Below are 56,885 nucleotides of genomic sequence, written 5' to 3' on the forward strand. Positions count from 1 at the left end.
GCCGCGCTGGCATTGGATCCTTGGCAATCGGGGATGGCCGAGCAATCGGCGCGCGCGGAGATCGCCACCGTGCTGTGCATCCCGGAAGGTACCGCCACCACCTTGGTTCGTCACGCCACCGAACTCGTGGCCTCCCACCCAGCCACCCGGGACGCCCTGACCGCCGGGAAATTGTCGTGGCGGCATATAGGGACCGTCCTTGACGAAACCGGCACACTCGCCCAAACCCCCGGCATGAGCCAGGCTGATCTTGCCGACTTTGAACAGCACCTACTGAGGCTGGCGCCGGGGTCAACCGCCACCAGTTTTAAGTCCAAAGCCCGCCGGCTACGCGAAGGCACCCACCCGGAATCGTTACCTACCCGCACCAAACAGGCCATCTTGGGTCGGGCCATGACCCTAGAACCTGGCCGCGACGGCATGTCCTGGCTCACCCTGCACCTGCCCGCACCGGCGGCCGAAGGTATCTGGGTCCACTGCACCCGGCAGGCCCGCACCCACCAATCCCCCGAAGAGCACCGAACCCTGACCCAACTGCGCATCGACATCGCCACCGCACTACTCCTGGGCCACCACGGAATCAACCAGCCCAGGACCAGCCAATCACCGACCGGCCAGCACGGGCACACCGCCCCACCAGACAACGGGCTCGCCGGTAGCAGCGACGCCGGCGCTTCCGCAGGAACTGGGGCCGGAGCGGCCAGCGCAGTCATGGCCCCATCGAGACTGGGCGGCACCGGTGCCCGTGCTACCAAACAGGACGCGACGGGGGAGAGAGGCCAGGCGCGGAGCGCCGGAGCGGCTAGTACCGATCCGGTCAGTGCTGTCGGGGATGGTGTTGTATTCTTTGATCCGGCCCCGTGGGATTTATCGACGAAGGGTTCCTTTACCGTGGACCCGGATTCTCCCCTTTTCGCAGGGATCCGTATGGCCACGCCCGGATACGCTGACGGCGTGGTCGACGGTGTCCCGGAGGACCCCCTGCAGGACTACCTGGACATGCTCGCGGCCACCCGTAACGGCCAGGTCATCACGGATCCGCCCCTGCCCGAGGCGCAGATCCTTGTCACGGTCCCGTTGCTCGGGGCGTTGGGAATCACCAACGAACCCGCCGAACTCATCGGCTACGGGCCCATCCCGGAAACCATCGCCCGGAAACTGCTGGCAAACTCCACCACTTTCCTGCGGCTGTTCACCGACCCCATCACCAACGAACCCCTGGACATGAACCCGGACCGGTATTGGGTGCGTGACTCAGAGCGTGCCGTGCTGCGCGCCATGGCCCAGTGCTGCTATTTTCCCCAGTGCACCAACCCCGTCCTAGACACCGAGCTGGACCATGTCCAGGCGTGGGAACACGGCGGGAAATCAACCCACACCAACCTCAGACCCGCCTGCGCCAGGCATCACGCGCTCAAACACCTCAAAGACGACAAAGACAAACACGGCCACTACCGTGCCGAGCAGGACCCGGACCGTGCCGGCATCCGTCTGCGCGGCTGGACACCCTCCACCACACCAGATGGCCGGATCAGCTGGACATCGCCCTCCGGCCGCGACCACCCCGAACAGCCCAACGAACTACGACCACCGGCCTACCCAAAATGGCTCAAGAAAACCATCACCAAGGCGCTACAGCACACCGCCAGCGCGCCAGGAACCCCGCCCAGCATTCTCGAATACTTCCTCACCGGAAAACACATCAAGTACCACCACCCAAACCACGGGTAACGGCTGGGCAAACGTCCGCGAGGGACTCGCTGCAACGTTGCGAGCAGTGAGAGTTCGCGGATGGGGACTAGCTAAGCCACTTTCCGGCGCGCATGACTCGCTGAAGATGCAGGTCGGCGTCAACGATCAGCGCGTCTGCGCGCAGGCCTCGGCGCAATGAACCAATTTCATCCGTCAGCCCCAGCACCCCTGCCGGAACCACCGTTGCCGAGCGCAGTGCGTCGGTAAACTTCACACCGGCACCCACTGTCCGGCGAACCACGTCCAAGAGAGTAGCAGTGCCTCCGGCTATCGAGCCGGTGGCGTCAAGGGTGGCAACACCGTTCGACACGGTGACGGGTGAGGGCCCCAGCATGTACTGGCCGTCTGCCAATCCGGCGGCGGCCATGGAGTCGGTGACGAGCAGGATGTTCTCGGCGCCCACCAATGCGAACACGGTTTTGACGGTTTCCGGGTCAAGGTGGGTGTTATCTGCCACGAGTTCGACGGCGGCATTGCCAGCTTTGGCGGCGCGGAGGCAAGCAGCCACAGGGCCGGGGGAGCGGTGGTGCATGGGGGGCATGCCGTTGAAAAGGTGCGTGACGGTGGGACGTCCGGAGACGCCGTCGAACCCTGTGGAGTCCAGGCCTTCGCGGGCCTGCTCAAGAGACTCAGCGGCCGTGGCGGTGTCGCAATCCGTGTGGCCAACTGAGGGGGTGATTCCGTGGGAGGTGAGCAGGTCCACGAGGTCAGCGGCACCGGGCAATTCGGGGGCGTACGTCATGGTGGAAATATGTCCGGCGCCGGCCTCGATCAAGGCGGTAGTAAGGTCCAGATCTGGTTCCAGCAGGAACGCGGGGTTCTGGGCGCCACAGCGGGAATGGGAAAGGAAGGGGCCTTCCAAGTGAATCCCGGCCAGGAGCCCTTCCTGGGTCATCTTGGCGTAAAGGCGGATGCCGTTAAGGAGGTCCGCAGGCGATGCGGTGACCATGCTTGCCAGCAGTGTGGTGGTGCCCGCACGGTGCAAGAATTCCACTGCCTTGCGGGCGGAGGCCTCGTTGCCGCTGGGGAAATCCCCGCCGTTGCCGCCGTGGTTGTGCACATCCACCAGCCCGGGGATGATCCGCTGGCCCGCCGGGACGGCGAATACATTGGCGGCATCGACGTCGGAGGCATCGAAGTCAGGTTCGTCAAAGTGGTCGGCGCGACCTGCGAAAACGATCCGATCGCCCTCGATGGCTAGCAGGCCGCCTTCAATCACCCCATGGTCCGTGACGATGGAACCGTGAATCAGTTTTTTGACGGGCGTTTGCTCGGCTGTGCCATGGGATTCAGTCATGGGTCAAGTCTAGTCAGATCCTGTACCGCTGGCGTTGGCACGGCCGGAGAGTCCCTAGAACAGGCGGGATTCGCTGTCATCGACGCCGCGCATCGCGTCGTAATCAAGTGTTTTGCATTCGATGCCACGGTCAGTTGCCAGAACCCGGGCCTGGGGCTTGATCTGCTGTGCGGCAAAGATCCCACGCACGGGCGCCAGCAGGGGGTCCCGGTTCAGCAATTCCAGGTACCGGGTGAGCTGCTCCACGCCGTCGATGTCGCCGCGGCGTTTGAGCTCAATGGCCACCGTGGCTCCCTTGCCGTCACGGGCCAAGATGTCCACCGGGCCAATGGCTGTGAAGTACTCGCGCCGGATCAGAGTGTAGCCGTCGCCCAACAAGTCGATCTGGGCGGCCAATAGGCGTTGCAGATCGGCTTCCACACCGTCCTTGATCAGGCCAGGATCCACGCCCAGATCGTGGCTGGAGTCGCTGATGTGCTCATAGATGTTGATGATCAGCCGGTCGTCAGTCTTGGCCGACTGAACGATCCACTGTTCGATGACACCACTTTCAAGCTCGACGTCGTCCGGACTGAGCGTCCGCATGGTGGCGGGCGGACTCATCCAGTTCAACGGCTTGTAGGAGCCGCCGTCGGAGTGGACCAGGACGGAACCGTCGGCCTTGACCACAAGGAGGCGAACAGCCAGGGGAAGATGGGCTTTGAGGCGTCCGACGTAGTCGACGGAGCACTTGGCAATCACTAAACGCACGCCTCCCACTTTAGCCGCTGGGTTGACGGGCCAAGTTCGCCGGGGCCGTGGCTGGTGCGGCAGAATGGAACGATGCCCCGTTCAAACCAACCGCGACGCCGCCGCTCATCCTTTTCCGGGGGCGCAGCCGCAGAGCCAGAACCGGATCTGGACCGGGCCCGGCTGGGCATTCCCCAGCGAGAATCAGCACCCGACGGGGAGTGGGCGGTGCGCACCATCACAGCCAGGAACGCGCAGAAGGTCTACACCTGCCCGGGGTGCCACCGTTCAGTGGAGCCGGGTGTGGCCCACCTGGTGGTCTGGCAGGAAGATGCTTTGTTCGGTGCCGAGGCGGGGTTGCGTGAACGCCGGCACTGGCACAGCAACTGCTGGCGCACGCGCAGCTACCGGTACAGATAAGGTTGAAGGCATGGCTTTTGACCCTGTATCCCTTGTCTTTGCTGATCCCGGAACACCCAGTGAAATCCGGGCGGCCACCATTTTGCCGGCACTCCGGGAAAATATTGAACTGACCACCGCCGACGGCTTGACCTTGGTCGGAGAACTGGCGTTACCGGCCGACGGCGTTGTCCGGGCTACCTTGATCACCCTCCATCCGCTGCCCACCCACGGCGGCTTCATGGATTCCCATGTCTACAAGAAGGCCTCCTACAGGTTGCCTGCCCTGGCCGGGATCGCCGTACTGCGATTCAATACCCGGGGCACCTCATCCCCCCGCGGAACCAGTGACGGGGCATTCGACGAGGGACGGGGCGAGCGCCTGGACGTTGCCGCGGCAGTGCAGTTTGCCGTGGACCGTGGATTGCCGAACAGATGGCTGGTGGGTTGGTCCTTCGGCACCGAGCTCGTCTTGAAATACGGGGCACTGTCGCCTGTCGCAGAATCCGTCGAGGGTGCAGTCTTGCTGTCGCCGCCTCTGCACCGTGCCGAAGATTCCGATCTGGCCTTGTGGGCTGCCTATGGCAAGCCCCTGACGGTCCTGGTGCCCGAATTTGACGACTACCTTCAACCGGCGGCCGCCGGACAACGCTTTGCCGCCGTCCCGCAGGCACATCTGGTGGCGGTAGACGGTGCCAAGCACCTGTGGGTGGGGGAGAAGTATGCGGCCCGAGCCTTGAATGAGCTGGTCTCCACGGTGTTGGGGACCACCGTGGAGCTTCCGGTCCAGTGGCAGGGCTCGGTGGCTGTGCTGCCGGTTTAGTTTTTGTCTTGCCTGGCGATGAAGACTTCCCGCATCAGCAACATCACAGCTGCAGCCGTGGGGATGGCGATCAGTGCGCCTAGGACGCCGAGGAGGCTGCCACCGGCAATTACCGAAATAACCGCCACGGCACCCGGGACAGCCACTGCTTTTTGCATGACGCGGGGGGAAACGAAGTAGGCCTCAAACTGCAGGTAGGCGATGTAGCAGATGGCGTAGATCAGCGCCGTTTGCCAGCCGCCTGTAAGACTCACCGCAATGACAACCACGGCTGCGATCATGCCCCCCACCAAGGGGATGAATGCGAGCAGTGCCACCACGAACGCCAGCAGAATGCTGAAGGGGACGTTCAAGATGGTCATCACAATAAAGGCGAAAGTGGCATTCAGGGCAGCCACGCAGACTTGACCAATCACGTAGTTGCCCACGCCGCGGGTGATTTCCTCGCTCAGTTCTTCAACACGTGCTCGCCGTGAGCGTGGTGCCAAACGGTATCCCCACTTCTTGATCCCGGGCAGCGATGCCAGGAAGTACAGGCTCAAGACCAGCACAATCAAGGTGCCAAAGAGGGCGTTGGCGATGGTTGTGCCAACACCCACCACGCCACCAAAAATGCCGCCCACGGCCTGAGCGTTCTGGAAGAACTTGGCAACCTGGGCGTTGATGGTGTCTAGCACGTGGTACTGGACGTCAAGTTGCTGGAAGAAATCGGAGTTCAAGAAGTCGTTGATCCAGCCGGGAGCCTTGTTCACCAACTGGGTCGTCTGCTCAACGATGGTGGGAATGAGTGTGGCGAAGAAGATCGCTACAAGGCCAAGCAACGCGCCTAGGACCACGATGATGCCCACGGGGCGTGGAACCTTGCGCCGTTCTAGCCAGCGAACCACCGGATCCAGGCCCAACGCTATGAACAAGGCCGTGACGATCCACAACAGAAGCGACTCTGTGTTGGCCAGGATGTAGCTCAGGAACAGGGCGATGCCAACGCCAACGGTTCCCATGAAACCAAAGTAGATGGGATGCCGGAACATGCCGGTGGGGGTGGGAGTTTCATTCTCGGCCGCCTCGTGGGAAGCAGCCGAAGCATCGGAGGAGTCCGAGGGCAGGTCGAAGCGGACCCTGGGCTGGGCACCGGGCAGTGGCTTGCTGACCATCTTGGCGACCCATGACCGCCAGCCTGTGTGCCTTGTGGCCGTCTCCTGGGCTTCCTCAGTGCTGACTTCGGTGCCAGGGGCGTCCGCGTCGTCGTTCTGGGGGGCAACCGAATCGGGTGTGACCGGCGTACTCGGCTCAGGCGATTCTGGTTCATGGTGGGAGCTCAAGGAAGGCTGCCTTCGTATCCGAGTGGCACGAGAAGGACAACTGCTCCTCTCGTTCTTAGTGACTCGAGATTACCAGCGCATAGGGCCTTCAAGAGCCATTTTAGACAGGTGGTTTCCGGTATTCCATGGTCACAGGGAAGAACCGCCAAGTATCGCTGAGAGTGAGATTTGACTCCCAAACACCCCCAAAGATAACGATTCGGTTACCCTTGGAGTGACGATGAAAGTAATTTTCCGCCAATGTTAGGTATGTTCTTGCGTTCAAAGATTGCAATTGTTTTGGCCATATTGGGTCTGGTGGTCCTGGGATTGGGGATAGGCCAGCGCACCATTTGGCTGCCGCCTGCCACCGTCACAGCATCAGTTGGTGGCTCGGTTGCCTCTGCACCGCTGTCCGTTATTTCCCCTGATGTGCTGGCCACTAACGATGGAAAGTTCACGCTGACCATCAAGTCAGCTGGCCCCATTCAGCTTGCCGTGGGGCAGGTGCGGGACATTAACGGCTGGGTCGGCGACGCGGCACACACCACGGTCACCGGAGCAAATTCGGACTTTTCTGCATTGAACACCGAAAGCAAGGCGGGGAAGGAAACTGTTCCCAATCCGGCCGGATCAGACATGTGGGTCACCGAGGAGAAAGCAACCGGTGAGCTCAACTACACGTGGGAGAGCCCCGGACACGGCGACTGGGCCCTGCTGGTCTCATCCGATGGCACCGCACCGGCACCCACCGATATTTCTCTGACGACGGCCAATGATGCCGGGACCCCGTGGGCTGTACCGCTGATGATCATCGGCTCCGTGCTGTTGGCACTTGCGGCCCTGATGCTGTGGCTTGGCCCCCGCAAGCCTGCGGCCGCGCAGGTGGCCGTCGCCGGTCGCCGCACGGCTGGCCGAGTTCCCTCTGACCCCGCGACGGGGGCCATGGAGGTTGCAAAGATCCTGGCCGCAAAGGAAAACGCCGCGAAGGAAAACTCCGGCTCGGCAGCTCCGGATTCCGACCACTCCACCATCGCCGAACTGCACCGCGCCGAGCGCGACGCTATTTCCGGTCACAGTGACTCCGCGAATACCAGCAACGACAAGGACGACGAGCAGCAGGACCACGGTGCCGCCGCATCCTTGCCGACGGATGTCTTGGGTGTTGTGACACCTGGGACGGCGAGCATCGCCCTTGATGGGACGAAGGATTCCTTGGATGGGGACAAGAACGAGGATGCTCCGGCGGACAATTCCAGCGCTGATTCAGCCAAGAGCCCGGACAACGACAAGGATCCTGACAATGATCCGTCCGGGGGCCAGGGCGGGAAGCCAGCCGAAAGTAGCGACGCCAGTACTGCCAAGGAGAGCCCTGCCGTCGAGAAGGGCCGGAAGCCCAGGAAGCCTCGGAAGCCTCGGACGTCCGGGGGAAATGAGTTCTCGATCCTGCCCTCCACGGATGGGCAGGACGGCCGAAAGTCAGGAAAAATGATGGGTGCTTCGGTGAAGGCCCGTTGGGGTGCCGCGCTCGCGGCCGTTTTGTTGGCTGGCAGCGTTGCCCCGGCCGTTGCCGAGGACGCCACTAGCACCGCCCCCGTGTCCACGCCGTCTGCCACCAGTACGGCAACGGCCACCCCGTCGGCGCCAGCCGTGACTCAAAAGGCCGGGTTCCCGACCTTGCTGGAAAGCCAAGTTCAGCGCATCGCCACATCAGTGGCGACGGTGGTAGGTACCGGGGACAATGCCAAGAACGCCAAGGAACTAGAAAGCCGCGTCTCGGGCTTGGCACTGGCGGCCCGAACAGCCAACTACAAGATCCGCTCCACGGTTGACTCGGAGGCGGCACCCCAGCCGGTAAACAGCACCAGGCTGCTTGCCAGGGTGGTCTCCACCTCGGACACCTGGCCGCGCACCTCGATGCTGGTAACCCAGGGCGAAAACAACCCGCTGCCGCAGTTGCTCACTATGGTCCAGAACAGCCCGCGCGAGCAATACAAGCTCGTCATGGCGTCCCCACTTTTGCCAGGGCAGACGTTCCCGGCAGTGGACAAGGAAGGCTCCGCAAGTGTGCCCTTGGATGCGGCTTCCGGCTTGTTGATGAGCCCCAAGGATGCAGTGGCTGCCCTCAGTGACAGCCTTGTCACCGCCGATAGCAAGTGGAAGGCGAGCTTCAAGGACAGCGTTTACATCACTGATGTGGGCACCTACCAAAGCACCACCTTGGAGAACTCCAAGGACGCCACAGTGGTGTTCAGCCACAAGGCCGATGACAAGGAAACCTTTGCCATGCGCACGGCCGACGGCGGCGCCCTCGTAGTGGTTGGCTATACCTTCTCCGTGGACTCAACTCCCAAGAAGGATGCAAAGGTTAACGTGCCCAATGCTTCCGCTGCCGCCCTTGCAGGAGGGCAAGAATCCTCCACCGGTGTGGTGGTGAGTTACGCCGAACCCGTGGTGATGTACATCCCGCCGACCGCAGATGGCAAGATCACCATTGTTTCGGCAACGCGTGACCTTGTTAGCGCCACGTTCAAATAGCATTTATCAGGTGAAGTTTCGCCCGCGGCGTGAATCAAAACGTCGCGGGCGCTGCACAGATAGAGTGAGTTCATGAGCCAAAATAGTTCCGCCCCTGTCAACCCAACGCCCGGGATCAACCTTCGTGGCGCCGTCGACCTTTCCGCTCTCAAGAACCGGGCAGCGGCCCCGGCGCCAGGAGCCAACGGCGGGTCGCCCTACGCTGTTGACGTCAACGAGCAAAGCTTCCAGGAGTTTGTGGGCTTGTCCCAAAAAGTGCCTGTCGTCGTCGCTCTGGGATCGGGGCGCTCGAACCAGTCCGCGATGATCAACGCCATGTTGGAACGGCTCATGAACGACTTTGGCGGCAAGATCGCCCTGGGCCGGGTAGATGCCGACACCAGCCCGCAGATTGCCGCAGCCTTTGGTGTTGTCTCCCTTCCCACCGTGGTGGCCCTGGTCAAGGGGCAGCCAGTGCCCTTGTTTGAAGGTGACATGCCGGCGGAGCAGGTCAAGGAGTTGCTGGATGAGTTGCTAAAGGTTGCTGCCAGCAATGGGGTGACTGGCAACCTGGGCGGCGCACCCGATCCCGGGGCAGCCGCGGCCCCGCCGCTGCCGCCCCTGCACCAGGCCGCCTATGACGCCATCGAGGCTGGCGATTTGCTTGCCGCCCAGGAGGCCTACGAAAAGGCCTTGGCGGAGAAGCCGAACGACGCCGACGCCAAGGTTGGGCTGGCACAGGTTCACCTCATGCGCCGTACAGCCGAACTGGACGTGGATCAGGCACAGTCGTTGCGGACGCGTGCTGCGCAGGACCCTGACGATCTCGAAGCCCAGCTGGCGGTGGCGGATTTGGATGTTACCGGCGGCCATGTGGAGGACGCTTTTGCCCGCATCGTGAAGTTCATTTCACTGCATTTTGGCCCCGAGAGGGAAACCGCCCGTGTGCGCCTGCTGGAACTTTTCGACGTGATTGGCGTCAGTGACCCCCGCGTCTCCGTCTCACGCCAGGCATTGGCCCGCGCACTGTTCTAGCCCGCCGCCAGCGACAACCCGCAAAACAGTCCAGCAACGCCGCTTCGCAGGGCGTTTTGCCAGACGTTTTGCGGGTTGTTTGCTTTGAAAATGTAATCCTTTCGGATGGGCTGTGTGCGTCACCACAGTTGTTAGTGTTGCAGTATGACCGAGATTTCTCCTCTTAGACTTGATGCCCCGGCCGCTTCCCCCAAGCCCCCGGCGCTGTCCATCCGCGGATTACGCAAACACTTCGGCGCCAAGGTCGCCGTTGACGGTATTGACCTGGATGTCCCCGCGGGCTCCTTTTATGGGCTCGTTGGCCCCAATGGCGCCGGGAAGACCACCTCGCTGTCCATGGCCACGGGACTGTTGCGTCCGGATGCAGGCGAGGTTTGGGTGCACGGGGTGGATGTGTGGGCACGACCGCTCGAGGCCAAGAAACTCATGGGCTTGCTGCCCGACGGAGTGCGCCTCTTCGACCGGCTCACGGGTGAACAGCTCGTCACATATGCGGGGTTGCTGCGCGGCATGGACAAGGACACCGTGGCACACCGTGTCCAGGACCTTTTGTCTGTCCTTGATTTGGCCAAAGATGCTGGCACGTTGGTGGTGGACTACTCAGCCGGCATGACCAAGAAGATCGCCCTTGCTGCGGCCATGATCCACGCCCCCAGCCTGCTGGTGTTGGATGAACCCTTTGAGTCAGTGGACCCGGTGTCGGCCGCGAACATCCGCGACATCCTCACCGACTACGTCAACTCCGGCGGTACCGTCATTGTCTCCAGCCACGTCATGGACTTGGTCCAGCGCATGTGCGATCACGTGGCAGTCATTGCCGGGGGCCACGTTTTGGCCGCTGGCACGGTGGATGAGGTCCGTGGCGGGCAGAGCCTGGAAGATAAATTTGTGGAATTGGTCGGCGGCCGGAACCAGAGTGCGGGGTTGCAATGGTTGCGCACCTCCTAAGGCTCAAGCTCACGCTCCTACGCAATTCACTCAAGCGCAGCACCATGCAGATCGTTGGGCTTGTCTTTGCCGGAATCTACGGTCTAGGCTTACTGGTCATGGTGCTGGTGGGGCTCGCCGCGCTTGGTGCCGCCGAGCCGGAAACAATCGGCATGGTGACGGTTTTGGCGGGCTCGGCTGTTTTCCTTGGCTGGCTGGTGGTGCCCGTGGTGGCCTCGGGCCTGGACATGACCTTGGATCCTGCCCGGTTTACCACCTTTGCCATTCCCATGAAGAGCCTCCTGGTGGGCCTTGCCCTCTCAGGGTTCATCGGCATACCCGGGGCTGTGACCTTGCTGGCCGCCCTTGGCACCGCCGCCTCGTGGTGGCGCAACCCGCTGGCCGGAATTGTTGCCCTGCTGTGCGGTGCCCTGGCGGCGCTGACGTGCATCGTTGCTTCACGGGCCATCACCGCTGCCAGCACCAGCCTGGCCTCTTCCCGGCGGTTCAAGGACCTTAGCGGTATTGTTCTGCTCGTCCCTTTGATGTTTCTAGGACCCATCATCGGCAGTGTCTCCTCGAGTATCAATGATCTCTCGGACTATCTGCCGTCCTTGGCCAACACGCTTTCTTGGACACCGCTGGGTGCCGTTTGGGCAATCCCCGCCGAGGTAGCCAAGGGCGCCTACGGCGTGGCCGGGCTCAAATTCGTCATTGCCCTGGCCACCGTGGCATTACTGGCCTGGATCTGGAAAGTTTGTCTCGCCAAAGCCCTCGTGACCCCTGCCTTCGCTGGCGGAACCCGGCGAGCCGCCGGCAAGATGGGCTTCTTTGCCTGGTTCCCGCAAACTCCTGCTGGCGCAGTGGCTGCCCGCTGCCTTACGTATTGGATCCGCGATCCGCGCTACAGCGCCGGGCTGATCGTGGCCCCACTGTTGCCGTTGGTGCTCGTATTCGCTGGCAGCCAGGCCGGTGGGCTGGGCTCCGTGGGCACCATCTTGGGCTATGGTGGCGCGTTCGCGGCATTCATGATTGCCTGGAGCATTTCCTCTGACATCTCCTACGACAACACGGCGTTCGCGCTACACCTGGCCACCGGACTTTCGGGCCGGGCGGACAGGGCAGGGCGTGTCGTGGCTGCCGCCGTCCTGGCCCTTCCCTTGGGCCTGATGTTCATCGTGGCGGGAGCTGTCGTCTCAGGGAGCTGGGCGGCCTTCCCGGCCATGCTGGGTTTGATGCTAGGCGCCACGGGTGCCGGCCTTGGCCTGGCCAGCATCTTTTCAGCCCGCTTCATCATGAATGTGGCTTTGCCGGGGGAGAGCCCCATGAAGTCCAAACCTGGCAACAACTTCTCCGCAGTCCTGATCCAGCTGGCCGGATTTGGCGGGGCGGGTTTGCTGTGTGTGCCCGTCGGCGCCCTTGTTGTCACCGCCGCGGTCACCGGTGTGCCGCTTTTTGGCTGGCTGGCGATGGTGGCCGGATTGGTGCTGGGGGCCGGCTACCTGGTTCTGGGGATTCGCTGGGGGGCCAAGGAATATAACAGGCGCGGACCGGAATTGTTGCTGGCTGTTTCGGTAGATCGCTGACACTGGATAAGGTTAGAGCTACACAGCAGATGCAAGGCAATAGCGCCCTGTCCGCCAGCCAGTCAATGGCAGGTGTTGACGGGGCGTCGTTGCACTTGGGCCCATCTGTGAACAAGCTCAAAGGCGCACCGCACCTGGAAGCCGAGAAAGGAAGCGTGTTTTTATGGAGGTCATCATCCTCCCGAGCAGCAAAGAAATTGGGGCGCTTGCCGCCGACGCCATCGAGGCCTTGGTGCGTAACAAGCCCAACGCCGTCCTCGGGCTGGCCACAGGTTCCTCTCCGCTGCCCATTTATGACGAGCTGGCCCGCCGGCATGACCAGGACGGTCTCAGCTTCGAAGGGGTGAGCGGGTTCGCGCTGGATGAGTACGTGGGCCTGCCCGTTGGCCACTACGAGTCCTACCGTGAGGTGATTCGACGCGAGTTCACCAACCGTGTGGACGTGGCGGCCGATAAGGTGCACGGACCGGATGGTGCGGCCGATGACATTCAGGGTGCCTGTGAGGGCTATGAGCGCGCCATTAAGGCTGCTGGCGGCATTGACCTGCAGATTCTCGGTGTCGGTACCAACGGCCACATCGGTTTCAACGAGCCAGGTTCCTCGCTGGCCTCGCGCACCCGCATCAAGACACTGGCCGAGCAGACCCGCCAGGACAACGCCCGCTTCTTCGACAACGTCGATCAGGTCCCCCATCATGTAGTGACGCAGGGCCTGGGCACCATCATGGACGCCCGGCACGTGGTCCTGGTGGCCTTTGGTGCTGGCAAGGCAGACGCGGTGCGTGACTTCGTCGAAGGCCCCGTCACGGCGTCGTGCCCCGCCTCGGTCCTGCAATTCCACCCGCGTGCCACCATCATCATCGACGAGGCTGCCGCGTCCAAGCTCGCAGGGGCGGCCACCTACCGCCACGCCTTTGACAACAAGCCGGCCTGGCAAGGCGTCTAAAAAGCTGGGGAACGACGGCGGTGGGCGGGGTGTGTGATTAACTCCGCCCACCGCCGTCGTTCTTCCATGCTGGCACGCGGGAAACCGGTCCCATGGCAGAGGTTTTTGTGGGGGAAAAAGGATTCAAGGGCGGGCGCCTCGGTGAGTCGCAGCGCCGAAGACGCTAGACTGGTTTCATGAGCCTGCCACCGGACCCCTTTGAAAACGATCCCCTTCACGGACCCGGCCAAACCGGCGGATCCACTGCCGTCATTGAGCGTCAGGAACTGCGCCAAGAGGTTGAACCGGGCGACAGCGAGCGCTTCTCGCACTATGTTCGCAAGGAAAAGATCATGGAATCGGCCATGACCGGTGACCCCGTTGTGGCCTTGTGCGGCAAGGTGTGGACGCCCGGCCGCGATCCGAAGAAGTTCCCTGTCTGCCCCGACTGCAAGGCCATCTACGAGGGTATGAACCCCGAGGGCGGCAAGGGCAAGGGACCCAAGAATCCCAAGAAGTAAAAGCACCAACAGCTGTTTCAAGGGCGCTGCACGGGCCCTTTTATTGGCGTGCCCACCAGCAGGGCGCGCATATGGAAGAAGTGATTTGATGGCGGGAAATTCGTGACGGAAACATTGTTTGGTGGCCCGTCGCTACCTCCCGCTTACCCTGAGCGTGCCGCGTGGGGTACGGCTCAGAAGCTCCGTGCCTGGCAGAGCGAGGCCATGGCGAAGTACTTTTCGGATAACCCGCGAGACTTTCTTGCGGTGGCTACGCCCGGGGCCGGAAAGACCACGTTTGCCCTGCATGTTGCCACGGAGCTGATCGCCCGTGGCACCATCAATCGCATCACCATTGTGACGCCCACAGACCACCTCAAGCGCCAGTGGGCCGATGCGGCCGCGAGGGTGGGCATCTCGATTGACCCGAACTTCAAGAATGCTGACGGCCGGCACGGCAAGGGCTTCATTGGCGTGGCGGTCACCTACGCGCAGGTGGCCAGCAAGCCGCTGCTGCACAGGGCCAAGACCGAGGCCGCGCGCACGCTGATCATTCTCGATGAGATCCACCACGGCGGTGACGCACTCTCCTGGGGTGATGGCATCCGTGAAGCTTTCGATCCCGCCGCGCGCCGGCTTGCCCTGACCGGGACCCCGTTCCGTTCGGACACCGCGGCCATTCCCTTCGTGGAGTACGCCGAGGACCGTGACGGCATCCGCCGCTCGAAGGCCGACTACACCTACGGCTACGGCGAGGCTCTGAAGGACCACGTGGTCCGCCCGGTCATGTTCATGGCCTACTCGGGTGAGATGCGCTGGCGCACCAGTGCCGGGGAGGAAATGGCGGCCACGCTGGGCGCCCCCGTCACCAAGGACATCACCTCCCAAGCCTGGCGCACAGCCCTGAACCCCACCGGCGAGTGGATTCCTGCCGTGTTGGCGGCGGCAGATAAGCGCCTCACCGAAGTTCGCCGGGCTGTGCCCGACGCCGGAGGCCTTGTCATTGCCACGGACCACGAAGACGCGCGGGCCTATGCCGACCAGCTGAAGAAAATCACGGGCGAATCACCCACTGTCATTTTGTCCGACGACGCGAAGGCCTCCGATAAGATCGACGCGTTTTCCGCTGGCGAGAAACGCTGGATGGTGGCCGTGCGCATGGTGTCCGAAGGCGTTGACGTGCCGCGTCTGGCCGTGGGTGTCTACGCCACCTCTACGGCAACGCCACTGTTCTTTGCGCAGGCGATCGGACGTTTTGTCCGGTCCCGTAAGCGCGGCGAAACGGCGTCGGTGTTCCTACCTTCGGTGCCCAACCTGATGGAACTGGCCAACCAGTTGGAGCTTGAACGCGACCACGCCCTGGACCGCCCTGATAATGACCCCGACGGTTTTATCGAAGAAGACGCCGAGATGGAGGAGGCCAACAAGAGCGAAAAAGCCTCCGACACCATGGAGAAATTCAAGTTTGAGGCCTTGGGATCCCAGGCATCCTTTGACCGGGTGCTGTTCGACGGCGGCGAATTCGGCACCGGCGGTGCAATCGGCAGCGACGACGAACTCGACTTCCTCGGCATCCCAGGGCTGCTCGACGCCGAACAGATGGGCGTCCTGCTGCGCCAGCGACAAGCGGACCAGCAAACGCGCCGTCGTCGCAAGGACGCAGCAGCGGAGCAGGCCCAGGAACCCGTGGTGATGGATCACCGCATGCTCATGGACATGCGCAATGAACTGGCCAAGAATGTCTCGGCGTGGAGTGCCCGCTCTGGAATGCCGCACGGCATGGTGCACAGCGAACTGCGCCGCATCTGTGGTGGGCCGGCCGTGGCGCAGGCCAATGAGCCCCAGCTGCAGCAACGCCTGAAGAAGCTGCAGGAGTGGTTCCTGGGGAAGAAGTAGTCACGGCAACCTTGGCGCCGGTGGCGTCAGGGCACTAGCCTCAGGGGATCGAGACGAAGGTTGTGTCGACGGTCATCTGCGTGAGCGCGCCGCCAAGGTTGCACCACAGCTTGAGGTCTTCCCCCGCTGACCGGGTGTAAGGGGCGGTACCGGAGAATTCCCTGACGTCTGCCTCGACACTCACCTGGGCGCTCACCCCGAAGACGTACTTCTTGCCCCGCTCCACGAGGAAGCGGGCCGACAATTGGTCCTTGGTGAATGAGACGGGGTACTGCTGCAACGAGTTCTCATCGGCGCTCCAGCTCTCGTAGTAGAAGACATTGACCCGGCCCACCTGCGGCAGCCGCTCCCACTGGTCACTGAGGGAATCTACCATCCAGCCCAGTAGGAAGAGCGTGCCGAAGTACCTTCCGTGGCACAACCCCGTCCGCCGGGTCGCCTTGGAGAAGTCTTGGTGGGCTTGACCGAGAACGTTCCCTTCGCCCCGCACGATCACCTGGGACACGGCGGCCGTCGGCGTGTACTCGATGGCGATTGTCGATGACGTTGTAGTGCGCGACTGGTAAGACGCGGGGGAGTCGTAGGCAAAGATTTGTCCGGTCCCATTGTTGGCCGTGTTGGGCGAACCGGCTGGATTCGTCCAGTCACGCTGAAAGACGTGGTCATGCGGGGGCGGGGTCACCCAATAATTCTTGTAGTCGGCCTCGCCGGGGATGAACAGGTCTGGCGGCCACCGCAGGCGCATGATGGGGGAGTCCAGCTTGGTTGACCAGCGGAAGGTGAGGTCCCGCAGGGTGTCCAGATGGTTGTTCTCAAAGTGCTCGCTGATGCTCAGATCATGGATCTTGAGCAGGAGTTCGTCATCGAGCGGATCGAAATTTCCCGGGTATTCGAACTTCACATCTTGTTGCGGAGTGGCTTCGGCAACGGATTCTTCCTCTGGCATTTCGGGCCCCATTTCACGAGTGAAAATCCGGGCCGGACACTTCACCGTGATCCTGGTCCGGATGCGCCCGGCGCGGCGCCAAGGCGCACCTCCATGCTACGACGAGGGGGCACCGGCTGGCCATGGTTTCGACCCAACGGGCACCCCCTGACGGGATAGCGCTACTTGACCTCGACGCCCGCGTCCGTGAGTTCGTCGAGCGCTTCCTCGCTGGCGTCCTCATCCACGCCGGCAACATAGTCGCGCAAAACTGTGGTGTTGTAGCCAGCGGTGACGGCGTCAAGGGCCGTGGCACGGACACAGTGGTCGGTAGCCAGACCCACAATCACCACGTCCTGAACGTCGTTCTCGCGCAGCCAGTCATCGAGACTGACGGGGGTCTCGCCGTCGTCCTCGGCATCCTCATGGGCCTCGCGTTCGCCCACCTTGACCTCGTCCTCGGGGGCCAGCAAACCATCAAAACCGGAGTAGGCGGCGTCAAACTTGCCCTTGCGGAAATACGCATCGATGTCCTCGGTGTCCAGGTTGCGGTGCAGTGCGGCGCCCTTGGACCCGGCAACACAATGCACCGGCCAGCTCTTGCGGAAATCCGGGGTTTCGGAGAAATGGCTTCCGGGGTCAATATGCCAGTCCTGTGTTGCCACGATGAAATCGAAATCGGGTGCCTCGGAAATGAGCTCGGTGATCTCTGCGGCGAGGTCCGCCCCGCCCTTGACGGGGAGCGCGCCGCCTTCGCAAAAATCGTTTTGCAGGTCCACGATGATGAGTGCCTTGGCCATGGGGTGTCCTTTACTTCGCTGTTGCTAGTTGTTCGTATTCGGTGGGGATGACGGGATCGCCGCGCTGGAGTCTGCGGGCTGTGCCGGGCATTTCCGCCATGGATGCGGCATGGCGGGCCGCGGCCCGACGCACACCTTCGCTTCCCGTCCAACCCGGGGTGAGCGTGCCCTGGTGCATGAACTGCTGGATCAATGGGCGGTCATTGCCGTCGTTAACGGGCATCGCGCCAATGCCGACCACCTCGGCGGTGGCGGTCCCGCGCTCGTTGAGCCGGCGCATGGCGTACTTCTTCCCGCCCACGCTTGCCTTGTTCTTGGCCGCCTTGGCAACGGAGACGAACTCGCCGTCATTGCCCTCACGGGAGACCAGCTTGTAGACCATGGACGCCGTGGGTGCACCGGACCCCGTCACCAGGGAGGTGCCCACGCCGTAGGAATCTACGGGGGCTGCGGCAAGGGCCGCGATGGCAAACTCGTCCAAATCCGAGGTGACGGTGATGCGCGTATTGGTGTTGCCGAGGGAATCCAGCAGCGCCCGAACATCGTGCGCCTGCGCCACCAAGTCCCCGGAATCCAGACGAACCCCGCCCAAGGAGGGGCCCGCAAGCTGCACGGCCAGGCGCACGGCCGTTTCGACGTCGTACGTGTCAACGAGCAGCGTGGTGCCGGTGCCGAGGGAGGCGAGCTGGGCACGGAAAGCGTCTTCTTCGGTGTCGTGCAACAAGGTAAAGGAGTGCGCGGCCGTGCCCTGGGTCAGCACGCCGTAACGTAGCCCACATTCAAGGTTGGAGGTGCTGTGGAAGCCGGCGATCACGGCTGCACGGGAGGCGGCCACCGCGGACTCCTCATGCGTGCGTCGCGAGCCCATCTCAATGCAGGGCCGGGAGCCTGCGGCACCGATCATCCGGGATGCCGCGGAGGCGATTGCGGAGTCGTGGTTCAACACAGAAAGCACATACGTTTCCAGGATGCAGGCTTCTGCGAACGTGGATTCGATGGTCAGGATGGGTGAATTGGGGAAATACAGTTCGCCCTCTGCGTAACCGTAGATGTCCCCGGAGAACTTGAAATCGGCAAGCCAGGCAAGAGTTTGCTCATTGACCACCTTGTTCTTGGCCAAGAAATCCAGTTCCTCGGTGCCGAAGCGGAAGTGCTCCAGGCCTTCCAAAATGCGGCCAGTGCCGCCCACAACCCCGTAGCGGCGGCCATCGGGCAAGCGCCGGGCGAAGGCCTCGAACACTCCCTTACGGTGGGCTGTCCCGGAATGCAAGGCGGCCTGGAGCATGGTCAGCTCATAGTGGTCGGTGAACAAGGATGTGCGGGCGCTGCCCCCAATTGATGCGGTAGTCACGGAAATTACTCTAGTGCCGCGACACTAGAATAGACACATGAGTGTCAGCACAGCCCCGGAAACTGATCGGGATCAATCAACCCAAGCATTTTCCGCACCGGACATCCCCTGGGATCTGATCGTATGGAACGATCCCGTGAACCTGATGAGCTATGTCAGCTATGTCTTCCAAAGCTACTTTGGCTATTCCGAGGCGAAAGCCGCCCAGCTGATGCTTCAGGTACACACGGAGGGCAAGTCCGCCGTCGCCCACGGCTCGAAGGAAAAAATGGAGGCCCACGCGGTCGCCATGCACGGATTTGGCCTGTGGGCCACCGTAGAGAAGGGGCAGCGACGTGGCTAAGGCCTTCACCGCCGGCCGGCGCGGAATCACCGGCTACCTTGAACCCGCCGAGCGTGATCTGCTGCGCAAACTTTTCGCTGACATCATCGTCATGCTGGAACCGGCCACCCCCGCCCATGAAGACCCGCTCGCGGCCCTGATCGGGCTCGACCTGGACGTTTCGGTGCCCTCGGACCCCGCGCTATTGCGTCTGCTGCCCAACGCGGTCAAGGACGACGCCGACGCCGCCCTGGAATTCCGCCAGCTCACCGAACGCTCGCTGCGGGAAACAAAGATCGGGGCCCTGCGCGCCGCCTCACTCGGGCTTGAGAGCGAGAAGCTCGTCTTGGACGCCGACGCGGCCAAGCTGTGGTCCATGGCCCTGAACGATGTCCGCCTGGTTCTTGCCGAACGGCTTGAAATTCGCGATGAGGACGACGCCGAACGGGTCCACCAGGTGCAGGACTGGGGCGACGCGGACGACGTCGAAAGTTACCTTTCGCTGGTCTACAACTTTGTATCCTGGCTGCAGGAGAGCCTGGTCCAAGCCATGCTGGCGGAACTTAATAGCGGAAAATAGGGAATCGGCGAGCAGCTGTGACAAAGCAGACGACCCCAAATCCCACCACGCGGGCGGGCTTGCATCTATTCTGAGACGATCATGAGCACAACACCCGGGGACTTTCGATCCACAGGCCAGTCGGTTGCCGCACCAGGCCCGCAAGCGATGGCTGAGCGCGCCATCGGCATTTTTGATTCGGGCGTGGGCGGGCTGACAGTGGCCAGGGCCGTCATTGATCAGCTGCCCAACGAGTCGATTCTCTATGTTGGGGACACCGCTAACGGCCCGTACGGCCCGCTGCCCATCGCCGAGGTTCGGGCCAACGCCCTGGGTGTCATGGACGAGCTGGTCGACGCCGGCGTGAAACTGCTTGTCATCGCCTGCAACTCGGCCTCTGCCGCCGTGCTCCGCGACGCTCGCGAACGCTACACGGCACGGTACGGGATCCCCGTGATCGAGGTTATCCAACCCGCCGTCCGCAGGGCAGTGGCAGCGACACGGACAGGCAATGTGGGCGTCATCGGCACCGTTGCCACCGTAGGCTCAAGGGCCTACGAGGATACCTTTGCCGCTGCGCCGAACCTCCAGATCACCTCCGTGGCGTGCCCCGACTTTGTCCGGTTCGTGGAGTCGGGCATCACGGCCGGCCCGGAGCTGATCTCCACCGCCGAGGCCTACCTCGCCCCGCTGAAGGATGCCGCCGTGGACACGCTGGTCCTGGGATGCACCCACTACCCGCTGCTGACCGGGGTGATCTCCTACGTCATGGGGGACTCGGTGACACTGGTCTCCAGCGCCGAGGAAACCGCCAAAGACGTCTACAAAGCCCTTGTCAGCCACGACCTGGAGCGGGTTTCCACCGAGCCACCCACCCACAATTTCCTCTCAACCGGCGACGCCGAGGCGTTCGGGGTGCTGGCACGGCGCTTCCTGGGGCCGGAGGTGCGCGGGGTGGAACAGGTCAGCCACGTCTCAGCGCACTATCCCACCGGTTCCATGGCCCGGATCACCCCGGATATGATCGCCGCAGCCAAGGCATCAACCGCCCCCGCCGCGTCATCTCGGATGTCTAATTTTGTTTTGCCAGACTCGGTCGGCAAACTGGCTATTCCGGGTATTGCGATGGGGGAGCGTACGTGAAGTTGACGATAGTAGGATGCAGCGGTTCCTTCCCTGGGCCGGCGTCGCCCGCGTCCTGCTACCTGCTGACGGCGCACGACGGCGTCAGGCCCTGGCGGGTGCTGATCGATCTGGGCAGCGGGGCCCTGGGTGCCGTTCAAAAATATATGGACTTGGAAGACATCGATGCGATCTTCCTGAGCCACCTTCACCCCGACCACTGCATGGATCTGTGCGGACTGCACGTTGCGGTGCGCTGGAGCCCCAATGGCTGGCACCGCGGGCGAATCCCCGTGTGGGGCCCGGCTGCGACAGCGGACAGGCTCGCCACCGCGTATGGTCTTGAATTGGATCCGGGCATGCGCGAGGAATTTGATTTCAAGCTGTGGGCCGAACGAGAGCCTGTCACCGTTGGCCCCTTCAAGGTCACCCCGTACACCGTCAACCATCCCACGCCAGAGGCCTATGCCCTGCGCGTGGAATGCACGGAGTTCGACGGCACAGGCGTGGACAGGACCGTGGTGATGACCTATTCGGGTGACACGGATTCCTGCCAAGGGCTTGAGGATGCTGCCGAGAATGCCGACTTCTTCTTATGCGAGGCGGCCTTTGAGGAAGGCCGTGACGACGACATCAAGGATGTGCATTTGACGGGAAAGCGGGCCGGCGAGGCAGCCACCCGCGCCAATGTGCGCAGGCTATTGCTGACCCACATCCCGGTCTGGACGGACGCAAACACGGTGGTTGCCGAGGCGCGAGGCGTCTATGCCGGCGACGTTGCGGCCGCCGTTGCCGGTGTGCATTACACGATCTGAAAAGGACCTAAATGATGAGCAACGCACCAATGCCCAGCTACAACCCCGCATGGTCGGGGCAGCCCGCGGCAGTATTGCCCCAGCGCCCGCGGCAGATCCAATGGGCTTTCTTTCTCATCCTGGCCGCAGCAGTGTTTCAGGTCATTTCGACCGCATTCACGGTGGTCTACATGTCCTCAGAGGCCTTTCGGGACAGCGTCGCCGCCGAAATTGCCAAGCAGAACGTGCCAGAGACTGGCCAGGACCTTGTTGGCATGTCGGTCGGTATTGCCCTGGCAACCGGGGTTGTGATGGCAGTAGTGGCAGTAATTGTCTATGTTGCCATCGCATTCCTCGTTAAGAGTGGCCGGGGCTGGGCCCGCATCGTCGGGGCGGTACTGGCCGCAATCTCCATCACCCACCTGTTTGCCATGACGATGCCCGCTGGTATCTTCACCGTCTTGCAAGTTGCGAGTGGCATTGTCGCGATCATTTTCTGCTTCATTGCCCCTGGCTCAAAGTATTTTACTGACATGAAGAATTTCCGCCTCGCGAACAAGATGCACTGAGACCGCCGTTTCCACAGATACCCGGCCCCTCTCCCGGTACGCTTGAACCATGACTTCCTCTGAATCACTGCGCGCCGACGGCCGCACCCCCGACCAGCTCCGCGACATCACCATCACCCGAGGCTGGTCCAAGCAGGCCGAAGGCTCGGCCCTGATCGAGTTCGGCAACACCCGTGTGCTGTGCACCGCCTCCCTCACGCCCGGTGTTCCGCGCTGGCTCAAGGGCGAAGGCACCGGCTGGGTCACCGCCGAATACGCCATGCTCCCGCGCGCAACGAACACCCGCAACTCCCGCGAGTCCGTCAAAGGCAAGATCGGCGGCCGCACGCACGAGATCTCCCGCCTGATTGGCCGCTCGCTGCGCGCCATCATTGACACGAAGGCGCTCGGCGAAAACACCATCGTCCTGGACTGCGATGTGTTGCAGGCCGACGGCGGCACCCGCACCGCGGCGATCACCGGCGCCTACGTGGCGCTGGCCGACGCCATCGCCTACGCCAAGGAAAACAAGCTGATCGCCAAGAACGCCCAGCCGCTCATCGACTCGGTCTCCGCCATCTCGGTGGGCATCATCGACGGCGTCCCCATGCTCGATCTGCCCTACGTCGAGGACGTGCGCGCCGAGACAGACATGAACGTGGTGGTGACAGGAAGCGGCAAGTTCGTGGAGGTTCAGGGTACCGCCGAGGGTGCACCGTTCGACCGGGACGAGTTGAACCAACTGCTTGATCTGGCCCTGATCGGAACCTCGCAACTGACCCAGATCCAGCGCGAAACCCTCGGCCAGTAGTGGCCTCACCCAAACTGGTCCTGGCCACCCACAACCAGGGGAAACTGCGTGAACTTCGTGAACTGCTCCGCGGCCAGGTGCCCGGGCTTGACGTTGATACAGACGTGGTCGACGCCGGTGCCCTCCAGGCGCCAGACGTCGCCGAAACCGGCGTCACCTTCGCCGCCAATTCGCGGCTGAAGGCTCACGCGGTGGCGCAGTTCACCGGCATCTTGTCGATTGCCGACGATTCCGGGCTCGCCGTAGATGTCCTGGGCGGCGCGCCCGGGATCTTCTCGGCCCGCTGGGCAGGATCCCACGGTGACGATGTGGCCAACCTCAACCTGTTGCTGGCCCAGCTGTCGGACATTGCCCCCGAACACCGCGGCGCCCGTTTTGTGTGTGCGGCCGCCTTGGCTAGTCCGGACGGATCACTGGACGTGGTGGAGGAAGGAACCCTTCAAGGAACACTTCTGAGCGCCCCGCGCGGCGAGGGCGGGTTTGGCTATGACCCCATCCTGCAGCCCGCTGGCATGACGGTCTCCTGCGCGGAGTTGAGCTCCGCTCAGAAGAACGCGATCAGTCACCGCGGCAACGCCTTCCGCGCCCTGTTGCCGCACATCGTGAAGGCACTTTCCTAGACGCACGTTGCCGACAACAAAAAGGCGACCCCCGGCTCTCAAAGCCGGGGGTCGCCGTCGTTCGCGGAGAGGAAGGCTTAGGCCTTCTTGGCCTTGCGACGCGCCAGGAAAGCCTTGGTGAACTCGAAGATGATGGGGAGCACCGAGACCAGCACGATCAGGATGAAGATAATGTCCAGGTTCTTCTGGACCCACGGGAAGCGGTTGCCCAAGACGAAGCCCAAGAGCGTCACACCGCCGGCCCACAGGACGGCGCCAATGGCGTTGAAGATCACAAAGTGGCGCATGTTCATGCGGGCCACGCCCACGATGACCGGGACAAAGGTGCGCACGATCGGCACGAAGCGGGCCAGGATCAGGGCCTTGCCGCCATGCTTTTCGAAGAAGGCATGGGCGTGCTCGACATGGTCCTTCTTGAACAGCTTAGAGTCGGGCTTGTTAAAGATGGCTGGACCGGCTTTGGCGCCGATCACGTAGCCCACCTGGTTGCCCACAAAAGCGCAGACAATCAGCATGGCCATCAGGACCCCGATATTGATGGGCATGTGGCCCGTACTCACCAGCAGGCCGGCGGTGAACAGCAGGGAATCGCCGGGCAGGAAGAAGCCCACCAGCAGGCCGGTCTCGGCAAAGATAATGGCGCAGGCGATGATGACAACCCAAAAGCCGATGGCCTCGTTGCCGAGGATTACCTGGGGGTCGAGCCAGTCGGGGAGGATGCTCAGAGTTGGGGCTGGGCCGTGACCCATGAGTGTGGGCAGGGCGAAGTCGCTCAAGGCAGAAAGTATCACCGTCCAAGATTACGTTACCTAGCTGGGGGATTCCTCCGACCCTGGGAGGATATTGATCCTTGACACTGGCATCACCTCGGCCTAGGTTAGTTACATGAGTAATGAACCAGTGAAGCGAGTGACCTGTTCAAGGCCCAACGGCTTCACCGATTGCGAGGCGGCACTGTGATTGATGACAGCAGGCCGATCTTCCTTCAAATAGCGCAGCTGATTGAGAACGACATCGTCGACGGCGTCTTGGCCGAAGAAGCCCAGGTCCCCTCAACCAACGAATTCGCCGCATTTCACCGCATCAACCCGGCGACGGCAGCCAAGGGCGTCAATCGCTTGGTGGATGACGGCATCTTATACAAGAGACGAGGGATTGGAATGTTTGTTGCGACTGGGGCGCGGGCGGTACTAATTACCCGACGCCGGGAAGACTTCTACGAACAATTTGTTCGCCCGCTGGCCCGCGAGGCCCTGAAATTGGGGATCGATGGCGAACAGTTGGCGGCGATGTTGGCCCGTGAACCGGGCGCCGCATCCTTGCGCGACGTTCAACAGAAAGAAGGAGCGATATGAGCACGCCCATTGTCCAGATGAGCAATGTCTTCAAAAGATACCGGGCGCTCACCGCGCTTGAGGACATCAACCTGACCCTGAACCAGGACAAGATCTACGGGCTCCTGGGCCGCAACGGCGCCGGTAAGACCACCCTGATGTCCATTCTCACGGCCCAGGGCTTCGCCAGCAGCGGTCATGTCAATGTCTTTGGTGAAAACCCTTATGAAAATGAGAAGGTGCTGCGCCGGATTTGCTTCATCAGGGAGTCCCAAAAATACCCGGATGACTTCCATGCAAAGCACGCGTTCAAGGCGGCGGCCCTCTTCTACAAAAACTGGGACAACGACTTTGCCCTGCAATTGGTGAAGGACTTTGAATTGCCGCTGAACCGCCGCATCAAGAAGCTCTCCCGTGGCCAGCTGTCGGCAGTGGGCGTCATTATCGGCCTAGCCTCGCGGGCGGAGCTGACGTTTTTCGACGAACCCTACCTGGGCCTGGATGCCGTGGCCCGTCAACTCTTCTACGACAGGCTGCTGGACGACTACGCCGAGTTCCCCCGCACCATCGTGCTCTCCTCCCATCTCATCGACGAGGTGGCGAACCTGCTCGAACACGTAATCATCATCGACAAGGGCAAGATCATCCTCGACGATGACGCCGACAACATCCGCGGTTCGGCCCTCACCGTCTCGGGGACCGGTGCCCGCGTCGAGTCCTTCATTGGTAACCGCACAGTCCTGCACCGTGAAGGCATTGGGGCGCTTGTATCCATCACTTTGGAAGGACAGCTGAGCGCCGGGGAACGCCGTGAGGCGCAGGAGCTGGGCCTGGACGTAAGCCCGGTATCGCTGCAGCAGTTTGTTATTAGGAAAACGCTCGACGCCGGAGCAGGTCTGGAGTTCGACGCAGAATCGCAAGCCAAACAAACCAAGAAAGCAACCCGGATGGGAGCAATACGATGAACCGCGCAGTGGCAGTTGCCAGAATGCAACTCATCAACAAGTGGACGTTTCTGGGCATACCGGCCCTGATTCTGCTGTCATCCTTTGCCCTGACCCTGGCCATCTGGGCCATGATTCCGGACACGGCCGAGGGTGCAAAGTACTCCGGTGCCGGCCAAGCAGTCATGTGGTACTTCTTCGCCCTGGGATTGCAGTCCATGTCGCTGACTTTTCCGTTCTCCCAGGGCCTGAGCATCAGCCGGCGGAACTTCTTCCTGGGTACTGTGGGGCTCTTTGCGGTGGTGGCGGCGGTTGTTTCCGGACTCTACGTGGTGTTGGGCTATCTTGAAACGGCCACGCATGGCTGGGGTCTGAATGGGCAGATGTTTGCCCTGCAGTGGATCGCCAAGCAAAACGGGTTCATGCAAATGTTCTTCTATTTTGTGCTCATGATGTTTTTGTTCCTGCTCGGGTTCTGGGGTGCCACCGTGTACAAACGGTGGCAGGCAACGGGCATGCTGCTCGCCTGCATTGCGCTGGCCGTGGTGCTCGTGGGAGCCGTCGGGCTCATCACCTGGCGGGGTTGGTGGCCGGCCGTCGGATCGTGGATGGCGGCACAGACACCGGGGACCACGGGCCTGCTGGCGCTGGGGTTGGCAGCCCTCTTGGGAGCAGGCGCCTACCTGACCCTGCGCAAGGCAACACCGTAGGGATGGGTGCAAGGCTGCCGCGATGCGCGCACTCCCGGCGCGGAGCGGTAGCCTTGAAACGTGCCTGTGGACTTTACTGCAATTGATTTTGAAACCGCCAACGGATTTAGGGGATCGCCCTGCTCCGTGGGTCTGACAAAGGTCCGCAACGGGGTGGTGGTCGATGAAGGTTACTGGCTCATGCGCCCGCCTGCCGGTCACGACCACTTTGATGCGCGCAACATCACCATCCACGGCATCACCCCGGACGACGTCGTGTCGGCACCGCGATTCCGCGACGTTTTCCCCGAGGTGCAGGCCTTCATCGGCGAGGACGCCCTGGTGGCCCACAACGCGGCCTTCGACATTGGCGTGATCCGTTCCGCCTCTGAGGTCTCCGGGATGGCGGCCCCCGCCTTTGACTACGCCTGCACCGTGGTGCTCTCACGCAAGAACTATTCGCTGCCCTCCTATTCCTTGCCGTTTGTGGCTGAGGCGGCCGGCGTGCCGCTGCTCAACCATCACGACGCCGTCGAGGACGCCCGTGCGTGTGCCGGCATCATGGTGGATATTGCCGCCAAACACGACGCCTCCTCCGTGCAGGAGGTGTTCAGGTCAATGAAGCTGGCCATGCCACATATTGACTCCTATGACCCGGCCAGGGACGAAATGTCCAAGGCGACCCGCTCCGCGCTGGAGAAGATGGCGGAGATGAAAGCCGGCGGTGCCCCGGCTGCTGGCCGCGGCGGCCGCTCCAGCTGGTCAACCGAGGGCCCCAACCCCGTCCCCAACCTTTCTGCAGATATCTCGCACCCCTTGTACGGGCAAACCCTGGTGTTCACAGGAGACCTGAGCGTGGGGCGCCCCGAGGCAAAGCTCCGCGCCGCCGGTTACGGGGCCCAATGCGCCAGCAGCGTGACTCTCAAGACCACCGTGCTGGTGGTTGGCAGCGGCTTCACGGCCACCGACCTGCGCAGCGGAAGGCTGACCTCCAAGGCCCAGCGCGTGCTTGAACTTCAGCGCCGCGGGCAAGGCATTGAGGTCCTTTCCGAGGGCGAATTTTTGCAAATGATTGGCTAGCATCTGCCCGTACGGATTGTCACGTAACGCAACAATGCTTCGGTTTGGCTGGCGTCCGGTTCTACTGTGGGGACATGACATCGATCAACGATCGACTAGGCTCCGCCACCGAATTTGTCCAGGTGCCCCGACCAAGCCGGATCAAGCGGATTTTTGCTTTCCCCAACCCCGTGAACGAGTATGCCGCACGCATCACCGCGGGCATCGTGGTGGTACTGGCGCTCACCGCAGTGCTCTCTGGCCAAATCTGGCTGGTCGCCATGATCTCGGCCGGCTTTGTGCTGCGCCTGGCCTTTGGCCCCCGTATCTCCCCGGCCGCGGTCCTGTCGGTCAAGGTTTTGGCCCCGCTGGTGGGCGAACCCAAACTGGTCCCGGGCCCGCCCAAGCGCTTCGCCCAGGGCATCGGGGCCGTGCTGTCGATCGCGGCCCTCATGCTCCTAGTCCTCGGAGCGCCACTGGCGGGGTGGACGCTGATGGTCCTGCTGATTATTGCGGCGTCGCTGGAGTCATTCCTGGGCCTGTGCCTTGGCTGCATGATCTTCGGTGTTTTGGTCCGCCGCGGCCTCATCCCGGCAAGCATTTGCGAAGAGTGCGCCAACTTTTCACTCCGCAAGGCGTAGTCCGACGGCGTTGGTACCTGTTAGCCTGCTGCTAGTTTGATGAACTCGGATCCGAGGTGGTGGATCACCGAGGGAGCCTCGGCGAGCTTGAGCCAGGCCGGCGGAAGTGCCGCCTCTCCGTAGAAGGCGCCCAGGATGTTGCCGGCGATCGATCCCGTTGAGTCGCTGTCGCCGTCGTGGTTGACAGCTAGCCGTGTGGCGGCCAGAAAATGCTCCACCGGAGACGCCGTTTCCGCGGCAGTGGCCAAGACTGCATAGATGCCAATTGCGAGTGCTTCCTCTGCTACCCAGCCCAGCCCCAGCGCCTCCGTGAGCTCGGTACCCGAGCGGGGTTCGTCGTCGTGCAGGGAAAGGGTGAGCGCCGCATCCAGGCGAGCCATTAGCTGCGAATCGGCATCGCTTTCCTCGGCAGCCCGGTCCCGGGCGGACTCCGCAGCCTCGCGCAGGGACAGCCCGCGAATGGCCAGTGCATGGATCAGCCAGCTGAAAGCACCCGCCGACTGGCGTGCGCTGGGATGGCCGTGGGTCAAGGACGCAGCGTCGGAGCTGATCTTGTAGACGGTCTCGGCGGGAACATTGGGCAGCAGACCGTACGGCGCCGACCGCATCACCGTTCCGCAGCCCTTGGAATCGGGGTTGACGGGACGGAACGTGGTGCCCATCTCGCCGGTGGAAAGGCCGGTGAGACAGGCATTGCCCGGGTGGCGCTGGTGGTGCAGCACGCTTTGCCGGTCAATCCAGCGCGGGGGCTGCTCCGGGGCGTGGACGGCGGCCGGAACCCCCTGGGTCTTGAGCCAGCGCAGGTACGCCAACCATTGGCAGGCGTTGATGTCCGAGCCCACACCATTATTGGCCCACTCCAGAACCTCAAGCAGGCCGTCCAAGGTATACAAAGTCATCTGGGTGTCATCGGAAAAGTGCACAGGGCCCTCTGCCTGGGACAAGTCCAGCAATCCCGCGGGCCCAAACTTTGCCGTGATCTCCGAGAGAGAATCGAACTCCACCAAATACCCCAGGGTATCGCCCAGGGCCCCACCCATAAGTGTCCCTTGGACGCGGGTGGCAAAATCGGCCGGGGGAGCGTTGACGGGCTCTGGTGCATTAGTCATGACACCAATTTACCGTTTCACGGCCCTTCAGCTAAGGACACGCTGAAATGATGTGGATAACACTGCGCCGTAGAATCGAAGCTGGACTAGCCACGTACTAAGGAGAAACATGCACGAGCCCGCTTGGCGACGCACAGGGAAAACGCCTGACTACAGGTTTACCCTCGCCAATGAAAGGACGTTCCTGGCCTGGGTCCGGACGGCGTTGGCTCTGCTGGCCGGGGCGGTGGCGCTGGATCAGCTGGCTCCGGAAATTGCGCCGACCGCCATCCGGGTCATTCTGTGCATGGTTCTGGCCCTGATTGGTGCGGCGCTGGCAGTTGTCAGCTACAGGCGCTGGGCTCACCAGGAGCAGGCCATGCGCAACGACGAGGAACTGCCGCATTCCTGGCTGATGTTGGGTATGACAGTGGTGGTCGCGGCTGCCGCGGTGGTTTTTGCCATCCTGATCCTGACCCGGCCCTAAACGGTGGACACCCCGGCACTAACGCCGCGAGACCCCGGACTGCAACCCGAGCGCACCGCCCTTGCCTGGCGGCGCACCATCATGAGCGCCGTGGTGGCATCCATCCTTATCTGGCGTGGCTGGTGGAGCGCACTTGCCCACGAGAATTCCGGGACGATGGTTGATGGCTTGATAACTACAGGGCATTCGGCCCACGTGATCGGTCTGGGGATCTGCGCCATGGTTGCCTGCCTGACCACCGTCACCTTGGTGGTCTGTGCGGTGCTGCGAATCCGGCTGCTGCACGCCGGCGTCGCCGATCTTGAACGGGAGAGCGATATTGGTCCCTCGGCGCTTATGTTACGTACAGGATCGGCCGCTATAGTGGCTCTGGCTGTTGCCGCGATATGCGCCATTGCGTTGGGAATGTAGCGCAAATTGCGGCCAAGAATCGCGAACTTTTCTCATTTTCTACGCAAGGACTTTCTCCTCCATGAGTACATCCGGAACAACACCGGCCCCGGCGCAGGCCTACCCGCTCAGCAACCGCGTCGCCCTTGAAGGCTTGGGCAGCTTTTTCATCGTCTTTGCCGGCCTGGCAACGGCCTTGTTTAGCCCCGCAGGCTCGGCGGCGACCATCGGATTCGCTTACGGCCTGGCCCTGGTTGCGTGCTTGATCTCCTTCGGCCACGTCACCAACGGTTTCTTCAACCCGGCGTTTTCACTGGCCATGGCGGTGGCCGGGCGCATCAAATGGCTCGCCGCCGTGCTTTATATCGTGGCCCAGACCATCGGTGGACTGCTCGCGACGGCGGTCTTGGTGGCGTTGATGAAAGTCATGCCGGCAGGCGCGACCCCCGAGACCCCCAAGCTGTTCGCGGCGCTCGCCAACGGCTTTGATTCCCACTCCCCGTCACAGGTGCCCATGGTGGGTGTGCTGATCGTGGAGATCGTCCTCATGGCAGTTCTCGTGGCCGTGGTACTTGGTGCCAGCTCGGCACGAAACAAGTCAACGATGGGCCCCATCGGCATTGGCCTGGCATTCGCCGTGGCCGTCACCATCACCATGCCCCTGAGCAACGGTTCGCTGAACCCGGCCCGTGCCACCTCCGTGATTTTCCTGGCCGACTCTTGGGCACTCGGCCAGGTATGGCTGTTCTGGTTGGCGCCGCTCTTCGGCGCAGCCCTGGCCGCCGCCATCTACCGTTCGTTTGCACCGGCCCGTTCACTGGTAACCGTTGATGGCCCGGCCGAGGACATCGTGGCCACCGGGACCCAGGATATTGACAGTGACGCTGACACGGACGACGACGATGACAACGCCGCGTTGCCCAAGCCGGTCCCAGCTGTCCCCGAGCCCGTGACATCGGATCCGGCACCGAAGAAGAATGACGCGCAGGACTTCTTCGATTCCAAGGATAAATAACTCCCTGCGCTGAGCAAATCCGTACGCCGGGTAATTTGTGGTGAGGGTACGGCTGGGGCGGCTCTGAAACTTCAGGGCCGCCCCAGCCGTACCCTCACCATTGTTGTCTCGGGCCGCCATCACCGGATTGAGCGAGGGAATGTCGGTGGCGTCGGATAGTTTTGAACCATGAAGTTACTGCATACCTCCGACTGGCATTTGGGCAGGTCGTTTCACGGCGTGGGCACGCTGGAAGCCCAGCGCCGCTTCGCCGACCAGCTGCTGGCGACCGTGGAAACCGAAGGCGTCGACGTGGTCCTGCTGGCGGGGGATGTTTATGACAGGGCCATGCCTAACGTGGATGTGGTCAACCTCTTTGACGAGATCCTCTCCCGGCTCAACAAGGCCGGGGTGCCGATCATGATCACCAGCGGCAACCACGATTCCGCCACCCGGCTAGGCTTTGGCGGGCGCATCATGGAACGTGGCGGTGTCCACCTGCGCACCCGCGTGGCCGATCTCGCCACGCCCCTACTCCTGCCCCTCACAGCCGGTGGGGACGGAGCCCAGCTGGCCATCTACGGTATTCCGTACCTGGAACCACGGCTGGTGGCCGATGAACTGGGTGCGCAGGCGCCCACACACTTTGCCGTCACGGAGGCCGCCCTGAACAAGATTACGGCGGACCTGGGGACACGTGCACCAGGGAGCGCCGCCGTCGTGCTGGCCCACACCTTTGCCAGCGGCGGGATCACCTCAGCCAGTGAGCGTGACTTGTCGATTGGCGGGGTGGGGGCGGTGCCTCTTGACCTGTTTGAGGACTTCACCTACACCGCACTGGGGCATCTGCACGGACGCCAGCAGCTCAGCGAAACAGTGCGGTACTCGGGGTCTCCGCTGCCGTATTCTTTCTCCGAAGCCGCCCACACCAAGGGGGCCTGGCTGGTGGAAATCACAGTTGACGGGCTCGGGGAGGTTAGCAAAATAGACTGGCCCGTGGAGCGGGGGCTGTCCCTGCTGCGCGGAAAACTCGAACAATTGCTCCAGGATCCGCACTGGACGCAGGCAGAGTCGCACTTTTGCCAGATTACGCTGACCGATGACGACCGTCCGGCCAATGCGATGGAACGGTTGCGCACCCGCTTCCCCCACACCCTGGTGCTCATGTTCGAACCCGATAATGCACGCAACCAAGGAAAAAAATCCTACAGCGAACGGGTCTCAAGCGCCGTCGATGAGCTCGATTTGTGCTGCGGTTTCCTTGACCATGTCAGGCACCGGGCCGCCGCCGACGACGAACAAGTGGTCCTGCGCGAGGCCCTGGCCGCCGTGCACGCCCAGAAGGCGGCACTGTGAGAATTCACCGTTTGGATATTCAGGCCTTCGGACCCTTTGCCGGTCAGGAAACGATCGACTTTGACGCCCTGGGGGCGCAGGGACTGTTCCTGCTCAACGGGCCTACGGGAGCTGGCAAGACCAGCGTGCTCGACGCCGTTGCCTACGCGCTGTACGGGCAGGTGCCCGGAGCCCGCAAGTCGTCACTGAAACGACTGCGCAGCGACCATGCCGCTGACGGGATTGGGCCGGAGGTGGTGTGTGAATTTAGCGCCGGGGGCAGGCGGCTTGAGGTACGGCGCAGCCCCGAGTGGATGCGTCCGGCTAAACGCGGCACCGGCACCACCAAAGAACAGGCCAGCACTCAGTTGCGCGAAAGAACCGACGGCGTCTGGATTGCCCTCTCGCAGCGCAACGATGAGGCGGCCAGCGAAATCCAGCGGCTGCTGGGCATGTCCATGGAACAGTTCACCAAAGTGATCCTGCTAGCGCAGGGCGAATTCGCGGCCTTCCTGCGGGCCAGCGCCAAAGACCGTGAAGATCTGCTGGAAAAGCTGTTTGGCACCGAGATCTACCAGGATATGGAACTCCGCCTTGGCACAGAGGCCAAGGAAGCAGCTGCGCTGGTGGCCGATGGCACGGCTCAGCTGGCCGCGCACGAACAGCTCGCCCGCAGCCAGAGCATCGCGGTATTGGACGGGGCAGGCCTAGTGGCTGGCGAGGACCCTGTTCCCGAGGTAGATGCTGAGCCTGACGCCATCACGGCGGATTCTACGCAGAAACCGGGCTTGCATTCCTCCGGTGGTGAACTCTTTGCCTGGCTGGTTGAATCGCTGGCGTTGGCCGTGCAACAGGCCGCCGACCAGTCGGCGCACACCGAACACCAGAGCGCTCAAGGGGCCGAGGCGGTGGCGGCCGCAGAACAACGCGCCAACAGGCATGCCACCAGGGATGCCGCCCTGGCGGAACAAAAGCGCCTCACACTGTTGGCGTCGGAGGCCACCCAATGGCAGGATACCCTGCAGCGGCACCACGGTGCACAGGTACTGGCCGCCGTGGTTGATGCTGCGGAGAAAACCGCTGCCGAGCATTCGGGTGCCGAGCTCGACGCCACACAATCGCAGTTGAGCTTCGCCGGTAATGCGCTGGCCATGCAGATGGCGCACCAGCAGGCCGGCACCGAGCTGCCGAATCTGGATCTACCAGAGCTGGATCTACCCTGGCTGGAGAAAGTGGCGAAGGAACTGGCAGCCCAAGGTGCCGCCGTATCCGCCGCCATGCCAGCTGAGCAGCGCGTGGCAGCGGCCAGAAAGCAGCAGCTGGCTGATGGGGAAGCGCTCACCGCGGCCACGGCTGAGGCGGTCACACAGCAGCTAGCGCAATCATCGGGCCAGGAACGGCTGCTCATGGCCAAGTCTGAGGCAGCCGGGCTGCGCGAGAATGCCATGTCCCTCCAGCAATCGCAGCAGCGGCACACCGCAGCCACGGAACTGGTGGTCAGCATTACGGCCTACAGGGCTCAAAAAGCCGCCACTGAGGAGCTGGAGAAGACGGATCTGAAAGACCAAAAACTTGCGGTTCAAGCCAGGGGTATCTGGCTAGACTCGGTCGAACGCCGGCTCTCACTGGCCGCCGGCGAGCTGGCCGCCACCCTGATCGATGGGGAGCCATGCCAGGTGTGCGGTAGCACCGTGCACCCGGCGCCGTCGGAACAGGCCGGGCCCGGAACTGACGCAGTCCAAGTCGAAAAGAAGGCCAAAACAGCCAGGGAGGCCGCCGAAAAGCATGCCGCGATCACTCGGGGTAAGCTGGCGCAAGCCCAGCAAAGGCTCGCGGTCCTGGCCGAACGCGGGGGCGACGGTGATCTGACCCAGGCGCAGTCCGCCGTGGTACTGGCCAAGGACGAAATGGAATCAGCCGCAGCCACTGCGGCGCGCCTGGCGGCCCTGGCTGCCGACGTCGACGCCGCCGAAGCCGCCGTAGCAGCAGCCCAAACCGCGTTGCTGGCAGCCTCCGAACGCGTTGCCTCCCTGACCGCGGGAAGGGCCGGGCTGGCCAAGGAAATTGAGGGTTTGGAAGTAGGACTGGCCGTGGCCCTCAACGGCTTTGCCTCTCTGACTGACAGGGAGGCTGCGATCGAATCCGCCCACCAGGTAACGGGTGCCCTGACCGCGGCCCTGCGCCGGAAAGAGAGCACGGCCTTGGCCAGCGTGGCGGCCGCCCAGGCACTTCTGGAGGCGTTGGAGCCGAGCAGCTTTGAGAACGCCGGGCAGGTTCGTGCCGCGTTGGCGCCCCCATCGCAGGTCGTTGCGCTGCAACGTCAGGTGGCCGCATTTGAGCGGGCGGGGACATTGAACGCAGCCCAGTTGGAACGGGCCGAGGTTGCCGCGGCGGAGTTAGAGGCCATGAACGGGCTCGGCGCGCCCGAGGATGCGGAGCTTGCACAATTGCACGAGAACTCGCTGCAGTTTGGCGCCGAAGCGGCGGCGGCAGCAGTAGAGCTGGGACTGGCCAGGAAGGCGGCGGTGCAAGTGGATGACACCCGTGCCGCGTTCGTGCTGTGCGAAGGGCAGGTGGCGCCACTGCGTGAGCGGGCCACCCTGCTGGCGGGCCTGGCCGACGCCGTCCGAGGCGGGGGCGAGAACCAGCTGAAGATGACGCTGACCAGCTACGTGCTCGCCGCCAGACTGGAACAGGTGGCAAGCGCAGCCTCCTCGCGGCTGTCCACCATGAGCGGGGGGCGGTACACGCTCACCCACACCGACGCGAAGGCCGGAGGCAACAAGAAGTCCGGACTTGGTCTGGACGTGGTGGATGAGTGGACCCAGCGCAGCCGCGACACCGCAACCCTGTCCGGGGGCGAGTCGTTCATGGCGTCGCTGGCGTTGGCGTTGGGTTTGGCGGATGTGGTGCAGCAGGAATCCGGTGGACTGGACATTGAGACGCTGTTCGTTGATGAGGGTTTTGGCAGCCTCGATGAGGAATCGCTGGACCAGGTCATGGACGCGTTGGAGGGCTTGCGCGACGGCGGTCGGGTGGTAGGGCTGGTCAGCCATGTGGCCGAGATGAAGACCCGCATCCCCGTCCACCTCCAAGTGAGCAAGGGACGCAACGGTTCAACGCTGTCCATCGGCGAACTCTGAGCGTTCCTCAGACGGGCGGTAGACTAAAAGGGTATTTGGGTTCGGTGTACCGGGTGGGGGGACGGTACACACTATTTCTTGCTGACCGGATACTGATGACTTCCCCGAAATTCCCCGTTCCCGACTCCCCGGCCGACACCGCGACTGCCGATGCCGCCGCAGTGGTGGCGGGTGCGCCGGCCGCCAAAAAAGTTGGCCGCTACACCATGCTGCCGCGCATTGCCGGCAGATCGTACATTCCCTTGGGCCTTTTTGCCCGCGTCCCCCTGGCGATGCTTACCATCGGTGTGCTGACACTTGTCACTGCCGTGAGCCAGTCCTATGCCATCGGCGGATTCGCGGCCGGCGCAGTGGGTGTGGGCGCCGCCATTGGTGCGCCCCTCATCGGCTACCTGGCCGACCGGCTGGGCCAAAAGCGCGTGCTCGTGGTTGCTGCCGTGCTCAATGCCGTGGCAGTGGTCGCCGTCGTCGTCCTTGTTTACGCTACGGCCGAATTCACCACCGCCGCCACCGCAGCAGTGCTCGGCACAACGTTCCTGGCAGGTGCCTCCTCACCCCAGGTGGGTCCGCTGTCACGGGTCCGGTGGATGGCGCTGATCAAGAAGATGCCCAAGGACCAGCAGGGCCCGTTGGTGGACACGGCTTTGTCGCTGGAAGGCACCGCCGACGAGATCACGTTCGTCCTGGGCCCCGCCCTGGTTGGTCTGCTGGCATCGTTGGTGGCGCCGTGGCTGCCCCTGGTCCTGGCCGCAACGATGACCCTGGCCCTGGTGACAATGTTCGCCTTCCACCCCACCCAACACGCCGTCACCGGGCGTCGTTCGGGCGTGGGCGGAAACGCAGGATACCTGCCCTCCGAATCGGTCAACTGGTTCAAGGTGGCCGTCCCGGTAGCCGGCATGGTGTGCATGGGATCTTTCTTCGGCTCCTCCCAAACCGCCTTGACCGCCTTTACCGGCGTGTTTGGTTCAGTGGACCAAGCTGGCCTGATGTACGCCGTGATGGGCGCCAGCTCGGCGGTCACCGCATTGTCGGTGGCGTATTGGCCGGTAAGTTTCAAGCACGCCTGGCGGTGGACGCTGACAGCCGGGCTGATGGCAGCTGGCGCGGTAATGTTCCTGCTCCCCAACTCCTTGGGCACCATGATCATTGTGCTGCTGCTGGTGGGTCTTCCCGTGGGCCCCACCATGGTTGCCATCTTCAGCGTGGGATCGGTCATTGCCCCGCCGCAGTGGATGGGCACGGTCATGACGGCCTTGGCCAGCGGTATTGTGGCCGGCACCGCGCTGGGTTCCTCCATTGCCGGGTCCCTGGCACAGTCCACCGGGTATCACGCGGCGTTCATTGTGCCGATCGTGGCGGCCGGGGCACTCTTCCTGCTGGGACTGGCGAGCGCCATGGTCCTGCGCCGTCCGGCGACAATCCAGTAGCAGCCACGGCGCGGATGCCAGTTCCGCACTGGTTAACGGCCCCCGGCGCCGATACAGGCTAGTACCTGTTCGTCACTGACTTGATCAAACCGCAGGTAGGCCTCGCTGACTGCATGCATGGCTGGCCACGGCTGCAGACATGTCATCTCGTCAGCCAGCGCCGCAAGTTCCCTGCACGTTCCTGCCGGGGCCGCTGGCACGCAGACGTGCACGACGCCGGCACTCACCTCTCGCATGAGGCTGATGGCTGCGCGCATGGTGGCGCCGGTGGCGAGTCCGTCGTCGACCAGAAGAATGGTGCGCCCTGCTACCGATGGTTGTCTTTCGTGCCCGAAAAGTACCTGCTGTCTGGCCAGTTCACGACGCTCCGCTGCCTCCACGGCATCCAGTTCGGCAATCGTGTAGCCGTCGCGGCGCAGGTGATCCAGAACAAACGGCAGGTGGGTGAGATGGGTGAAGCCGCCGTACGTGGCCACTGCGCCAAAAGCCACCTCGGGGGATCCGGGCACGCCCAACTTCCTGGCAACCAGTACGCCCAGCGGCAATCCAAGTGAGGCTGCCAGTTCGGCTGCGATCGGCACGCCGCCGCGGGTGAGCCCCAGCACGAGAGGAGGGTTCGCACCGTTAGCTTGACTCTGTGCGCGCAGGTGGTGAAGTTTGAGAGCAAGGCGCGTGCCGGCGTCGTGCCTGTCACCGAAAGGAAGCCACGGTCTGGGCTCGGTGGAATGTCCCATGAGACCAGTATGATCCGCTGCCCCAGCTGCCGCCACCATGGGCCTACGTCAGGAGATGACGTCCCTAGAAGGTAGCTGGCGGCACGGTCCCAGAGGTGACGGTGGTCTGTAACCGTCCGGTACTTTCGCCCGAGGTCGGGTCAACCACGGAGACCTCAATAACGTCTCCGGGGACAACCAGAGAAGTCCCTGAGGGTGTCCCCGTCAGGATTATGTCACCGGGCAGCAAGGTCATCAGCTGCGACAACTCGGCGAGAATTCGGGCGAACGGGAACAGGAGCCCGGCGGTGCTGTCATCTTGCACCAGCGTTCCGTTGACCCAGGTGCGCAGTTCAAGCTGTTCGGGGTCCACACGATTGGCGTCCAGCAGGAAATGCCCCAGTGGGGTGAAGCCGTCACCGCCGTTGGCGCGCAGATTTGAGCCCTTGTCGGCTTCGCTCAGCTCGCCGAGACTGAGGTTATTCGCTGCCGTGACATAGGCAACGTGCCGCCAGGCCTCGGCCGGGCTGACACGCCGGGCCTCAGTGCCGATGACCAGCGCCACTTCACCACCCAGCCGCAGTTGCTCATAGCCAGCTGGCCGTTCCAGCATGCCGCCACTGAGACTCAAGGAGGACGGTGGCTTCAAAAAGTACGAGGGATTCTCCGGATCCACGCCGCCACGCTTTTCGGCACGGCTGCGGTAGTTCTCATGGACGGCGATCACTTTTCCTGCGCCGGACAGGGTTTCCTGGGTAACCGTTAACACGCCATCTCCTGGGTGGAACTTGTGATTCCAGTGTGTGACGGGCGTGCCAAGGCGTCAAGAGTCAGGCCAGGAAAGCGATGGCCACATCCTTGAAGTCCCTGCTGGTCACGGCGTTATTGTGAGTGCGCCCCGGGATGATGTGCTGATCGGCCTTGCCGCTGAGTTCGGCCAGCACCGACATGCTCTTGGCCCGTTCGTCCAGCTCGCCGGCCACGAGCAGGATCGGCATCCGGGGCACGGCGTCAGTGGGGTCGAACGGTTCCATTTTTATGGCCTGGATCAAGGACATGAGGGCGAAGATGTCGTTCGAGGGGATCAGCTGAGCCATATCCAAAAGCCAGGCGGTGGAGGCATCAGCAATGGGGGTGCCGTCGTTGAGGAAGTTCTGTGCAGCGTCCAGATCGAAATCCGCTAGCGGATCTTGCGGGTTGGGGCCGCCAAGCACCATTTTGCGCACCAGTTCGGGCTGGGTGGCGCCAAATTCCCAGGCAAGTCGGGACCCCAGCGAATACCCCACCAGGTCCACCCCTGAGGTGGGATCGTCCGCGCGCAGCGGGCGCACACCCTGGTCGGTGAGAATCTGCAAGAGATCGGCCCTGATTTTTCCGGGCGTGTACGAGTCAAGGTCGTAGGGGGAGGTGCTCTTTCCGTGGCCGGGAAGATCCACCGAGACCACGCGGCGCCCGGCACGGTTAAGTGCCGTGACCCAGCCACTTTTCACCCAGTTCAACTCAATGGAGGAGGCGAATCCATGGATGAGGAACACCGGCGGGAGTACGGCAGAGGTTTCCGGGTTAAAGACGGCGACGTTCAGGCCGGCCATGGCGCCTTCGATCGTATGGGTGGGAACAGGGGCGGCGTGCTTGCCGTGCACAGACATGAGGAAACCTTTCCCGCGGTGGCGCGTGCCGCCGTCGTACGTCAACAGTAGCGAAAAGCTGCGACGAACGCAGAACAAAAGTTCGCTACACACCAGTTAGCGAATGGTGAGCTTGCCCTGGCGCCATTGCGCTACCCAGCAGGCCACGGCGATGCCCGCCACGAGTGCAAAGGTGCCGAAAAGCTGTCCCCGGCTTTGCTCGCCAATGAATCCAACAATGAAGATGGCTGCCAGCAGCACCAGACCCAGGATTGTTAGGACGGGGAAGCCCTTCATCCGCAAGGGGAGGATGGTGCCCGTTCGGTCGGCACGGCGGCGCAGAATCAGCTGCGAGATGAGCGCCGAACCCCACACCATCAGGCAGGTGGAGCCCACCAGGTTCAGCAGTGCGTCGAGGACTTTTCCGGGGAAGAGGAGTTCTAAGATGGCTGCGGCGAAACCAAAGGCGACCGAGACGGCGACGGCCACCAGTGGCACTTGGGCGGCGGTAGTGCGGGAGAAAATGCCCGGTGCCTCGCCCCGCTCCGCCAGGGAAAAGATCATCCGGGAGGCTCCGTACAGGTTGGCGTTCAGGGCGGAGAGCAGCGCGGCCACGGCTACCAGGGTGATGGCGGTTCCCGCCCATGCGGCCCCGCCGGCGTTGAGGACCCCGGCGAAGGGCGATGCCAGTGCGGGGGAGTCCCAGGGCAGCACGGCGACGATCACAAAGATGGAGCCAATGTAGAACACCAGGATCCGCCACACCACCGTACGGACGGCAACGGCCACGCTGCGTGCAGGTTCGGCGGTCTCTGCGGCGGCCACCGCAACGATCTCGGTGCCGCCGAAGGCGAAGACCACTACGAACAGTGCCGTGGCAATGCCGCCCAGACCTTGCGGGGCGAAGCCACCGTTGTTGGTGAAGTTCCCCAGCCCCGGGGACGTTGTACCGGGGATCCACCCCAGCAGCAAGGCTGCGCCAAACGCCAAAAACAGCACGATTGCCCCGACTTTGAGCAGGGCAAACCAAAATTCAAACTCGCCGTAGTTCTTCACGCTGGTCAGATTCACGGCCGTGAAGACGGCCATGAAAATCAAGGTCAGCGCCCACACGGGCAGCACCGGCCAGACGGTCACCAGCAGCGCGGCGGCTCCGAGCGCCTCCGCCGCGATCACAATGACCAATTGCAGCCACCACAGCCAGCCCACCGTGGAGCCGGCCACCGCGCCCATCGCCTTTTGGGCGTAGACGGAGAAGGCTCCAGAGTTGGGGTTGGCGGCCGCCATCTCGCCCAGTGCCCACATGACCAAGATGATCAGTGTGCCTGCCACCAGATAGGAGATCAGTACGGCAGGACCGGCCTCCATGATCCCCTTACCGGAGCCCAGGAACAGGCCGGCACCGATGGCGCTGCCCAGCCCCATCATGGTCAGTTGGCGTTGCTTTAGTGAATGACCCAAGCCCGTGGCGGGTCGGGAAACGGTGGCAGCCTCTGGCTGGGTATTCATGGTGGGGGTGTTGCCTTACTTTTGCTGCGGCCCGGGGCGAAGTGGTGTGTGCTCCCCACAGAAATTATCCCCCATGGGCCCATTACCCCCAAGTAGGGCGGGTATCGGGGTTCGATGCGTGAATGCCCGCAGGTATTGCCCTCGGCACTGACAGGCGGCAGGGTTGGGTCATGGAGTTCGATTACAGCGTGCGTCCGGAGGATCTTCCCGCGCCGCCCACCCCCGACGAAGTTGCCGCCGCCTTTGCCGTGCCGTTGCTGACATTTTCGCCCCAACCCGCAGTGGAAGAAGGTTACGTCTCCCGTTCCGGGGAGTACAGCAACGCTGGCCCAGACCTTGATGTAGCCACCCTTTCCTATACGCTCTGGCGGAACCCGTTGAACCATTCCGACCCCGTCAATCTGGTGGAGCTTTCGGAGGAAATGCGGGTGGCACTGGCGGTTGAGCCGGTACGGCCCCTGCCTCCGTGGGTGATGCAGATCAGGGACCGAATGAAGTACCCGCAGCTGTGGGATGCCGTGCGCACAACCCACCTGCCGCGCCCCTCCACGTTTCACACTGCCCCGGCCGCGCTGGTGGAGCACGTGAACTACATCGTGATGAACATGTTCCGTGAGGAACGCATGCGCGGAGAGTTTCCCGGCGAACTCTTTGATCCGGCCTTTGAACGTCATATTGAGCACGGGGTACCCGTCATGCTCGACGGCGTGCCCGTGCCAGGCATGCGCCTGGACACCGACCCGCATGTGTTGGGGCTGGCGGTTGACCTGGGAGACACGTTTCTCACGGCGGCCGTACCCCGGATGTGGCTGCCGTTGCTCCGCCTGGAATTCGTGACGCGCACGCCGACCGCCTCTGAGATCCCGGAGCAGTAATCGCGAGGCTTCTATGAGGCGTTAATTTGTTTCCGTGCTGTGACCGTCGTAAACTCAGTTGTAGTCATATTGACCTTAACTAAGTGGGAAGCCGGTGAGGTGCAGTGGAACGTACGCCATTTATCAGTGCGGCGAACGTCAGCGAGCGCTTGGCGCAGCCCCCGGCGCTGGCGATTTCGACTGTCATCTTCGCCTTGCGTCCGAGTGAATCCAGCGGCCGTCCCACCCTGTGGTTGCCGCTGGTGCGGCGCATCCGTGAACCCTTCGAGGGGATGTGGGCGCTGCCCGGTGGGCCGTTGACTCAATCCCAGTCCCTGCAGGATGCGGCCGCCACCAACTTGGCAGACACCACAGGCCTGACGCCGAACTACCTGGAGCAGCTCTACGCCTTTGGCGGTCTGCACCGCTCGCCCAGCCAGCGGGTGGTTTCAATTGTCTATTGGGCCATGGTGCAGCCCACGGAAGCGGCGCTGGCCCGGGAATCTGATAACGTCCGCTGGTTCAGAGCCGACGGTTTGGCGGAACTGGCCTTCGATCACAACCAAATTGTTGACTACGCCTTGTGGCGGCTGCGCAACAAGATGGCCTACGGTTCCATCGCTTACCACCTGCTGGGGGAGACCTTCACCTTGGCTCAAGTGCGTGAGGTGTATGAGGCGGTGCTGAACCGCACCCTGGACCCTGCTAACTTCAGGCGCCAGCTCAAACAAACCGCGCACATCGAGGCGACGGATGAGTATCTGCAAGGCGGGGCGCACCGACCTCCCCGCCTCTACCGCTATACCGGCGACCCGGCCGCCGAGAATTCCGGGGCACCCCCGTCTTCCTTGTAGCCCTGTAGGAGATAAGCCCTCGCGCGGTCAATGCGCGATTTGTCCAAACCCTCTCGCACCACCTTCACTGCCTCACACCTTGGAGCACGCCATGTCATCTGTGAACACCACCATCGCCCTCATCACCCGCAGCCAGGCCGAGCAGCAGTCGGCACGGCTGGCGGGAAAACCTGGCCGCCTGCAGGAGAGTTGCGATGACGATCTTGCCAAGGGGCCCTGGGAGTTTGACCTCGCCGAGGCGCTCGCAGGCACCCCGGGCTATGGTCCGGGGGCCTCCAACGAGGACAAGGCCCCGGCGGCAACACCGGTGCAGGGCCAGCTGCCGCAGGAGTACAAGGACGCCTCCGACGCCGAACTTAAGTCTCGTATCATCGCCGCCAAGGCGGAGTTGGGGGAGCGGGTAGTCATACTCGGCCACTTTTACCAACGCGATGAGGTGGTGGAGTTCGCAGACTTTGTGGGGGATTCCTTCCAGCTAGCCAATGCCGCCAAGGCTCGTACGGAGGCCGAAGCCATCGTCTTTTGCGGGGTTCACTTCATGGCGGAGACAGCTGACATGCTCTCGAGGGCTGGGCAATCGGTGATCTTGCCCAACCTGGCCGCCGGATGTTCCATGGCCGACATGGCCGATCTCCCCTCGGTGGAAGCGTGCTGGGCGCAGTTGGAGGCGCTCTACGGAACAGAGCCCGACTCCGCAGGCCGGGTACCGGTTATCCCCGTGACCTACATGAACTCATCGGCTGCACTCAAGGCCTTCTGTGGAGAACACGGCGGGATCGTGTGTACCTCCTCCAACGCTGCCACCGTTCTGGACTGGGCTTTTGAACGAGGCCAACGGGTGTTGTTCTTCCCCGACCAGCACCTGGGCCGCAATACGGCAAAGGCCATGGGCGTGCCCCTGGAGAACATGCCACTGTGGAACCCCCGACTGCCGCTGGGCGGCAATGGCCTTGAAGCGATGATGGACGCCAAGGTGGTGTTGTGGCAGGGATTCTGCTCAGTCCACAAGCGCTTCACGGTGGGCCAGATCGAGCAGGCCCGGGCCGATTTTCCCGGGGTGCGCGTGATCGTTCACCCCGAATGCCCCATGGAGGTGGTGGACGCGGCCGACGAGGCCGGATCCACCGACTACATCCTCAAAGCCATCCAGGGCGCACCCGCCGGAAGCACGTTTGCCATCGGCACCGAGATCAACATGGTCAACCGTCTGGCCGCACAGTACCCGCAGCACACCATCTTTTGCCTGGACCCGGTGATCTGCCCGTGCTCCACCATGTACCGCATCCACCCCGGCTACCTGGCCTGGGTGCTGGAAGGCTTGCTCAGGGGTGAGGTGCTCAATCAGATCACGGTGCCCGAGGCCATCGCCGTCAACGCCAGGGTGGCACTGGAACGCATGCTGGCCGCCAAGCCGCTCGCAGCCCAAACCACGGTGCCAGTGTCATGAGGGAACTAGATGCCCACCTGGTGGTGGTGGGCAGCGGTGTTGCCGGCCTCTACGCCGCCCTACTAGCCGCCGAGGCCGGGGTCCATGTCACCCTGCTGACCAAAGGCAGGCTTGCCCAGAGCAACACACACTTCGCCCAAGGCGGGATCTGTGCCGTGCTGGATAGCGAGGATGCGGCACCGGGGGATACCGTCGAAGCCCACATTGCCGACACACTCAAAGCTGGTGCGGGCCAGTGCGATCCCGAGGCGGTGCAGATCCTGTGCGAGCAGGCGGCGTCAGAGATCGCGGCCCTGGAACGATTCGGGGTGGTCTTTGATGCGGACCCGGTCACCGGGCGGCGGGCACTGGGTTTGGAAGGGGCCCACTCCGCGGCCCGCATCCTGCACGCGGGAGGCGACGCAACCGGCGCGGCCATCGCCGACGGCCTGATCGGGGCCGTGCGTAAGGCCGCATCCTCGGGGACGGTGACAATCATTGAGGACGCGTTCGTGCATGAGTTGCTACGGGGGTACAACTCCGTCCGCGGGGTGGCCTATCAGCGTCATTTCCCTGCCGACGGGCAGCATGAAGCCTCCAACATCATGGAACTTCAAGCCGACGGCGTGCTCCTGGCCACCGGGGGAGCTGGGCAGCTTTTTGACTCCACCACCAACCCATCTGTAGCCACGGCCGACGGTGTAGCCCTCGCATGGCGGGCCGGGGCCGTTGTCGCCGACCTCGAATACTTCCAGTTCCACCCAACAGCCATGGTCGGCGGCGCGAACTTCCTAATTTCCGAAGCCGTCCGCGGCGCTGGCGCCGTATTGCGCGACGCCGACGGGGAGGCCTTCATGGTCAGCTATCACCCCGACGGCGACCTGGCCCCACGCGATGTGGTCTCCCGCAGCATTGCAGCCCACCTGCGCAACGGCCGGAGTGGGCAACATGTCTTCCTGGACGCAACCGGAGTTGAAGCCATACACGGTGCGGGCTACCTGGCCCGCAGATTCCCCACCATCGACGCCACCACCCAGGAGCTGGGCTTTGACTGGACCCGCGAATGGCTGCCCGTTGCTCCGGCGGCGCACTACTGGATGGGCGGCATCGCCACCAGCGTCGACGCCCAGACGTCCCTTGACGGCCTCTACGCGGCCGGTGAGGTGGCTTGCACTGGAGTGCACGGAGCCAACCGGCTGGCCTCGAACTCCCTCCTTGAAGGGCTCGTATTTGGCCGCCGTGCCGTAGACGCGTTCATGGTCCAAGCAATGACTGCCGAAAGCTACACCGGCGCGCCGAACACCCAAATTCCATGGCACAGACCCGGCATCGAGGCCGCGTCACTGCGGCGCATCCCGGCAGAACCAAACGACCACGACGGCCCAGGCACTGGCGGCACCGGCACGGGCACTGGTGCAGGAGCCCACGTCCCATCCTTCAGCAAGGAGGCCTTGGGTCAGCTCATGGGCGCCTATGCCGGTGTGGTCCGGGACGACGCCGGTCTGCAATACGCAGCATCTGTCCTAGGGGCGTGGCGCTCGCAGCAGGAAGCACGCCACCCAACCGGGATTGCGCCGACGAGGCAAAGTGCCGAAGCCTTGAACCTGCTCACCGTGGCAGAACTTCTGGTCCATGCTGCCCTTGCCCGCCGGAATTCCGTCGGTGCCCACTTCCGCAGTGACTTCCCCGAGACAGGTGACTTCCCCACGACCACCGTCAATGCGGCCACGAATTCGCGGCGGTCCTCGAACTTCTGGGTCGCTTCGGCACCCATCCGGCACCAATCCCGCGCGTACCACTCCACCTCGCACCAGCACGATTTCACCAACTTTCCCGTCCTTGAAAGCGAATCCGCATGAACGCCGTCGACGTTGTCCCTGAAGTTCACACCCCTGAGATGGTGCTGCCAACCCTCCCGGTCACCTCTGTGGAGAACATCCTGCGCAACGCCTTTGTGGAGGACGCACCCTATGGCGACATCACCTCCGCCACCCTCCTTCCCGCCCAGGCGAAGGCCACAGCGTGGCTGGTGGCGCGCGAACCCGGCATCTTCTCGGGCGGCGAGGTATTTACGGCGGCCATGCTGATGCAGGACCCGGCCGCGCTGGTTGAACAGCTGGTGCCCGACGGACACTCCTTCGCCGCCGGTGAGCGCATCATGAGTGTCACCGGACTGGCCCGGGCCGTCTTGACGGCCGAACGAATTGCGCTGAACCTGACCCAGCGCATGAGCGCCATCGCCACCCAGACCGCCGACTATGCCCGGCTTATCGAAGGCACCAAGGCTCGCGTCACCGACACCCGCAAAACGACACCGGGGCTGCGCATCCTGGAACGGTACGCCGTGCGCTGCGGTGGCGGGCACAACCACCGGTTCTCACTCTCCGACGCCATACTTGCCAAGGACAACCACTTGGCGGTCCTCACCGGCGGCGACCCAGGCAAGCTGACTCAGGCACTGGCTGGGGTGCGCGCCCACCTCCCGCACACGGTCCATTTTGAGGTGGAAGTGGACAGCCTGGAACAAATTGAGCCAGTCTTGGCGGCGGGGGTTGACACCATCATGCTCGATAACTTCAGCAACGCCGAACTCGTCGCCGGCGTGGCACTGGTCAACGGACGTGCCCTGGTGGAGGCCAGCGGCAACGTCAACCTGTCCACCATTGCCGCGATCGCCCAAACCGGGGTGGACATTATTTCCGTTGGCGCGCTGACCCACAGCGTCCGGGCCCTGGACCTTGGCCTGGACATCGCGATCGAGGCGTAGCAATGATCTTCCTGGATGCCGCGGCCACCACCCCGGTGCGGCGGGAGGTCATCGAGGCGATGTTCCCGTTCCTGACCAACCAATTCGGCAACCCCTCAAGCCACCACGAGCTGGGGGAGCAGGCGGCGAACGCACTGGAGGCGGCCAGGGAGCAGTGCGCCAGCATGCTTGGCTGCCACGCCGAGGAACTCACTTTTACCTCCGGCGGCACTGAGGCCGACAATTTGGCATTGAAGGGCATTGCCTTGGCCCGGAGGGCCGAAGATCCGTGCCGCAACAGGGTGGTCATCAGCGCCATCGAACACCCCGCCGTGGTCGAATCCGCCGACTACTTGCGCCGCGTGCATGGCTTCATCATCGATGTGGTGCCGGTGGATTCCGACGCCTTGGTGGCCCCGGGAGAATTTGAGCGGGTGCTGGCACGGCCTGCGGAATCGGCGGCCGACGCCGGTGCTCACTTGGGAGGTGCGGCAGGCAGCGACGTGGCGGTGGCCTCCATCATGTACGCCAACAACGAGGTGGGGACTATCCAGGACATCCCCGTGTTGGCTGCCGTCGCAGCCAACTATGGGGTGCCCCTGCACTCCGACGCCGTGCAAGCGGCAGGCTGGCTGGACCTGGCAGTGGTTGGTCTAGGTGTGGCAGCCCTCAGCATGTCCGGTCACAAGCTCGGCGCTCCCAAGGGTGTGGGGCTTTTGTATGTGCGCGGCGATGTCCCCCTTGAGCCGTTGATTCACGGGGGCGGTCAGGAAAGCGGGAACCGCTCTGGCACGGAGAACGTGGCCTTCGCGGTGGCACTGGCCACGGCTCTGCGGCTCACCGAAGCGGGACAGGTGGCCGCCGTCGAGCACGCCACAGCCTTACGGGAGGGTTTCATTGACAGGGTCCTTGCCAGCGTCCCCGCTGCCCGGCTGACGGGCCACCGAAGCAAAAGGTTGCCGTCGGTGGCGTCGTTTTGTTTCCCGGGAACCAGTGGGGAGTCTGTGCTGCTGGAACTGGAACGCAAATCGATCATCTGCTCATCCGGCTCCGCCTGTGCCGCGGGATCCGACGAGCCATCTGCAGTGCTCAGCGCCATGGGTATTGAGCGCGGTGTGGCACAGACGGCGCTGCGATTTAGTTTCGGGGCCCAGACCACCGCAAGCGATCTGGACACGGCAGCCGATGAACTGGTTCGGGCCGTGGGTCGCGTCCTGGCGTTGGGGCGCTAAGCCAGGACGCGTGGAGCAGGGGGAGCGGAAAATACGGCACAAAATTGGCACTAATTAGTTGGCGCTATATGGGGGTACGGTGAAAGCAAACGGGCCATCGGGGCCCGATTCGAAACACGCAAGGAGATTGCCATGGCTGTCACCGTCCCCGTCTCGGAATGCGCCGTAGAGAACTGTTCCTTCAATGACCACACCCACTGTGGTGCAGCTGGTATCACCATTGGCGGGAACGCCGACCACGCCCAATGTGCAACCTTTATCGACACCGGCTCCCATGGTGGCCTGCCAAAGGTGTTGGCCTCAATCGGTGCCTGTCAGCGCACTGAATGCACCCACAACGACAACCTCATGTGTGGCGCGCCAGCTGTAAAAGTGGGCCCAGGTGCTGACAACGCCGATTGCCTAACCTACGAGCACGCCGTCTGAACGATGAACTAGCTGGCGGCTTGGCGCGAGGGGCGCAGGCGCCGGAAGATCCAGTACCGCAACAACAGGAACCGGGTGATAGCGGAGGCAATGTTGCCCGCCACGATCACGGCCAGTTCCACCACAATGGAGGCGTGCGGGGCCAGCACTTCCAGCAGCCAAAGACTCCCGCTGGTGATGACCAGCGCCAAGACCATGATCCACAGGCCGCGTCGCTGGTCACGCCACCAGAATTCCTTGCTGTTTACCCCAAAGCTGAAGCGCCGGTTCAAGTCCGTATTCAGAATTGAACACAGGATCAGTGAAATGGCATTTGCCCACTGGGTCCCCAACGATGGGCGCAGACCCGCATATATGGCCATGGAGATTACGGTGCAGATGATTGCGACCACGCCAAAACCGCGCAGCTGTGCGGCCAAAACGGGATACCTCTGCCACACCGGTGACTTTGTCATCAGTGCTGCCCCGTTGGCCCCAATGCTGGGCATTGAATTCAGGGATGCTGGTTCGGCCGGTGTTTCGGTTGCCATAGGACACCAATTCTGCCACTTGCTGTTGGGGTAACCCAAAACGTGGGCTGGGTATTATCTGTGAGCTTCCCGCAGGCGCCTACTCGCCGGCCACCACAGGGTTGCGCAGCTCACCGATGCCGCCCACACGGCAGATGACTTCATCGCCCGGGGTGATCTGGCGGCACTCTGCCGGGAATCCGGTCATAATGACGTCGCCTGGCTGCAGTGTCATGAATGAGCTCAGGTAAACCAGGATCTCCTCGACCCCCCAGCCCAGGTCATCGCTCGATGCGGCGGTCAGCTCGGTGCCGTTGTGCACAATGTTGATCGGCACGCCTTGGTCTGCCAGGCCCACAACAATCCACGGGCCAAGCGGAGTGAACGTGTCCGGGCTCTTGGCGCTGATCCAGAGTTCATCGGACTTTTGTGCATCACGGGCGGAGACGTCATTGCCGATCGTGAAACCCAGGATCGCCTCGCGGGCGTTCTCCATAGTCAGGTTTCGTGCCTGCTGGCCGACGACGACGGTCAGCTCGGCCTCGGGGTCAACGTACCCTACGCCGGGGCTAAGTTTGATGGCATCGCCCGGGCCGACCACGGAACTGGCGGCCTTGTGGAAAGCCTGCGGGGGCAGGGCGCGGCCCGGTGCGCCGGTGTTGTGGGCCATGCCGAAGACGTTGGCAGGGTTGCAGGGTGCCAGGAAGGTGAACTTGTCCTGGCCAACGCTCTGGCCAACGTTCCAGCCGTCGCGCTCGGCGCTGTTCTGGTTGGCGGGCGAGGCCGGGAACGGTGTGGGGACCAACTGCCAGAGCTGCCCCTCGGGGCCGTCAAAGTCTGCGGCGTCGTTGCGCACAAAGAACTGCTCCGGCAGGGGCGCCGCCACGGCGTCGAGGGGGCGAACACGGGCAAGACGGTATTTGGCATCAGTCATGAGGACATCCTACCTCCTGCAGGGGGTGCTATTCGTCCAGGTTTCCGCTGATGATTTCCAAGGCAAGAGCCTTTGCCGCCGCGGCCTTCTCACCCAGTTCCTCGGTCAAGGCGGCAACCAGACCCTCCATCAGAATGGTCTGTGGGATCCTGCTGGTCACGGTGACCTCTTCACGAAAACTCAGCTCCCCCATGCCCACCACCAAGGAGAATCGTGCCATGGCCGCCAAAGGCGACCGAGCAAAGGCGGTGATGACCACGAGGGTAGCCCCGGCATCCGTGGCGGCCTTGGCCACCCGCAGGGTTGAGCTGTTCGCCCCGCTTCCGCTGATAATCAGCAACACGTCTGAAGGAGTGAGAAGGCGGGCTGCAATTTGCTGGCCAATCACATCCAGCGCGGACTCCGCGGGTCGGCCGATGGCGCTCAGGCGTGCGGCCATGTCCTGTGCCAAAGGGGCTGACAAGCCGTTTCCCACCACCAACATCCGCCCAGCTACGGCCATCGCCTTCACGGCGCCGGCAACTGCCGCTGGATCGAGCAACGCGGCCATGGACGCAACAGCATTACCTACCTGGACAAAGGTGTCGGCCACCATTCCGGCGGCTCCCACGTCGCGTGAACGAGTGGGCGCGGCGGCATATCCTGCGTCACGGGCCAAGAGGACCCGCAGCTGCTGATAGCCGGAATAGCCCAAGCTTTGGCAGGTTCGCACCACAGTGGCCCGGGATGCCCCGGCGAGATCGGCGACCTGTTGTGAGGAGAGTTCGACGATCTGGTGGGTGTGCTGCAAGAAGACCGTGGCAACGGCCTGTTCTGCGGGCAGCAGTGCTGGTTGAGCGGAACGGATGTGGGCCACAATTTGGCCAGGAGCTTGCACAATCACTTTGCTAGTCTTTCAGCGTGGGGCGGGAGGATTTGGGTGTGTGAGTGCTGGCGGCCAACAGCCGGTCAGCGTCGGTGGCGGCGATCTTGGCGGAAATGTCTACCACTGTGTCTGGGCCGAGGTCAAAAACAACTGCTGGCGAGATTTCCTGTGGGAGAGCCCTGTTAATCGGCATAGTCCGGATCCGCGCCCGGCCCACTGTACCGTTTGCCGGGGATTCCATGGCCGAGACAGTGATCAGCGTTCCACCGGTTCCGGCAATAGCACGCTCATGCCCGGCAGGGGCCAGGGCATCATTGGAATTGACCACGCCGGAGGTCACCACCACCGGGATGGTGTCCGACCCGGTCCACAGTGAGTCGGTCAAATGATGGTGGTAGTGCCCGCTGAGAATGGCCAGGACATCGGAATCCCTTAGGACCTCGGCCAAGGCCGGGGAGTTGATGAGTTCAATGCCTTGGTGCAAAGCAGTCACGGGCGGTACTGGTGGGTGGTGGATGACCAGTACCGACCCGAGGGAGGACTTGCTGGCCAGTACGGTGCGCAGCCAATCCAATTGGGCAGACTCTAGGAAGCCGTGGGTGCGGCCCGGCACGGAGCTGTCCAGGGTGATGATGCGGTACCCTGCCACCTCGCTGACGCCCACAATCGGGCCCTGCACGCCCTCATCGACTGCAAGGCCTTGCACGCCAGAATTCGGATGTCCGTTGCCAAGGACGTGCCGGAAACCTGCCCGTTCGTCGTGGTTGCCCATGGCGTAGATGGCCTGCGCGCCGTGCCTGGCCGCGAAGTCGCCAGTGAGAGAACGCAAGACTTCATAGGAGGCCGGGGACCCGTCGTCGGACACGTCACCGGAAACCACCACCAGGTCAAGCGGTCCGGCATTTTCAAAAGCGCTGAGTGTGAACTTGTAGGCGGCAACGGTGTCCACCAGACCCGAGTGAAGCGCGTCGGTGCCCAGGAGGTGGGTGTCGCTCAGATGAAGGATGCGTAGTGCGCTCATGATGCCAGCCTAGGTGCCCGCCACCGGCCATGGATCAGCTTGTTGCGGACGGCACCGGAGATCTGGTCGATTCCCATGGTGACGGCAATGACAACAATGAGCAGCATGCCCACGGCGTCCCAATTTCTGAACTGCACATTGTCCTGGAGCATCTTGCCGATACCGCCAGCGCCAATCAGCCCAAGTATGGCCGAGGCCCTGACATTGATCTCAAAACGGTACAGCCAGAAGGAAAAGACGTCAGGCGCAGCCGAGGGCCACACGCCCCAACGGATGAGCGCCAGAGTGCCACCACCGGTGGAACGGACCGCCTCCTTGGGGCCTGGATCTACTCCTTCAAAGGCCTCGTACCCCCATTTGCCCAGTGTGCCGATTGAGCCCACTGCCAGGGCCAGTGCACCCGTGAACGGGGTGAGACCGGTGACGGAGAGGATCAAGATGGCGATGACCACTTCGGGGACCGCGCGGATCACGGCGAAAATAAACCGCAAGGGTGCGTTGACAGCCCTCGGGGCCAGTCCCTTCGAGGCTAGAAAGCTCAGCGGGAAGGAGATAATGATGCCCAGAACGGTGCCGATCCAGGCCATCTGGACCGACAAGATGGTGGCATTGAACGCCTCCCCGAACTGGCTCCAGTCCGGGGGAAGCAGCATGAGGGAAACGTATTTGACCAGCTGGGCGGGGAAATCTGCCAGCGATGACCACTTGATCTTCACCGACCAAAAGGCGGCGACAATGATCAAGGAGACAAGCAGCCAGAGCGTGGTGCGCAGCCTGGAGGTGGGCTTGACGGGGCGCGAGGTGCGGGGCTGTTCTGTGGTTGAGGTGGCCACGCTACACCAACTTCTTTCGAAGCCAGGATGACGCCGATTCCAGCACCAGCACGAGCACCAGGATTTCCAAGATGATCAGGGAAAGTTCGTGGTATCTGAAGAAGCTGCGGACGTTGTCGATCAGGATGCCTAGGCCACCGGCTCCCACTAGCCCGATCACCGTTGACGCACGGATGTTCAGCTCAAAAGTGTACAAAACCTGCGAGGCAAAGCTGGGCAGGATCTGCGGCAGCATGGCCACACGATTGGCCTTGGGCCAGCTGCCGCCGGTAGCCAGGGCGGCTTCCTGGGCCCCTAAGTCTTCACCGTCTAGGGACTCCGAAACCAGTTTGACGATGATGCCGATGTTGAACAGGACCAGGGCCATGATGCCCGACAACGCGCCTACACCCACCACGGCAACCAGGATGGCCGCATACAAGATATCCGGGACACTGCGGACCATGTTCATGACAAAACGGACGCCAGCGAGCAGCTTGGGCTTGGGGTTCGTGGCCCGAGAAGCCAGGAATGCCAAGGGCAGCGAAATTGCGGCACCCACAGCGGTTGCGATGACAGCCATCTGCAGCGTTTCCAGAAGGGCGGGGACGGTCTTGGGGAAGAAGCCGTAGTCAGGCTGGAGCAGTTGGACAATGTTCGAGGTGGCATTGCGCCAGTTCGCCGCGATCGCGGGCAGGTCAACCTGTACCCCGATCCCGGCCCAGACGGTGATGGCAGCCAGAAGTACGACGGCGGCGCCCGTCATGGTGCCACGGCGCGGCTTGATGGGGCGTGCTGTTCCGGGGGCCAGCATGAATCCGGGAGCGCCAGCCCCGCTCACAGGGTGCCCTTGGAGCTCAGGACGTCCTCGGCGGTCAACGACCTGCCGTAGATGTTCTCAAAGACGGATTCGTCGGCGTCGGCTCCGGCACCGTCGAAGACAACTTCGCCGGAGCGCAGGCCGATCAACCTGTCACTGTAGCGTCGCGCCAGGTCCAGGAAGTGCAGATTGACCACTACGGTGATGCCCAGTTCGGCGTTGATGCGCTGCAGGTCCCGCATGACCACATGGGAGGTGGGCGGGTCAAGGGAGGCGACGGGCTCGTCGGCCAGGATGACCATGGGGCGCTGGGCCAGTGTGCGGGCAATCGCCACGCGCTGCTGCTGGCCGCCGGATAAACTGGAGGCTTTTTCGTAGGCTTTGGACACAATTTCAACACGTTCCAGTGCAGACATGGCCAGCTCGACGTCGTCGTCGCGCCAGGCGCCCAAGAGGGTGCGCCAGGCGGGGGAGTGGTAGAGCCTGCCCATGAGCACGTTGTTGATGACCGTGGTGCGTTTGGCCAGGTTGAAGCTTTGGAACACCATGCCCACGTTGGAGCGCAGCTCGCGCAACTCCCTGCCGCGCAACTGTGCGCTGCCGCGCCCGTTGAGTTGGTGTTCGCCCACCGTGATCTGGCCGCTGGTGATGGGGACCAGTCCGTTGATGGTGCGGACAAGAGTGGACTTGCCTGCCCCGGAGAGCCCCACGATCCCCACCATTTCACCAGCGGGAATGTTCAAGTTGATGTCCTTGAGGCCGGTGAAGCCGTTGGGATAGGTCACTGACACATCGTGAAAGCGGATGTCCGCCCCGGTGCGCTCCATTGAGTCTACTTTCTCTTGCAATGTATTGCGTTGCTCTGTGCTGCCTGCCGCCGCTGTCCCGCCCGCCGGTATGGTGGCCGGCGAACGGGACAGTGGCAGTGCGGTTGGCTGGGGTGCCAGCGCTTTTTTGGTGGCGTTTGGTGCGGTGGTGCTATTAGCCCAGGCCGATGGAGTGGGCGGCTTCCTGCGTCTTCTGCAAGCTCTGCGGATCAGCCGGCTTCATGCCGGTGATCTGGTAGATGGCTGTCAGCGCCGTGACACCCTCGGGGGTCCCCGCGAAGTCCAGCATCGCGTTGCTGATCTTCTTCTGCCACTCCAGGCTGAGTTTGCTCGTGATGGACATGCCGTCGTTGGGAACCTCGTTGGTCAAGGCAAAGACAACTACCTTGCTGCCAACATCGGGGTTGTCCTTGGCGACCACTTCGCGGGCATCCCAGTAGCTGAAGCCGACTTCGGCGTCTCCCTTGTAAACGGCCAGTACCGATGCGTCATTGGCTGTGACCTTGATGGGGGAGACATCCTCGACGGCGACGCCGGCCGCCTTCATGGCTGCCACGGGGAAGATGTACCCGGCAGGGGATGCCGGGGAGAGCATTGACACCGTGGCGCCCTTGATCTTGGCGACCGAATCAAGCCCGGCCGGGCCGTTGCCCGAGGATGTGCCGTTGCAGTAGAGCATCCCGTTGGGGCCCGCCGTCGGCTTGTCCGTGCAGTACTTGTCCGGATTGTTGGTAAACATCTGGGCGGCGTAGCTCGACTTGCCCTTGCGGAGCGTTTGCAGGGCCGGAACGGCGCCATACTTATCGCACGCCTGGCTCATTTGAAGCGACGGGAGCATGCCGATCTGGGCCTGGTTGGCGCCGATGGCCTCCACAGCTGCCTGGTAGTCGGCCGTGATGACGCCCTTGACGGGGATGCCGAGCCGGCTGGTGAGGGCCTCCTCGAGCGGCTTGACAGTGTCAACCAGCTTTTTGGCGTCGCCCGAGGGAACCAGAGCCAGAGTCAATTTCGTGGGGGCGGCAGCGGCTGAATCGCTGGTTCCCGTGCAGGCCACGGTCGAGTTGGCTCCGCCGGATGCGGAATCCGCCGATTCCTGGCTGACGCCGCAGGAGGAAAGTGCAAGGGCGCCGGCCAAGGCCAATGCGCCCAGGGCTGAGAGCTTGGAGACGTTCTTTTTCACAGTGGTGCCTTTTCTGAGGAGGGAGTGGAAAAGCTGGGATTGGAGGATGCAAAGCCTGCTGGATTCTGCGCCCAGGTGTTGATCGCGTCGTACAGCAGTTCAAAGCGAGGGGCGCGAAGGCTGGCCGCCCCGGTGCGGTGGTCAAAACGGTCGATAAAGGCTGTGGCGCAACCAAAACGGCCAGGCAGCTCGATGTCGTTGATCCAGACATCGCCCACACTGAGCAGCTCAAACGGCGCCTTGTCTTGCAGGAGGGCCGGGAGTAGCTCGGTAAAGCCAGCGGGTTTTCCTGCGTCGTGGATGATCAAATCGACGGCGTCGCTCAATCCCAAGGTGGCCAGTGTTTCCGGCACCCCGGTCAAGGGGGCGTTGGTGAGCAGGATCCGAAAAGCTACCCCGTCCAGATTCTTAAGGAAGTCAGCCAGACCCGGGGCCGAGCTGATTTCAACGAGCCCGGCCGCGAGCCGCCGGCGACTCTCGGCGTAGGCCCAGTCGAGTCCTGCTGAATCGATGAGGCCATCCGCCAGTGCCGCGACGGCCGCGTAACCGTCCTTGTATGCCGGAGCGGAAGGATCATGATCTAAAAATGCGGCCAAGCCTTCCTGTAGTGCGGCTCGCTCCGGTTCCGGGATTTGTTCAGCGACTGCATCGGCATAGGCCTGAACGGGGCCATCGCCAAGGCAGAGTGTGCCGTCAAAGTCCAGGACCAAGAGGGGGAGTGGTTGTTGTGCTGCCAAGATGGCTGGCGTCGTTATGCTCACAAAAAATAGCGTACGTGGCAGAGAACACAATGTCCATGAAAATTCGAACTATGAAACATCTGTTCATTTGGTGTTAATGCGGGATTTGCCGTGGGTGAGAAAGTACAGCCAATCACCGGTGCGGTGGCATAGAATCCGTGTCATGCCTAAAGGACCAGCAACATCGTTGAATCGTGCAGTGGCCGCGGCGTTGGCCGCTGGTGCCGCCGGCACCGCCGTCGTTATGGGGACGCGGGCCTACCGTTCCGGTTCCAGCACGCCCGTAGGGGATTTCGGGGCCGCACCAAGCCCGGAGACCATTGGCGCGCAGTATGCCCAGCCCGCCGCCGATCAGCTCAGTGAACTCATTACCTATCGCACGGTGTACTCGAGTTCCCGTGACCAGATTGAGCTGGAGCAGTTCACTGGCTTCATTGACGCGCTGGAGCGGCTCTATCCTGCGGTGCATTCGGCATTGAGCCGGGAGTTTGTCAACGGCCACGCCTTGCTCTTCAAATGGGCAGGAACCCGGGCCGATGCTGGTGCCAAGCCAGTCGTATTGATGGCCCACTATGACGTGGTTCCGGTGGACGCACGCGATGACTGGACCCATCCGGGCTTCTCGGGGATTCAGGACGGCGAGTACGTTTGGGGGCGGGGCGCGCTCGATGACAAGGGCGCCGTCGTCGTTATTCTCGCTGCCATAGAATCGCTGC

The 56,885-nt window shown here is 62.9% G+C and carries 57 protein-coding genes (1 of these 57 running past the window's edge); 36 read left to right on the forward strand and 21 right to left on the reverse strand.

Annotation, left to right across the window (positions count from 1 at the left end):
• A partial coding sequence (locus CXQ94_RS19440) for an HNH endonuclease signature motif containing protein (RefSeq protein ID WP_104092254.1) occupies window positions 1–1,731 on the forward strand: 1,731 nt, incomplete at its 5' end.
• A 67-nt stretch (window positions 1,732–1,798) separates the two neighbouring features.
• Here CXQ94_RS19440 and CXQ94_RS19445 read toward each other — a convergent pair.
• On the reverse strand, window positions 1,799–3,049 hold the full coding sequence (locus tag CXQ94_RS19445; RefSeq protein WP_104092255.1) for an N-acetylglucosamine-6-phosphate deacetylase: 1,251 nt from the start codon (window positions 3,047–3,049) through the stop codon (window positions 1,799–1,801).
• 54 nt (window positions 3,050–3,103) lie between these two features.
• Window positions 3,104–3,799, reverse strand: a complete 696-nt coding sequence (gene nucS / locus CXQ94_RS19450) for an endonuclease NucS (protein ID WP_104092256.1) — start codon at window positions 3,797–3,799, stop codon at window positions 3,104–3,106.
• 72 nt (window positions 3,800–3,871) lie between these two features.
• On the opposite strand from nucS, the gene CXQ94_RS19455 reads away from it, so the two are divergent.
• Both CXQ94_RS19455 and CXQ94_RS19460 read left to right on the forward strand, forming a co-directional pair.
• Window positions 3,872–4,198, forward strand: a complete 327-nt coding sequence (locus CXQ94_RS19455) for a hypothetical protein (protein WP_104092257.1) — start codon at window positions 3,872–3,874, stop codon at window positions 4,196–4,198.
• Between the two features lie 10 nt (window positions 4,199–4,208).
• Entirely contained in the window at window positions 4,209–5,000 is a 792-nt protein-coding gene (locus CXQ94_RS19460) for an alpha/beta hydrolase (RefSeq protein ID WP_104092258.1), read from the forward strand.
• Here the strand turns inward: CXQ94_RS19460 and CXQ94_RS19465 are convergent.
• Window positions 4,997–6,154: an AI-2E family transporter gene (locus tag CXQ94_RS19465; RefSeq protein WP_104092303.1), complete on the reverse strand. Its 1,158-nt coding sequence runs from the start codon at window positions 6,152–6,154 to the stop codon at window positions 4,997–4,999. The two genes, CXQ94_RS19460 and CXQ94_RS19465, sit on opposite strands and share 4 nt — an antisense overlap.
• Window positions 6,155–6,577: 423 nt before the next feature.
• Here CXQ94_RS19465 and CXQ94_RS19470 point away from each other — a divergent pair, with 423 nt between their 5' ends.
• From CXQ94_RS19470 to CXQ94_RS19500, 7 genes are all read left to right on the forward strand, one after another.
• On the forward strand, window positions 6,578–8,839 hold the full coding sequence (locus CXQ94_RS19470) for a hypothetical protein (protein WP_146070371.1): 2,262 nt from the start codon (window positions 6,578–6,580) through the stop codon (window positions 8,837–8,839).
• 72 nt (window positions 8,840–8,911) lie between these two features.
• Window positions 8,912–9,853, forward strand: coding sequence for a tetratricopeptide repeat protein (locus tag CXQ94_RS19475; RefSeq protein ID WP_104092260.1), 942 nt, complete (start codon window positions 8,912–8,914; stop codon window positions 9,851–9,853).
• A 144-nt stretch (window positions 9,854–9,997) separates the two neighbouring features.
• Complete coding sequence (locus tag CXQ94_RS19480) at window positions 9,998–10,801, forward strand: ABC transporter ATP-binding protein (RefSeq protein ID WP_104092261.1); 804 nt, start codon at window positions 9,998–10,000, stop codon at window positions 10,799–10,801.
• Window positions 10,783–12,366: a transporter gene (locus tag CXQ94_RS19485; protein ID WP_104092262.1), complete on the forward strand. Its 1,584-nt coding sequence runs from the start codon at window positions 10,783–10,785 to the stop codon at window positions 12,364–12,366. The genes CXQ94_RS19480 and CXQ94_RS19485 overlap by 19 nt, the downstream gene beginning before the upstream one ends.
• 163 nt (window positions 12,367–12,529) lie before the next feature.
• On the forward strand, window positions 12,530–13,312 hold the full coding sequence (gene nagB, locus CXQ94_RS19490) for a glucosamine-6-phosphate deaminase (RefSeq protein ID WP_104092263.1): 783 nt from the start codon (window positions 12,530–12,532) through the stop codon (window positions 13,310–13,312).
• A gap of 176 nt (window positions 13,313–13,488) precedes the next feature.
• Window positions 13,489–13,812, forward strand: coding sequence for a DUF3039 domain-containing protein (locus CXQ94_RS19495; protein ID WP_104092264.1), 324 nt, complete (start codon window positions 13,489–13,491; stop codon window positions 13,810–13,812).
• Between the two features lie 102 nt (window positions 13,813–13,914).
• Window positions 13,915–15,687, forward strand: coding sequence for a DEAD/DEAH box helicase (locus tag CXQ94_RS19500; protein ID WP_104092265.1), 1,773 nt, complete (start codon window positions 13,915–13,917; stop codon window positions 15,685–15,687).
• 40 nt (window positions 15,688–15,727) lie between these two features.
• Here the strand turns inward: CXQ94_RS19500 and CXQ94_RS19505 are convergent, their stop codons facing one another.
• From CXQ94_RS19505 to CXQ94_RS19515, 3 genes are all read right to left on the reverse strand, one after another.
• On the reverse strand, window positions 15,728–16,633 hold the full coding sequence (locus CXQ94_RS19505) for a hypothetical protein (protein ID WP_104092266.1): 906 nt from the start codon (window positions 16,631–16,633) through the stop codon (window positions 15,728–15,730).
• 161 nt (window positions 16,634–16,794) lie between these two features.
• Entirely contained in the window at window positions 16,795–17,412 is a 618-nt protein-coding gene (locus CXQ94_RS19510) for an isochorismatase family protein (protein ID WP_104092267.1), read from the reverse strand.
• A 10-nt stretch (window positions 17,413–17,422) separates the two neighbouring features.
• On the reverse strand, window positions 17,423–18,763 hold the full coding sequence (locus CXQ94_RS19515; protein WP_258067257.1) for a nicotinate phosphoribosyltransferase: 1,341 nt from the start codon (window positions 18,761–18,763) through the stop codon (window positions 17,423–17,425).
• Between the two features lie 37 nt (window positions 18,764–18,800).
• Between CXQ94_RS19515 and clpS the strand changes: the two genes are divergently transcribed.
• From clpS to rdgB, 7 genes are all read left to right on the forward strand, one after another.
• Window positions 18,801–19,106, forward strand: coding sequence for an ATP-dependent Clp protease adapter ClpS (gene clpS, locus CXQ94_RS19520; protein WP_104092268.1), 306 nt, complete (start codon window positions 18,801–18,803; stop codon window positions 19,104–19,106).
• Window positions 19,099–19,665 (forward strand): DUF2017 domain-containing protein, encoded by a 567-nt coding sequence (locus CXQ94_RS19525; RefSeq protein ID WP_104092269.1) that lies wholly within the window; start codon window positions 19,099–19,101, stop codon window positions 19,663–19,665. Before clpS ends, CXQ94_RS19525 begins: the two co-directional genes overlap by 8 nt.
• A 147-nt stretch (window positions 19,666–19,812) precedes the next feature.
• Window positions 19,813–20,787, forward strand: coding sequence for a glutamate racemase (gene murI, locus CXQ94_RS19530; RefSeq protein ID WP_258067261.1), 975 nt, complete (start codon window positions 19,813–19,815; stop codon window positions 20,785–20,787).
• Window positions 20,784–21,581: an MBL fold metallo-hydrolase gene (locus tag CXQ94_RS19535; RefSeq protein WP_104092271.1), complete on the forward strand. Its 798-nt coding sequence runs from the start codon at window positions 20,784–20,786 to the stop codon at window positions 21,579–21,581. The genes murI and CXQ94_RS19535 overlap by 4 nt, the downstream gene beginning before the upstream one ends.
• 14 nt (window positions 21,582–21,595) lie before the next feature.
• The gene (locus tag CXQ94_RS19540) at window positions 21,596–22,129 is read left to right on the forward strand and encodes a hypothetical protein (RefSeq protein WP_104092272.1); all 534 of its coding nucleotides are present in this window, start codon (window positions 21,596–21,598) and stop codon (window positions 22,127–22,129) included.
• Between the two features lie 49 nt (window positions 22,130–22,178).
• Window positions 22,179–22,919 carry a ribonuclease PH gene (rph, locus tag CXQ94_RS19545; RefSeq protein WP_104092273.1) on the forward strand — a complete coding sequence of 247 codons (741 nt, stop codon included), beginning with the start codon at window positions 22,179–22,181 and terminating at the stop codon, window positions 22,917–22,919.
• A complete protein-coding gene (gene rdgB, locus CXQ94_RS19550) occupies window positions 22,919–23,539 on the forward strand; it encodes an RdgB/HAM1 family non-canonical purine NTP pyrophosphatase (protein ID WP_104092274.1) in 621 nt (206 codons plus the stop codon). Before rph ends, rdgB begins: the two co-directional genes overlap by 1 nt.
• Before the next feature lie 77 nt (window positions 23,540–23,616).
• Here rdgB and CXQ94_RS19555 read toward each other — a convergent pair whose 3' ends face one another.
• Complete coding sequence (locus CXQ94_RS19555) at window positions 23,617–24,315, reverse strand: VTT domain-containing protein (protein ID WP_258067258.1); 699 nt, start codon at window positions 24,313–24,315, stop codon at window positions 23,617–23,619.
• Window positions 24,316–24,495: 180 nt separating this feature from the next.
• On the opposite strand from CXQ94_RS19555, the gene CXQ94_RS19560 reads away from it, so the two are divergent.
• The 5 genes from CXQ94_RS19560 to CXQ94_RS19580 all read left to right on the forward strand — a co-directional run bounded on the left by CXQ94_RS19560 (window position 24,496) and on the right by CXQ94_RS19580 (window position 28,206).
• Window positions 24,496–24,894, forward strand: a complete 399-nt coding sequence (locus CXQ94_RS19560) for a GntR family transcriptional regulator (protein ID WP_181034316.1) — start codon at window positions 24,496–24,498, stop codon at window positions 24,892–24,894.
• Window positions 24,891–25,838: an ATP-binding cassette domain-containing protein gene (locus CXQ94_RS19565; protein WP_104092275.1), complete on the forward strand. Its 948-nt coding sequence runs from the start codon at window positions 24,891–24,893 to the stop codon at window positions 25,836–25,838. The genes CXQ94_RS19560 and CXQ94_RS19565 overlap by 4 nt, the downstream gene beginning before the upstream one ends.
• A complete protein-coding gene (locus CXQ94_RS19570) occupies window positions 25,835–26,527 on the forward strand; it encodes a hypothetical protein (protein ID WP_181034317.1) in 693 nt (230 codons plus the stop codon). Before CXQ94_RS19565 ends, CXQ94_RS19570 begins: the two co-directional genes overlap by 4 nt.
• 60 nt (window positions 26,528–26,587) lie before the next feature.
• Window positions 26,588–27,586: an exonuclease domain-containing protein gene (locus CXQ94_RS19575; RefSeq protein ID WP_104092276.1), complete on the forward strand. Its 999-nt coding sequence runs from the start codon at window positions 26,588–26,590 to the stop codon at window positions 27,584–27,586.
• A 74-nt stretch (window positions 27,587–27,660) separates the two neighbouring features.
• Complete coding sequence (locus CXQ94_RS19580) at window positions 27,661–28,206, forward strand: DUF4395 domain-containing protein (RefSeq protein ID WP_104092277.1); 546 nt, start codon at window positions 27,661–27,663, stop codon at window positions 28,204–28,206.
• 20 nt (window positions 28,207–28,226) lie between these two features.
• Here CXQ94_RS19580 and CXQ94_RS19585 read toward each other — a convergent pair whose 3' ends face one another.
• On the reverse strand, window positions 28,227–29,315 hold the full coding sequence (locus CXQ94_RS19585) for an ADP-ribosylglycohydrolase family protein (protein ID WP_104092278.1): 1,089 nt from the start codon (window positions 29,313–29,315) through the stop codon (window positions 28,227–28,229).
• Between the two features lie 109 nt (window positions 29,316–29,424).
• Here CXQ94_RS19585 and CXQ94_RS19590 point away from each other — a divergent pair, with 109 nt between their 5' ends.
• The 6 genes from CXQ94_RS19590 to CXQ94_RS19615 all read left to right on the forward strand — a co-directional run bounded on the left by CXQ94_RS19590 (window position 29,425) and on the right by CXQ94_RS19615 (window position 37,073).
• The gene (locus CXQ94_RS19590) at window positions 29,425–29,781 is read left to right on the forward strand and encodes a YidH family protein (RefSeq protein ID WP_104092279.1); all 357 of its coding nucleotides are present in this window, start codon (window positions 29,425–29,427) and stop codon (window positions 29,779–29,781) included.
• Between the two features lie 3 nt (window positions 29,782–29,784).
• Window positions 29,785–30,192 (forward strand): DUF202 domain-containing protein, encoded by a 408-nt coding sequence (locus tag CXQ94_RS19595; protein ID WP_104092280.1) that lies wholly within the window; start codon window positions 29,785–29,787, stop codon window positions 30,190–30,192.
• A 61-nt stretch (window positions 30,193–30,253) separates the two neighbouring features.
• A complete protein-coding gene (locus CXQ94_RS19600) occupies window positions 30,254–31,186 on the forward strand; it encodes an aquaporin (RefSeq protein WP_104092281.1) in 933 nt (310 codons plus the stop codon).
• Between the two features lie 168 nt (window positions 31,187–31,354).
• Window positions 31,355–32,521: an exonuclease SbcCD subunit D gene (locus tag CXQ94_RS19605; RefSeq protein ID WP_104092282.1), complete on the forward strand. Its 1,167-nt coding sequence runs from the start codon at window positions 31,355–31,357 to the stop codon at window positions 32,519–32,521.
• Window positions 32,518–35,643 (forward strand): AAA family ATPase, encoded by a 3,126-nt coding sequence (locus tag CXQ94_RS19610; protein WP_104092283.1) that lies wholly within the window; start codon window positions 32,518–32,520, stop codon window positions 35,641–35,643. Before CXQ94_RS19605 ends, CXQ94_RS19610 begins: the two co-directional genes overlap by 4 nt.
• 95 nt (window positions 35,644–35,738) lie before the next feature.
• Window positions 35,739–37,073, forward strand: a complete 1,335-nt coding sequence (locus tag CXQ94_RS19615) for an MFS transporter (protein WP_104092284.1) — start codon at window positions 35,739–35,741, stop codon at window positions 37,071–37,073.
• 32 nt (window positions 37,074–37,105) lie between these two features.
• Here the strand turns inward: CXQ94_RS19615 and CXQ94_RS19620 are convergent, their stop codons facing one another.
• The 4 genes from CXQ94_RS19620 to CXQ94_RS19635 form a co-directional block, all read right to left on the reverse strand.
• A complete protein-coding gene (locus tag CXQ94_RS19620; protein WP_104092285.1) occupies window positions 37,106–37,807 on the reverse strand; it encodes a phosphoribosyltransferase in 702 nt (233 codons plus the stop codon).
• A 64-nt stretch (window positions 37,808–37,871) separates the two neighbouring features.
• A complete protein-coding gene (locus tag CXQ94_RS19625) occupies window positions 37,872–38,555 on the reverse strand; it encodes a fumarylacetoacetate hydrolase family protein (protein ID WP_104092286.1) in 684 nt (227 codons plus the stop codon).
• A 61-nt stretch (window positions 38,556–38,616) separates the two neighbouring features.
• Complete coding sequence (locus CXQ94_RS19630; protein WP_104092287.1) at window positions 38,617–39,435, reverse strand: alpha/beta fold hydrolase; 819 nt, start codon at window positions 39,433–39,435, stop codon at window positions 38,617–38,619.
• Window positions 39,436–39,531: 96 nt separating this feature from the next.
• Entirely contained in the window at window positions 39,532–40,923 is a 1,392-nt protein-coding gene (locus tag CXQ94_RS19635) for an amino acid permease (RefSeq protein WP_104092288.1), read from the reverse strand.
• Between the two features lie 122 nt (window positions 40,924–41,045).
• Between CXQ94_RS19635 and CXQ94_RS19640 the strand changes: the two genes are divergently transcribed.
• The 7 genes from CXQ94_RS19640 to CXQ94_RS19670 all read left to right on the forward strand — a co-directional run bounded on the left by CXQ94_RS19640 (window position 41,046) and on the right by CXQ94_RS19670 (window position 48,461).
• Window positions 41,046–41,798, forward strand: a complete 753-nt coding sequence (locus tag CXQ94_RS19640; RefSeq protein WP_146070372.1) for a hypothetical protein — start codon at window positions 41,046–41,048, stop codon at window positions 41,796–41,798.
• A 104-nt stretch (window positions 41,799–41,902) separates the two neighbouring features.
• Window positions 41,903–42,631 carry an NUDIX domain-containing protein gene (locus CXQ94_RS19645; RefSeq protein ID WP_258067259.1) on the forward strand — a complete coding sequence of 243 codons (729 nt, stop codon included), beginning with the start codon at window positions 41,903–41,905 and terminating at the stop codon, window positions 42,629–42,631.
• Window positions 42,632–42,722: 91 nt separating this feature from the next.
• A complete protein-coding gene (gene nadA / locus CXQ94_RS19650; RefSeq protein WP_104092290.1) occupies window positions 42,723–44,078 on the forward strand; it encodes a quinolinate synthase NadA in 1,356 nt (451 codons plus the stop codon).
• Window positions 44,075–45,916 carry an L-aspartate oxidase gene (locus tag CXQ94_RS19655; protein ID WP_104092291.1) on the forward strand — a complete coding sequence of 614 codons (1,842 nt, stop codon included), beginning with the start codon at window positions 44,075–44,077 and terminating at the stop codon, window positions 45,914–45,916. Before nadA ends, CXQ94_RS19655 begins: the two co-directional genes overlap by 4 nt.
• A 38-nt stretch (window positions 45,917–45,954) precedes the next feature.
• Window positions 45,955–46,824, forward strand: a complete 870-nt coding sequence (nadC, locus tag CXQ94_RS19660) for a carboxylating nicotinate-nucleotide diphosphorylase (RefSeq protein ID WP_104092309.1) — start codon at window positions 45,955–45,957, stop codon at window positions 46,822–46,824.
• 2 nt (window positions 46,825–46,826) lie between these two features.
• Window positions 46,827–48,035 carry a cysteine desulfurase family protein gene (locus CXQ94_RS19665; protein ID WP_104092292.1) on the forward strand — a complete coding sequence of 403 codons (1,209 nt, stop codon included), beginning with the start codon at window positions 46,827–46,829 and terminating at the stop codon, window positions 48,033–48,035.
• 132 nt (window positions 48,036–48,167) lie between these two features.
• On the forward strand, window positions 48,168–48,461 hold the full coding sequence (locus tag CXQ94_RS19670) for a DUF1540 domain-containing protein (RefSeq protein ID WP_104092293.1): 294 nt from the start codon (window positions 48,168–48,170) through the stop codon (window positions 48,459–48,461).
• Between the two features lie 8 nt (window positions 48,462–48,469).
• Here the strand turns inward: CXQ94_RS19670 and CXQ94_RS19675 are convergent, their stop codons facing one another.
• The 9 genes from CXQ94_RS19675 to CXQ94_RS19715 form a co-directional block, all read right to left on the reverse strand.
• The gene (locus tag CXQ94_RS19675) at window positions 48,470–48,991 is read right to left on the reverse strand and encodes a GtrA family protein (RefSeq protein WP_104092294.1); all 522 of its coding nucleotides are present in this window, start codon (window positions 48,989–48,991) and stop codon (window positions 48,470–48,472) included.
• Window positions 48,992–49,070: 79 nt separating this feature from the next.
• The gene (locus CXQ94_RS19680; RefSeq protein WP_104092295.1) at window positions 49,071–49,904 is read right to left on the reverse strand and encodes a fumarylacetoacetate hydrolase family protein; all 834 of its coding nucleotides are present in this window, start codon (window positions 49,902–49,904) and stop codon (window positions 49,071–49,073) included.
• 28 nt (window positions 49,905–49,932) lie between these two features.
• Window positions 49,933–50,787 (reverse strand): MurR/RpiR family transcriptional regulator, encoded by an 855-nt coding sequence (locus tag CXQ94_RS19685; RefSeq protein WP_104092296.1) that lies wholly within the window; start codon window positions 50,785–50,787, stop codon window positions 49,933–49,935.
• A gap of 4 nt (window positions 50,788–50,791) precedes the next feature.
• A complete protein-coding gene (locus CXQ94_RS19690; protein ID WP_104092297.1) occupies window positions 50,792–51,790 on the reverse strand; it encodes a metallophosphoesterase in 999 nt (332 codons plus the stop codon).
• Complete coding sequence (gene phnE / locus CXQ94_RS19695) at window positions 51,787–52,563, reverse strand: phosphonate ABC transporter, permease protein PhnE (protein WP_258067262.1); 777 nt, start codon at window positions 52,561–52,563, stop codon at window positions 51,787–51,789. The genes CXQ94_RS19690 and phnE (CXQ94_RS19695) overlap by 4 nt, the downstream gene beginning before the upstream one ends.
• A gap of 61 nt (window positions 52,564–52,624) precedes the next feature.
• Window positions 52,625–53,443 (reverse strand): phosphonate ABC transporter, permease protein PhnE, encoded by an 819-nt coding sequence (gene phnE / locus CXQ94_RS19700; protein ID WP_258067260.1) that lies wholly within the window; start codon window positions 53,441–53,443, stop codon window positions 52,625–52,627.
• The gene (phnC, locus tag CXQ94_RS19705) at window positions 53,440–54,249 is read right to left on the reverse strand and encodes a phosphonate ABC transporter ATP-binding protein (protein WP_104092299.1); all 810 of its coding nucleotides are present in this window, start codon (window positions 54,247–54,249) and stop codon (window positions 53,440–53,442) included. Before phnC ends, phnE (CXQ94_RS19700) begins: the two co-directional genes overlap by 4 nt.
• A 154-nt stretch (window positions 54,250–54,403) precedes the next feature.
• Window positions 54,404–55,429 (reverse strand): phosphate/phosphite/phosphonate ABC transporter substrate-binding protein, encoded by a 1,026-nt coding sequence (locus CXQ94_RS19710; protein ID WP_104092300.1) that lies wholly within the window; start codon window positions 55,427–55,429, stop codon window positions 54,404–54,406.
• Window positions 55,426–56,190, reverse strand: a complete 765-nt coding sequence (locus tag CXQ94_RS19715; protein ID WP_146070373.1) for an HAD family hydrolase — start codon at window positions 56,188–56,190, stop codon at window positions 55,426–55,428. The genes CXQ94_RS19710 and CXQ94_RS19715 overlap by 4 nt, the downstream gene beginning before the upstream one ends.
• Window positions 56,191–56,332: 142 nt before the next feature.
• Between CXQ94_RS19715 and CXQ94_RS19720 the strand changes: the two genes are divergently transcribed.
• Window positions 56,333–56,885: the beginning of a M20/M25/M40 family metallo-hydrolase gene (locus CXQ94_RS19720; protein ID WP_181034318.1), read on the forward strand. Its footprint extends 947 nt past the window's final position; the window shows 553 of its 1,500 coding nt (coding positions 1–553); the start codon lies at window positions 56,333–56,335; its stop codon lies off the right edge, out of view.

Origin of the sequence: Arthrobacter sp. GMC3 (assembly GCF_002929305.1) — a bacterium.
In the GTDB taxonomy this organism is placed as follows: Bacteria; Actinomycetota; Actinomycetes; order Actinomycetales; family Micrococcaceae; genus Specibacter.

What these genes read in the sequence shown, in the direction of transcription:
- phnC (WP_104092299.1), bottom strand. Translation starts at nt 54,249, where the DNA reads ATGGAGCGCACCGGGGCGGACATCCGCTTTCACGATGTGTCAGTGACC.
- CXQ94_RS19630 (WP_104092287.1), bottom strand. Translation starts at nt 39,435, where the DNA reads ATGTCTGTGCACGGCAAGCACGCCGCCCCTGTTCCCACCCATACGATC.
- nagB (WP_104092263.1), top strand. Translation starts at nt 12,530, where the DNA reads ATGGAGGTCATCATCCTCCCGAGCAGCAAAGAAATTGGGGCGCTTGCC.
- CXQ94_RS19690 (WP_104092297.1), bottom strand. Translation starts at nt 51,790, where the DNA reads ATGAGCGCACTACGCATCCTTCATCTGAGCGACACCCACCTCCTGGGC.
- CXQ94_RS19580 (WP_104092277.1), top strand. Translation starts at nt 27,661, where the DNA reads ATGACATCGATCAACGATCGACTAGGCTCCGCCACCGAATTTGTCCAG.
- CXQ94_RS19465 (WP_104092303.1), bottom strand. Translation starts at nt 6,154, where the DNA reads ATGGTCAGCAAGCCACTGCCCGGTGCCCAGCCCAGGGTCCGCTTCGAC.
- CXQ94_RS19495 (WP_104092264.1), top strand. Translation starts at nt 13,489, where the DNA reads ATGAGCCTGCCACCGGACCCCTTTGAAAACGATCCCCTTCACGGACCC.
- clpS (WP_104092268.1), top strand. Translation starts at nt 18,801, where the DNA reads ATGAGTGTCAGCACAGCCCCGGAAACTGATCGGGATCAATCAACCCAA.
- nadC (WP_104092309.1), top strand. Translation starts at nt 45,955, where the DNA reads ATGGTGCTGCCAACCCTCCCGGTCACCTCTGTGGAGAACATCCTGCGC.
- CXQ94_RS19600 (WP_104092281.1), top strand. Translation starts at nt 30,254, where the DNA reads ATGAGTACATCCGGAACAACACCGGCCCCGGCGCAGGCCTACCCGCTC.
- CXQ94_RS19475 (WP_104092260.1), top strand. Translation starts at nt 8,912, where the DNA reads ATGAGCCAAAATAGTTCCGCCCCTGTCAACCCAACGCCCGGGATCAAC.
- CXQ94_RS19480 (WP_104092261.1), top strand. Translation starts at nt 9,998, where the DNA reads ATGACCGAGATTTCTCCTCTTAGACTTGATGCCCCGGCCGCTTCCCCC.
- CXQ94_RS19455 (WP_104092257.1), top strand. Translation starts at nt 3,872, where the DNA reads ATGCCCCGTTCAAACCAACCGCGACGCCGCCGCTCATCCTTTTCCGGG.
- CXQ94_RS19620 (WP_104092285.1), bottom strand. Translation starts at nt 37,807, where the DNA reads ATGGGACATTCCACCGAGCCCAGACCGTGGCTTCCTTTCGGTGACAGG.
- CXQ94_RS19675 (WP_104092294.1), bottom strand. Translation starts at nt 48,991, where the DNA reads ATGGCAACCGAAACACCGGCCGAACCAGCATCCCTGAATTCAATGCCC.
- CXQ94_RS19590 (WP_104092279.1), top strand. Translation starts at nt 29,425, where the DNA reads ATGCACGAGCCCGCTTGGCGACGCACAGGGAAAACGCCTGACTACAGG.
- CXQ94_RS19640 (WP_146070372.1), top strand. Translation starts at nt 41,046, where the DNA reads ATGCCCGCAGGTATTGCCCTCGGCACTGACAGGCGGCAGGGTTGGGTC.
- CXQ94_RS19680 (WP_104092295.1), bottom strand. Translation starts at nt 49,904, where the DNA reads ATGACTGATGCCAAATACCGTCTTGCCCGTGTTCGCCCCCTCGACGCC.
- CXQ94_RS19655 (WP_104092291.1), top strand. Translation starts at nt 44,075, where the DNA reads ATGAGGGAACTAGATGCCCACCTGGTGGTGGTGGGCAGCGGTGTTGCC.
- nadA (WP_104092290.1), top strand. Translation starts at nt 42,723, where the DNA reads ATGTCATCTGTGAACACCACCATCGCCCTCATCACCCGCAGCCAGGCC.
- CXQ94_RS19510 (WP_104092267.1), bottom strand. Translation starts at nt 17,412, where the DNA reads ATGGCCAAGGCACTCATCATCGTGGACCTGCAAAACGATTTTTGCGAA.
- CXQ94_RS19605 (WP_104092282.1), top strand. Translation starts at nt 31,355, where the DNA reads ATGAAGTTACTGCATACCTCCGACTGGCATTTGGGCAGGTCGTTTCAC.
- CXQ94_RS19670 (WP_104092293.1), top strand. Translation starts at nt 48,168, where the DNA reads ATGGCTGTCACCGTCCCCGTCTCGGAATGCGCCGTAGAGAACTGTTCC.
- CXQ94_RS19635 (WP_104092288.1), bottom strand. Translation starts at nt 40,923, where the DNA reads ATGAATACCCAGCCAGAGGCTGCCACCGTTTCCCGACCCGCCACGGGC.
- CXQ94_RS19665 (WP_104092292.1), top strand. Translation starts at nt 46,827, where the DNA reads ATGATCTTCCTGGATGCCGCGGCCACCACCCCGGTGCGGCGGGAGGTC.
- CXQ94_RS19565 (WP_104092275.1), top strand. Translation starts at nt 24,891, where the DNA reads ATGAGCACGCCCATTGTCCAGATGAGCAATGTCTTCAAAAGATACCGG.
- CXQ94_RS19445 (WP_104092255.1), bottom strand. Translation starts at nt 3,049, where the DNA reads ATGACTGAATCCCATGGCACAGCCGAGCAAACGCCCGTCAAAAAACTG.
- rph (WP_104092273.1), top strand. Translation starts at nt 22,179, where the DNA reads ATGACTTCCTCTGAATCACTGCGCGCCGACGGCCGCACCCCCGACCAG.
- CXQ94_RS19615 (WP_104092284.1), top strand. Translation starts at nt 35,739, where the DNA reads ATGACTTCCCCGAAATTCCCCGTTCCCGACTCCCCGGCCGACACCGCG.
- CXQ94_RS19460 (WP_104092258.1), top strand. Translation starts at nt 4,209, where the DNA reads ATGGCTTTTGACCCTGTATCCCTTGTCTTTGCTGATCCCGGAACACCC.
- CXQ94_RS19485 (WP_104092262.1), top strand. Translation starts at nt 10,783, where the DNA reads ATGGTTGCGCACCTCCTAAGGCTCAAGCTCACGCTCCTACGCAATTCA.
- CXQ94_RS19585 (WP_104092278.1), bottom strand. Translation starts at nt 29,315, where the DNA reads ATGACTAATGCACCAGAGCCCGTCAACGCTCCCCCGGCCGATTTTGCC.
- CXQ94_RS19540 (WP_104092272.1), top strand. Translation starts at nt 21,596, where the DNA reads ATGAGCAACGCACCAATGCCCAGCTACAACCCCGCATGGTCGGGGCAG.
- CXQ94_RS19505 (WP_104092266.1), bottom strand. Translation starts at nt 16,633, where the DNA reads ATGCCAGAGGAAGAATCCGTTGCCGAAGCCACTCCGCAACAAGATGTG.
- murI (WP_258067261.1), top strand. Translation starts at nt 19,813, where the DNA reads ATGGCTGAGCGCGCCATCGGCATTTTTGATTCGGGCGTGGGCGGGCTG.
- CXQ94_RS19570 (WP_181034317.1), top strand. Translation starts at nt 25,835, where the DNA reads ATGAACCGCGCAGTGGCAGTTGCCAGAATGCAACTCATCAACAAGTGG.